This window comes from Brevundimonas sp. GW822-FHT03E11, from assembly GCF_058801445.1.
Genome location: NZ_JBXANG010000013.1, coordinates 1 through 53,005 on the forward strand (window position 1 = coordinate 1; position 53,005 = coordinate 53,005).

A 53,005-nucleotide genomic window follows, 5' to 3' on the forward strand; every position below is an offset into this window, starting at 1 on the left:
CTCCTGCTCGCTCATCGAGCGTTGCGAAAGCGCCTCCGCCGCCAGACGCGCCTTCTCAATGGCGGCGTCGCGGAAGGCGACGATGGCCTGAGCCATCTTGCCGAACTCATCCTTGCGGTCGGCGCCCTGGACCTGGATGGCGGTGTCGCCCGCCATCAGCTTCTGCATATAGCCGATCATGGTGAAGGTCGGCCGCACGATCGAACGGGTGGCGACCAGACCTGCAGCCAGGGCCATCAGCAGGGCGCAGACCATGCCCACGATCACGGCCATGAGGGCGGCCTGGGCCGCCTCGGCCTGAGCCTTGCGGGTCGCCTCGCGGGCGGCCTCGTTCTCAGCCCTCAGGACGTCGATCGCTTCTTCAACTGGAGCGATGAACTGGTCGGCGACGCCGGTTTGACCGACCATCCGGCTGGCCTCGGCGATCCGCCCCTCGGCGACCATCGCCTTACCGACCTGGACGATGTTGGCGTACCAGCCGTCAGCGGCCTTGATGGCCTCGTCGACGGGCGCGGCGCGATCGGCGGGCAGTTTTGCCCGCACCTCCTCCAGCGCTTCCTTGAACTTGGCGCGGTGCAGATCCAGCCGTTCGGCGTAATAGGGGTCCTGCGACAGCAGATAGCCGCGATAGGAGTTTTCCTGCTTTGACAGGCGGAACTCGGCGACGGCGAGCACTTGATTGATCTCACCTTCTAGGTTGCGAGCGTGGTCGGCGCGCTGCAAGGCCAGAAGGTTCGTCACCACCACCACGCCCATGACGGCGATGGCGGCCAGGACCACGCCGAAAGCCACGGCGAGCTTCCGTCCGACGGACATGTTCTCAATAAAACGCAACCCAAACTCCTACGGTCTTCGTCGATCTGAGCGCGCCGCCACGGCCGAAACGGCCCTTTGCGGCGCGTCAGCCGCCCCTCTGCGATGAACCCGCATCTGTCCGACCAAGGATGGAAGGATGATTAATACGATTTCTGAACTGCGGCTTAGGTAGGAATGCGTAGCGAAGGTTGGCGCGGGCTGAGGGGCGGCGCCATCCGGCGCAGCGAACGCGGCGGATCTCCTGAATCGCATCGGACGAAGTGCGCTCGATAGTCGCGAGGCGTGTGAAAAGACGACGATATCGCTTCCCAGCCACGCCATTGTCGTTGTAGTAAATTGGTCAGAAAAGCGGCGACGGTGAAGTCCAGATGATTTCGCAACGGCGAGATCCAACATGACAGGGGCGCGAGCGGACGCCTTTACTGAGTTGTTGAAGCGGGTCATCGGAAAATCCGCGAACGCATCTCCGAAGAACGCCGTTCTGCTCGCTTGCGTCTGCGTCCCGCTGGCGGTTACGACGAGCGTGGCTCTTCGCGACGTCGATCACGTGCACTACCTGCCGCTGTTCGGAGCCGTCATGGCGACCGCCCTGGTCGGCAGCCGCACCGCGACCCTCTTCGTCATCGGCGTCTCCATCGCCGCCGATCTGGCGATGAAGGGGCGAAGCGACCTCTTCGATGCGGCGGTCGGCGCCGGCCTCTTCATCGCCGTATCCCTGCTGTTGGCCGAAGTCGGTCATCGGCTGACCAGCCGGACCGCCCTGTTGCACAGCATACTGACCTCGGTGCCCGTGGTGACGCTGGACGACGAGGGGCGTATTCGCCGCATCACCGGCCCGGCGGCCGATCTGCTGGGCGTGGCGCCCGAGGATGCTCACGAACGCCCTTTCAGCCTGTTCGCGCCGGACTTCGGCGAGGACATCCTGGCGAGTTTCGTCAAGGACGCCCCCCTGGCCGCCCCGCCCTCCGGCTATTGGCTGGTGAGACGTCCCAACGGCGAGATCGTGCCGGTGATCATCCACGGCGGGCTGCTGGCGCACAGCATGGCCTCCGAGCGGGTGGTCCTGTCCCTGGCGGACCAGCGTCCGAGCCTGGCCGTCAACGATCGCATGCGCGACCTGATGGACCAGCTCAGCAAGAGTTGGCGGCTCAATTCCATGGGTGAGATGGCGGCTATCCTGGCGCATGAGCTGAACCAGCCCCTGACGGCCGCCACCGTCTATCTCCATGCGTGCCAAACCGACATCGCGCGCGCTGGACCGATCGGCGACAGCGCGGGCCGCGCCCTCGACCTGGCCAAGACCCAGCTTCTGCGCGCGGGGGACATCATCCGGCGCATGCGCGAACTGATCGCGACCGGGGCGTCCCAGCTGACGGAAGAGCGGGTCTCCTCCATGGTGGACGACCTGCGCCCCCTCTTCGATTTGATCCGGCAGGAAACCGGTATCGCCGTCCGCATCGACGTCGATACGACCGGGGATCGGGTCTTGGCCGACCGAATCCAGTTTCAGCAGGCCATCACCAATCTGGTGCGCAACGCCGTCGACGCCGTCGGCGACCATCCCGGTGCGGTCGTATCGCTCACGGGCCGCAGCCTGGCCGATGAGGGCTATGAGATCCGGATCGAGGACAACGGCCCCGGCATCGCCGAGGATCAGATGGACCGGATCTTCCAACCGATGATGACCACCAAGGCCGGCGGCATGGGCCTGGGCCTGTCCGTCACCCGCTCCATCATAGAGAGCCACGACGCCGCCCTGGCCGTAGGCCGCAGCGCCCTGGGCGGCGCCGCCTTCTCCTTTCGCCTCACGCCTGTCACGGAGCTCGAAGCCGCATGACCGACCATTCCGTCTTCGTCATCGACGACGATCAAGCCATGCGCGATTCCTTGCTCATGCTCCTGCGGGGCGAGGGCATCCGCGCGCGGGGTTTCGCCAGCGCGATGCAGTTTCTGGAACAGCTGCCGGACGACAAGTCCGCCTGCGTCATCACCGACCTGCGGATGCCCCAGATTGAAGGCTCCGAACTGATCCAGCGGCTCAAGGCGCTGAAGGGCGAGGCCTGGCCTGTGATCGTCATCACCGGCCACGCCGACGTGCCCCTGGCCGTCCAGCTGATGAAGGCCGGGGTCGTGGACTTCATCGAAAAACCCTTCGATCCCAACCGCATCCTGGAGGCGGTGCGCGGCTGTCTGTCGGCCTTGGCGCGCCAGGGCGTCGAGAGCGAGGCGCGCGAACAGACCGCCGCCCGGCTGGCCAGCCTGACGCCGCGCGAGCGCCAGGTGTTCGACGCCCTGATCGACGGCAAGTCGAACAAGGAGATCGCCCTGGCCCTGGACATCAGCCCCCGCACGGTCGAGATCTTCCGCGCCAAGGTGATGCAGGAGATGCAGGCCCAGAGCCTGTCCATGCTGGTGCGGCTGGGGCTCAGCGTGGCCGACGCCTGACGCCCGCCGCCTCTGGGCTCAAAAGACTCACTTGAGCCCGGGCGCGATCGTCGCCACCTTGTCCTGTCATGAGCGACCGGTCCGCAGGCCTGCCCCCATCGCGCGTCACTGCGGTCCTGGGGCCCACCAATACCGGCAAGACCCATCTGGCGGTCGAGCGGATGCTGGGTCACGCCTCAGGCATGATCGGCCTGCCCCTGCGGCTCCTGGCGCGCGAAATCTATGAGCGGATCGTCAAACAGCGCGGGGCCGCCGCCGTCGCCCTGATCACGGGCGAGGAGAAGATCGTCCCGGTCCGCCCCCTCTATTTCGTCTGCACGGTCGAGGCCATGCCGTTGGAGCGGTCGGTCGAGTTTCTGGCCATCGACGAAATCCAGCTGGTCGCGGACCCTGAACGCGGCCACGTCTTCACCCAGCGGCTGCTGCACGCCCGCGGCCGGTTCGAGACAATGTTCCTGGGCGCCGGGACCATGGAGCCCCTGATCCGTCGCCTGATCCCGGATGTGGAGATCGTGACCCGGGATCGGCTGTCCACCCTGTCCTACGCCGGCTCCAAGAAGCTGACCCGCCTGCCCCGACGCAGCGCGATCGTCGCCTTCTCGACCGAGCGGGTCTATGCGATCGCCGAACTGATCCGGCGTCAGAGGGGCGGCGCCGCCGTGGTCATGGGCTCGCTCAGCCCGCGCACCCGCAACGCCCAGGTGGCCCTCTACCAGTCGGGCGAGGTCGACTTCCTGGTCGCCACCGACGCCATAGGCATGGGGCTGAACATGGACGTCGACCATGTCGCCTTTGCGGGCCTGAGAAAGTTCGACGGCCGCCGCACCCGCTGGCTCCATGCGCACGAGATCGGCCAGATCGCCGGGCGGGCCGGCCGCCACCTGCGCGACGGAACCTTCGGCGTCACGGCCGAGGCCGAGGATCTGGACGTGGATCTGGTCGAACAGGTGGTCGAGCATCGGTTCGATCCGATCGAGGCGGCCGAATGGCGCAACGCCCGGCTGGACTTCGACACCCTGCCCGACCTTCTGCGGTCCCTGACGGTGACGCCGGGCCGCGCGGGGCTCAGCCTGACGGCCGAGGCCCTGGACGAGACCCTGCTGCGCCGCCTGATCAAGGATGAGGAGGTCGCCCGTATCGGCCGCTCGCGCGGGGCGGTGATGCGGCTGTGGGAAGCCTGCCAGCTGCCGGACTTTCAGAAGACCACGCTGGATGAACACGCCCGCCTGGCCAAGGACGTGTTCCAGGCCCTGACCGGCAAGCGGGGGCGGTTGACCGACGACTGGATGGCGCCGCGCTTCGCCTTCGTGGACCGCGACGACGGCCAGATCGACCAGCTGTCCGCCCGGCTCTCGGCGGTGCGGACCCTGTCCTATATCGCCAACCGCCCCGACTGGGTCCATGACGCCCAGGGCTGGCGCGACAGGACCCGCGCCCTGGAGGACCGTTTGTCGGACGTGCTGCACGAACGGCTGACGGCCCGCTTCGTCGATCGACGCACCACGGCCCTGATGCGGGCGCTGAACGTCCGGGAGGATGCGTTTGCGGGCGTCGCCGAGGACGGCGAGGTCACGGTGGAGAGCCAGGTGGTGGGTCAGCTCGAGGGCGTCCGCTTCCAGATGGAAAAGGGCGCCTCGGCCCTTGAGGACCGCACCCTGCGCCAGGCGGCGGTGCGGGCCGTGACGCCGGAGATCAATCGCCGTCTGGGGCAGTTGGCGTCCGAGACGGACGAGGGTTTCGCCGTCACGCCCGACGGTGCGGTGCTGTGGCGCGGGATGTTGACCGCCCAGATTCAGGCGACGCCGACCGGGGCCGATCCCTTTTCGCCGTCGGTGCGCCTGTTGGGCGACCTGGGGGCGACGCCGGCCCGAGAGCGCGCCCGTCGACGGATCGAGGCCTGGCTGGCGTCCGAGGCGGGTCGGGCGCTGCGCGATCTGCGGCGGCTGAAACAGGCGGTCGAATCCGGCGCGCTGAAGGGCCTGCCGCGCGGCCTCGCCTTCCGCCTGATCGAGGCCGGCGGGCTGATCGACCGGCGCGACGTGGATCGGGATCTGGCGGCGCTGAGCCAGGTGGAGCGCCGCACCCTGAAAAGCTTCGCCATCCGCGTCGGCGTCCATTCGGTCTGGCTGCCGGGCCTGCAAAAGCCCCGCGCCCGCCATTTCGCCCAGGCCTTCGTCACGGCCCCGCTGATCCCCGCCAGCCCCGAACTGATCCCCGCCCCGGTCGAGCCCCCTTCCCCGCGTCTGTTGTCGGCCTCGGGTCTGCGCCACGCCGGTCGGTGGCTGGCGCCGGTGGAGGCTCTGGAGAAGATGGCGGAGCTGCGCGCCGCCAATCACGGCCGACTGTCGGACGAGGCCCTGACCGATCTGGGGTGGAGCGCCGATCAGGCGAAACAGCTCATCGCCGCCCTGAAAACCGAACGCGCGCGCCTGCCCGACAAGCCGGGCGCCGCGCCTAAGATCGTCAAGGATTCGCCCTTCGCCGCCCTGGCCGCCCTGACCGAGGCGCGGACGGCCAGACCCAAGCGGCGGCGTCCGCGCCGAAAGGCCGCCTCTTGAGGCCCTGTCCTTTCGTCATCCTCCGGCGAAGCGAAGCGGAGACCGGGGGACCCAGCGGCGCGCGCGAGCGCGAACCTGTCGCGGACAAGGCGCTGTGGACATTATGCGGCGGACACATCGCCTTCGGCGCCGCTGGGTCCCCCGGTCTGCGCCGCAAGCGGCTTGCCGGAGGATGACGAAAGGGATGACGACCGACGCCTGTCGCATCGACGTCTGGCTGTGGCGGGCGCGCTTCGTGAAGACGCGAGGCCTGGCCGCCGCCCTTGTCGAGCGGGGCGCCGTGCGGCTGACCCATCAGGGGCGCGAGACACGGCTGGACAAGCCCAGCCGCTGCGTCCACCCCGGCGACCTCCTGACCTTCGTCCAGAACGGCGAGGTCACGACCCTGAGGATCGAGGCCCTGGGCGAGCGGCGCGGGCCCGCCGAAGAGGCCCGCGCCCTTTACAACCGCCTTACGACTTGATCACGAACTCGCCTTCGATGTGCAGCTTCACCTCGTCGGAGACGGCCGGCAGGGCGTAGTTGATGCCGAAGTCCGAGCGTTTGATGGTCGCCTCTCCGTCGAAGCCGGCCTTATAGGCGCCCATGACGGTTCCGGCCGCATTGAACTCGACCTCGATCGTCACCGGCTTGGTCACGCCGCGCAGGGTCAGGTCGCCGACCACCGTCGCCTCGTTCGGATCGGACGGATCGACCGTCACCGAGCGCGAGACGAAGGTCGCCGTCGGATGGTTGGCGGTGTCGAAGAAGTCGGCCGTTTGAAGATGGGCCTTCAGCCGGTCGTCATTGGGCGCCACGTCGGTCAGCGGGACGGTGGCGGTCAGGGTCGAGGCGGAGGGGTTGGCCGGGTCCAGCTTCAACTCGGCCTTCACGTTCACGAACTGACCCGTATAGGTCGACAGGCCGAAGTGGCTGACCGACCAGGTGATCTTGCCGTGGCTCGACTCCAGCGCATAGTCGCCGGCGCGGACCTCGGCCGGGTTCTGGGTCAGGGCGGCCTGGGCCACCACCGCCCCACCGGCGGCGAGGCTGAGGGCCAGGGCGCCGGCCACGGCGTATTTGGCGAAGGCGTATTTCATCAGGGGAGCGCGCATGGACATGTTCCGGTAGGGGTTGATATGTAATCTACACAGTTGCGGTTAAGCCCGACCTTTGTCAAGCGGTCGGGCTAGGGCCGCGAACGCCTCTCAGATTAAGCCCTGCTGTTGACAGTTGGTTGCGCGGTCGCCATGTCGCAGACCTCCCGCTCGCAATCGTGATCTCTTCGCCGCCCAATGACCTACATCGTCACCGACGCCTGTGTGAAATGTAAGTTCATGGACTGCGTCGAGGTCTGTCCCGTGGACTGCTTCTACGAGGGCGAGAACTTCCTGGTCATCGCCCCGGACGAATGCATCGACTGCGGCGTCTGCGAGCCGGAATGCCCCGTCGACGCCATCGTGCCCGACACCGAGGACGAGCCGGACGGCAAATGGCTTCAGGTCAACGCCGAATACGCCAAGGTCTGGCCCAACATCACCGTCAAGGGCACGCCCCCCGCCGACCGCGAACAGTATGAGCGCGAGACCGGCAAGTTCGAGAAATACTTCAGCCCCAAGCCGGGCAAGGGCTCCTGAGCCGGGGCGGCCGACGCAGGGCCGCGCGTTCAAACCTTCGCGACATTCCGCGTCGGCTGTGTGGACGTTTTGAAATTCCGCAAATTTGTGATAGGTTCTGTTTCATTGGATCGGGCGGTCCGCGAAACCTTCGCGCCGCCCGTGTTTGCGACAGAATCCCGCCCATAGACGGGATCGGCCAGAGGTTTGGTGATCCGTTTCCGCATCTGACGTCCGCATTTCATCGACCGACGGAAGCTTCCGGCGGCGAGACTGCATTGCGTTTGATGCGCCTTCGCTTCGCCCGGCCCTGACCGGGAAAGGACGAATATGACGAGCAAGACTGGTCTGGAGTTCAAGGTTGGCGACGCGGTCGTCTATCCGGCGCACGGCGTCGGCAAGGTGGCGGCCATCGAGACTCAGGAAGTCGCGGGCATGTCGCTGGAAGTCTATGTCGTGACCTTCGACCACGAGAAGATGACCCTGCGCGTCCCGACCAAGAAGGCGGCCACCGCCGGTCTGCGTTCGCTGGCCGCCGACGACGTCGTGACCAAGGCCCTGACCACCCTGAAGGGCCGCGCCCGCATCAAGCGCACCATGTGGTCGCGCCGCGCCCAGGAATATGAGGCCAAGATCAACTCGGGCGACCTGATCTCCATCGCCGAGGTCGTCCGCGACCTGCACCGCGCCGACACCCAGCCGGAACAGTCCTATTCCGAGCGCCAGCTCTATGAATCGGCCCTGGACCGGATGGCCCGCGAAGTCGCCGCCGCCAACAAGATCGACAAGGACGCCGCCGTCGAGCTGCTGGCCAAGTCGCTCAGCGCCAAAAAGCCGGTCCCGACCGCCGAAGCCGCCTAGAGCCTGATCGGTTGAAGTGGAATCGCTTCGCGATTCCGCTGAAGCCGTGAATCAGGCTCCAGATTAAAGCGAGAGCATGATTCACGCTTCTGTCGGAACCGCGAAGCGGTTCCGTCCGAAACGATCATGCTCTAAGCGTCCGCATCGGAACAATGAAAAGGCCCCGGAGCGATCCGGGGCCTTTTTGTTTTGACCGACGTCAAGGCGGGGCGCGGCCTCATCCGCTCAGATGGCCGGCGACAAGGAGCCGACCATGACCGACGCCACCCCGCTTGGGTTTCACCACATCCGCCTGGAGCTGGCGCGCGAACCCCAGCACCCCGACGGCGACCATGACATGGGCTATGACATACTGGCGCCCCTGACGGCCGAGCGCCGGCTGGACGCCGCCGTCTGGCGCGAGGCGCCCGAGAAATGCCGGGTGCGCCGCTTCTCGCACGGGGCCACCCTGGCCTTCGGACGGCTGCGCCATGCGGCGCCGGACCGCTGGTTCCTGGACTTCGAACCCGGCGAGGCGGACGACGCCCACGGCTTCCGTCTGGCCGACGAAGTGATCCAGACCGGCGAATATCTCAGCCTGTCGACCGGCGACCAGACCCACACCTATGTGGTGGCGCGGGCCGAGCCGGTCTGAGCGTCAGAAATATTCGGCGTTGGCCGGGCACTGGGCGCTGATGCGCCGAGCGGTGATGCTGGCCGGAATATAGGGGGTGCCGCGCAGCAGCTGGGCCCCGCCGCGGAAGCTGAAGCTGGTGTCCTCATAGGTTCCGTTCAGCCGGACCTGAATCCGCCGCCCCTTCTTGTCCTGGCACGTCCCCTCGAACCGGGCGCGGCCGTTGCCGACCACGCGAGTCGGATAGGTGCAGCGCCAGCGGTTGGTCGACAGGCCGCCGAAGAAGCGGTTGATCTCGCTGGGACGGACGCATTTCTGATGGGTCTCGTTCTGGCCCAGGGCGCTGGTGGTGTATTCCCAATAACCCGGCAGCACTTCCGACTGGGCTGGAGTCTGGGCCGGAGTCTGGGCGGGCGCCATGGCCGGGGCGGCCAGCATCAGGGCGCCGGCGGCGACGGGCGCCAGGGCGGCCAGCAGTTTAAGAGACGGACGGGACATGGCGGCCTTCTGTTCAGCGGAAGTCTTCATGATATGGCGTATAGAGCGCGTCATTTGAATGACGGCTGAACGAGGCTGTTCCCCGCCGTCCAGCCGCAGGGCTGGATTTCGGCCGCCGCCGGCGCGCCGGGCCTCAGCGTTCAAGACTCGGCTTGACGCCCGACCGCCTCTTCCCTTATACGGCCCCCTCTCGCGCGGGCTGGTTCCCGCGCGCAACTGTTTCATGCGTCCGCTCCCACGCTTCGGGCCGGACGCCGCACCTTAAGGATCTGACGATGTCGCGTCGTTGCGAACTCACCGGTATCGGCCCGATGGTCGGCCACAGCGTGAGCCACTCGAACATCAAGACCAAGCGCCGCTTCCTGCCGTCGCTGAAGACGGTCAAGGTCACCTCGGACGCCCTGGGTCAGACCTTCTCGCTGCGTATCTCCAACGCCGCCCTGCGCACCCTGGACTACAAGGGCGGCCTGGACGCCTTCATCGTCAAGGCCCGCGACGAGCAGCTGTCGATCGCCGCCCAGCGCATCAAGCGCCAGGTCCGCGCCAAGCTGGCCGAACAGGCCGCCGCCTAAGTCGGGCGACGCATCATGATCTGGAAAGGGCCGGCGGCGACGCCGGCCTTTTTCTTTGCGCGCCTTCCAAGCCCGGATTAAGCCTGACGGGCAACTGGAGGGGAATCCGCATGACTGTCGCCCGCACCCTGGCCGCCTCGGCCGCCGCCCTTGGTCTTTCGGTTTCGGGCCTGTCAGCTTTGACCGTCGCGCCGTCCATCGCCCAGGCGCAGGAGACGCAGGCGGCGACGCCGGTGCGCGAATCGACCCCCTACACCCTGGCGACCGACCAGCCCCTGACCGTCGAACAGCAGGCGATGCGGTTCGACACGGCCGATCTGTCGATCAAGGTCATCCCCCAGGACAAGGCCATCGACGCCGTCGCCGTTCTGGGCTTCACCGCCAAGGCGCCGCTGGAGCGGCTGGTGGTCGATCTGGATACGCTGCTGCCCATCTCTTCGGTCCAGATCGACGGGGTCGAACTGGCCGCCGACCGCTGGTCCAACCCGGAGGGGCGGCTGACGGTCGAACTGCCCCAGACCCTGGCGGCGGGCGGGTCGGTCGTCCTGCGGGTCGCCTATGCCGGACAGCCGCGCGTCGCCCCGCGCGCGCCCTGGGACGGCGGCTTCGTCTGGTCCACCGCCCCCTCGGGCGAGCCCTGGATCGCCACGGCCGTCCAGGGCGAGGGCTGCGACATCTTCTGGCCCTGTATCGACAGCCCGCACGGCGAGCCCGGCCGGGTCGATCTGCACATCACCGTCCCGTCCGACCTGTCGGCTCCGTCCAACGGCCGCTTCCTGGGCAAGGTCGATCACGGCGACGGCTGGACCACCTGGAACTGGTCGGCCAAGAGCCCCAACACCTACGCCATCGCCCTGAACGTCGGCCCCTATGAGGAGGTCAGCGGCCAGTATCAGAGCCGGTTCGGCAATACGATCCCGCTGCACTACTGGCATCTGAAGTCGGACGCGCCCGAGAAGGTCCAGGCCCTGTTCGCCGAATTCCCCCAGATGCTGGACTTCTTCGAAGCCAACGTCGGCCCCTTCCCCTTCGGCGACGAGAAGATGGGCGTGGTCGAGACCCCGCACCTGGGCATGGAGCACCAGACCATCAACGCCTACGGCAACGGCTACAAGATCGACGGCCGGGGCTATGACTGGCTGTTGCAGCACGAATTCGCCCACGAATGGTTCGGCAACCAGCTGACCAACGCCAACGCCGACGACATGTGGCTGCATGAGGGACTGGGCAGCTATATGCAGCCGCTGTACGCCCGCTGGCTGCTGGGCGACCGCTACATGCAGCGCGAACTGGCCAATCAGCGCGAGGGGCTGGTCAATAAATACCCCGTGGTGTCCGGCACGCCCAAGACTGAGGACGAGGTCTATAAGGGCGACGTGGGTCCCGGCGGCGACATCTATTCCAAGGGTTCGCTGATCGCCCATTCGCTGCGGATGCTGATCGGCGACGACGCCTTCCATCGGTCCCTGACGCGGCTGGTCTATGGGACCGACGATCCTCGCCCCGGCGCCTTTACGCCCCTGTACCGTTCGACCCAGGACTATCTGCAGATCGTCAATGCGGTGACGGGCGAAGACTATGGCTGGTTCTTCCGCGGCTATCTGTACAACGCCGCCCTGCCGGTCCTGACCCAGACCCGGCGTGACGGCCGGCTGAGCCTGCAATGGACCACCGGCGACGGCGGCGTCTTCCCCATGCCGGTCGAGGTCGAGATCGACGGCCGCGTTCGGACCGTGGCCATGACGGGCGGCCGGGGCGAGATCGCGGTCCCGGCCGGCGCCCATGTCCTGATCGACCCGCAGAACAAGGTGCTGCGCCAGATGGACGTCATCGACCGGCTTCAGGCCTATAAGGCCGAGCAGAGGGCGGCGGCCAAGCCCTAGAGGCTGATGGCCTCCTAAGCCGCCTCCACCGTCACTGACTGGCGCACCATCCGGCAGCGCTCCTGGGTGGTCAGAAAGGCGATGTCGGCGGCGTCGCGGCCGCAGGCGATCCGCACCAGCCCCTCGACCGGGGCCAGGCCCGTCGGATCGACCAGCCACCAGCCCCCGTCCAGCCAGACCTCGAAGATGGCGTGAAAGTCGGGCGGGGTCAGCTGATGGGCGAAGGCGCTGACGGCGCGGGCCGGAATGCCCGAGGCCCGGCAAAAGGTCATGCCCAGGTGGGTGAAGTCGCGGCACACCCCCGCCCGGTCGATGAAGGTGCGGGCCGCCGTCGTCTCGGTGTCCGAGACCCCGTGCTCATAGTCGATGTTCTCGGCGATCCAGTTCAGAATGGCCAGAACCCGGGCCCCGCCCGCCGTCTCGCCGAACTGGCGCGTTACGAAGCGCCCGAACTGGTCGGAGGGGCAATAGCGGCTGGGCTGGAGATAGGGCAGAACCTCGGCCGGCAGATCGCCCCAGTCATGCTGCGACACGCTGGGCGGCAGCCCCTTAAGCACCCCATTGTCCACGACCGCCTCATAGACCAGGGCGACCTCGCCTTGGACGTGGCAACGCAGGGTCCGGGCGCCGAAATCGACATCCTCGTCTTCCTGGAACTGGACCGGCGGATCGAAGGTCAGTCGCTCCTCCAGAATCTCCTGGCCGGGCCAGTGGGCGACCTGAATCTTGTAGATGGCGTCCGTGGGCGGATCAAAGCTGTAAACGAGCTCGGCGCGAACGCGCAATTTCATGGGGTCTGACCGGTGGAAGGGAATGGGGCTAACGCCATGCGACTGGGGCCGTTCCATGTCCAGCCCCTCCAGACTGTACGCCGCCGTACACGGAAGGCTTAAATAGACAAGCGTCGCCAATGTGTTACGGTGCGACCCATATGGATCTCTCCCTATCTGACCTGCCGTCTGCCTCGCAGGTCGGACTTGCGGCCTTCCGCTGGGGGCGAACCCGCCGCAACGGGAAGACGAAATCATGACGGACTACGACGTCCGCGCCCAGATCGCCCTGAACGACTGCGACCGGGAGCCGATCCACATCCCCCAGGCGATCCAGGGCCACGGCCTGCTGCTGGTGCTGAACCTGGACGCCCTGACCCTGGAACAGGGGGCCGGGGCGATCGAGGATCTGACCGGCCAGACCCGCTGGATCGGCCTGCCGATCGCCGACCTGCTGGGCGAGGTGGTGGGGCGGCGTCTGCGCGACATGGCGGCCATCCGCGAGGCGGGCTTCGCCGGCCGTTGGCGGGCGACCAACCGGCTGGAATACGACGTCGTCGTCTATTATGCGCCCGCTGCAAAGGCGGCCGGCACGGAGGCCGCCTCCGCCCTTCGAATGGTGGTCGAGGTCGAGCAGAGCTCGCAACAGGCCCGGCTGGGCGTCGAACTGATCACCCGGCTCGATACGGCCGGCGCGGCTCTCGAACGCAGCGCCACGGTTCAGGGCGTTTGCGAACGCGCCGCCGACGCCTTCCGAAGTCTGACCGGCTTCGAGCGGGTCATGATCTATCGCTTCCTGGATGACGAGGCGGGCCAGGTGGTGGCGGAATCGCGCGCGGGCGATGCGACCTCCTTCCTGAACCACCACTTCCCGGCGACCGACATTCCCCGCCAGGCGCGGGCCCTTTATCTGCGCAATCCGGTGCGGGTCATTCCCGACACCCGCTATACGCCCCAGCCGCTGCGACCGCTGCATCCGGGCGAGCCCCCCTTGGACATGAGCGACAGCGGCCTGCGGTCCGTGTCGCCGATCCACATCCAGTATCTGCACAATATGGGGGTGCGGGCCTCGGCCTCGGTCTCCATCATCGTCGATGATGTTCTGTGGGGCCTGGTGGCCTGCCACAGCAGCACGCCGCTGCTGCTGTCCTATGAACTGCGCGTGGCCTGCACCACCCTGGCCCGCACCCTGGCGCGCCAGCTGAAGACCAAGGCGGACGCCGAACTGTATCGCGAGCGGGTTCGGCTGCGTCGGCTGGAGGACGAGCTGATCATCGGCCTGTCGCGCGACCGCGACCTGGCCTCGGGCCTGGCCGACCAGGCCGGCGCCCTGAAGGATCTGGTCGGCGCGGACGGCGTGGCGATCGTCCAGGGCGACCGGATCGAGGCGTTCGGCCATGTCCCGCCGCCGGAGGCCCAGCGTCAGATCGCGGACTGGCTGGAGGCCCAGCCGGGGCTTCGTCCGGTCGCCACCAACGCCCTGTCCACCCTCCTGCCCCAGGCCGAGGCCTGGCGGACCCACGCCAGCGGCCTTCTGGCCGTGCGACTGCCGGGCCCGCAGCCGCTCAGCCTGCTGTGGTTCCGCGCCGAGATCCTGGAGACGGTGCGCTGGGCCGGCGATCCGTCGACCGCCGTCAAATCGACGGACGGGGGCGGCGCCCTGACGCCGCGCGCCTCCTTCGCCGAATGGCGCGAGACCGTGTCGGGCCGCGCCCGTCGCTGGGGCGCCGCCGCCGTCGAATCCGCCGCCCGCCTGCGCGACGCCCTGTCGGACTTCACCTCCGTCACCCAGCTTCGCAGCCTGAACCAGTCGCTTCAGGCCCGCCTGTCCGAGCGCGACCTGCGGCTGGAGCAGCAGGAGTTCCTGATGCGCGAGGTCAATCACCGGGTCCAGAACAGCCTGACCCTGGTGTCCAGCTTTCTGGGGCTTCAGGCGCGCGACCTGGGCGACAGCCCGGCCGGGGTCGCCTTGCAGGAGGCGCGCCGCCGCGTGCGGGCCGTCTCGAGCGTCCACACCCGCCTCTATCGCGGGGATCATGACGCCGCCATCGACCTGTCGCGCTACATCGGCGAACTGGTCGAGGATCTGGGCTCCAGCATGGGGCCGGAATGGGTCTCGGCGATCGAGACCGATCTGGCGCCGGTCTGCGTCGGGGCCGACCGGGCGGTGACCATCGGCCTGATCCTGACCGAACTGATCATCAATGCTCAGAAATACGCCTATGACGGGGCGCCGGGTCCGCTGCGCATCGGCCTGACCGAGGCGGACGACAGCCTGCGTCTGGTGGTGTCCGACGACGGCAAGGGCGGCCACAAGGCCGGCAAGGGCTTCGGTTCGATGATGATCGGCAGTCTGGTGGCCCAGCTTGGCGGTCAGATCGACTATCGCGATCAGAAGCCGGGACTGGAGGTCGCCCTGCGCACGCGCATCGAGGCGCCGGCCTGAAGCCAGGCCCTGCGGCGGACGCCGCGTCAAACAAGCTTCGCGGCGAAGGCCGCAGTCAACAGGAAAAACGGGCGCGGAGATCATCTCCGCGCCCGTTTCCATTCTTCGACTTAAAGCAGCTTCAGGTCGATGGCCGAGGTCTTGCCGCGCTGATTTTCCAGCTCGTATTCGACCTTGGCGTTTTCATCGAGGCCCTGAAGGCCGGCCTTCTGAACGGCGGTGACGTGAACGAACACGTCAGAGCCGCCGCTGTCGGGCTGGATGAAACCATAGCCCTTGGTGGGGTTGAACCACTTGACCGTACCGGTCGCCATGTCTGCGTCTCCGTAAACGCGCTTTTCCAGGCGGATCTCCCTCGGGAGGACCCGACAATCCATCTGGACAGCTCGTTCAGGCGAAGGAGCGAGACGCGGGTGTGGACCCCACGCAAAATCCGGACTGCGCCTCTGTTGTCACCCGGCTTTTCCAGACGGTCAACAGCAAAGCGGCGGGCCTTTTCGCCTATCGCGCTTAACGGCAGACGCCCCGGTCGGCGGCGTCGAGGTGCAGATGGTTCTCGTGGGCGGCGTTATAGTCGGGCGTCAGGACCGTGGCGAACAGGCCGCAGGCGCCGTCACTTAGGGCGTGCAGGAAGCGCGACCCCGCCGCTCCCGCCCGCCCCTCGCCGCGCCAGTCGTCCAGCACGGTCACGGTGCGCCCGTCCGCCAGGGTCACGCCCGCGACGTCCAGGGCGTTGGCGCGGGCGTGTTCGCTGGGCCGTTCGCTGACGTCCTGAGAGCCGTAGATGCGGCGGCAGGAATAGGTCCCATAGTTTTCGACCCGGGCCGGGGCCGAGCCCAGGATGTCGCGGGCGGCGGGCTGCAGCACCTGACGGTCCCAGATTACGTAGCGCACGGCCAGGGGGCACTGCATCACCACATCGGCCGGGGCCAGGGGCGTCACCGCGCCCCCGGTGATCCGAACGGCGCCGCGCACGACGCAGAAGCCGCCGTCGTCGCGATCGGCGGCCCGTTCGACCTCGACCCCCGCCTCGCGCAGCACCTGCATACAGGCCTCGGTCGCGCCCTGAACCTCTTCAGGCGCAGCGGTGGGGGAAAGGTCGAAGTCCGCCACCTTGGCCGCCGTCGCCCGCCCGACCGGCTGGTTCAAGTCCAGCGGTTTCCAGGGCAGATCCTGCGGCGGCGCATAGGCGTTCAGCAGGGCGAAGGCGGCGCAGGCCAACAGCCCGACCTCCCACATCAGATTCCAGAAATCGGCGAAGTCGCGCTTCATGAGGCCCCAGCATGGACCGCCAACGGCCCCGCTGGCAAACGCGAGCGGGGCGCGCGCGTTCAACGCCGAGGGAGTCTCAGGCGGCGGCCGGCGTCAGGTTCAGCGGTTTCACAAGCGGCAGGATAATGCGCCGCACCTTGGTCTCTTTGACGCGCGTCAGGGGCTTGTGCGTCACATGGCCGCTGGCGGGCCAGAACACGATCCGGCATCCCGCCGGGCCGCTCTGTTCACCCACGCCGACGGGCACGCCCAGTTCTTCCAGAAAGCCGCAGGCGAAGGCGAGATTGTCCTGACCGATGGAGTTGACGAAATTGCCGGGGCTGGCCCCGCCGAACACCTGGGCCTCCAGCCGGTTCAGCTTCGCCCCGGCCTGCAACAGCCCCTCGATCAAAAGCGGCATCAGATGGTCGCCGTAGCGGGCCGGATCGCCGCTGGCGCCGCGGTTGCGGCGGGCCAGCACGAAATGGTTCATCCCGCCCACGCCGGCGACCGGATCATGGATGCAGGCGGCCACGCACGAGCCTAGGACCGTGGTCAGGGCCAGATCCGACTCGTCCGACACCCCGTATTCGCCCTGTCCCAGGGAGAACCGACGCCCCTTCCCGAGGGGGTCCCTGTTCACCACTGAGAAATTGCCGATCAACATCTGCGAACCCGTTTGACTGATCCGCCGACAATGAGCGCCCTGGGTGTATAAACAGTATAGAATAGGTCGGTATTGCTCCTTATTTTCAAGTTAAATCGCTGGAATTTAATAGAAAATTGGCCGCTTACCGCCTAGCCGACAGTTGTCGCCCTAAGTATACAGCCGTAATCAGCGACACCCTCATTAAAGCTCCGCTTGTCCCGACGCGCCGGACCCTTCACCATGGCGCCATGGGAAAGAAGACCGACGCCTATGACGCCGAGCTGGAACGGCTCCAGCTCGCCATTGTGAAGACCCAGGCCTGGACGATCGAACATGGGCTGCGCGTGGTGATCGTGCTGGAAGGGCGCGACACGGCGGGCAAGGACGGCGCCATCAAACGGCTGACCGAACATATGTCGCCGCGCCAGACCCGTGTGGTCGCCCTGCCCAAGCCCAGCGATCGCGAAACCACCCAGTGGTATTTCCAGCGCTATGTCCCGCATCTGCCGGCGGCGGGCGAGACCGTCATCTTCAACCGCTCCTGGTACAATCGCGCCGGGGTCGAGCCGGTCATGGGCTATTGCACCCCCGAACAATACGCCCAGTTCCTGACCGACGCCCCCCGGTTCGAACGGATGCTGACCGAGGACGGGATCATTCTGATCAAGATCTGGCTGGACATTTCGCGCAAGGAGCAGGCTCAGCGGCTGAAGGAGCGCCGGGTCGATCCGCTGAAACAGTTCAAACTGTCGTCCCTGGACGCCGAGGCCGAGGCCCGGTTCGACGCCTATTCCGCCGCCCGCGACCGGATGCTGGACGAGACCGACCGCGCCTACGCCCCCTGGACCGTCATCGCCACCGACGACAAGAAGACCGCCCGGCTGAACTTGATCCGGCACATATTGAAGGTGCTGGACCATTGCGGCGAGGAGATCGCCGCACCGGACGACGAAGTGGTCTTGACCGCCGCCGAAGCCAAGGGCCGACTGGCGCGATAAAAGAGGTCAGGCTTCGCCCGCGATCTGGCGCAGGGCCTGTTCGAACACCTCCGCCGGCTGGCCGCCGCTGATCATATATTTGTTCTCGACCACCACGGCCGGGACCGAGTTGATCCCCCGCGACCGCCACAGATCCTCCTCGGCGCGCACCGCCTGGGCGTAGCGGCCCGAGGCCAGGACCTCGCCCGCCTCGGCCCGGTCGAGCCCTGCGGCCTCGGCGGCGGCCGTCAGAACCCCGGCGTCGGTCAGGTTGCGGTTTTCGGTGAAATGGGCGGTGAACAGGGCCTGTTTCAGCGCCTTCTGCTTTTCAGGCGCGGTCTCGTGGGCCCAGTACAGCAGGCGGTGGGCGTCGAAGGTGTTCCAGATCCGGCTCTCATCGGTCATCCGCATGTCGAAGCCGACCTCTCCCGCCCGCTCGCGGATCATGGCGCGGTTGGCGGCCGACTGTTCCGGGCTCGCCCCGTATTTGCGGCCGATGTGTTCGACGATGTTCTCGCCCTCCGGCGCCATCTGCGGATTCAGCTCGAACGGGTGAAAGGTGATGTCGGCCTGAACGCCTTCGTCCTTCAGCCGGTCCAGCGCCGCCTCCAGGCCGCCCAGCCCCACCACGCACCAGGGGCAGACCACGTCGGAAACGAAGTCGATCTTCAGGGTCTTGGAAGCGGTTTGGGACATGGGCGCCTTCTGAAACAGCCTTGGTTTCGGATCATATGGGAGGGCCGCAGCGCGGGCGCCAGTGAGCCGGAGGTGAGCGGCGCGGCTCGGCCGCCGCAGACCACGCGCACTGCTTGCTCACCCGCACCAGCGCGCTTCACTCACCCCAGCTTCAGGTCGCGCGGCGGACGGATCCGCCGCCAGCGGGCCTCGACGAAGGCGAAGGCGCCGAAGGCCATCAGCCCCGCCGCCGTCAGACCCAGGACCCACGACCCGCCGGGCTGGCTTTCCAGCGTCTCCAGGGCGGCGGCCGTATTGGTGACCTCGCCCGATCGGGTGTGCAGACCAGCCAGGACGACGAAGACCCCCAGCGGCAGATAGGCGAAGCCCCGCGCCCCATAGCCGATCCGCGCCAGGATCGAGACCGGGCGACGCAGGCTGTCGGGGCAGGCCAGGGCGGCGTCGAAGTCGTCGCGGAAGGCCCGGACGATGTTGCCGATCCCAACGCCCAGCACCACCAGCCCCGCCGCCGTCAGCAGCAGGTCGCCGAACGGCAGGCCCAGAACCATGGCCGCCTTCTCCTGGTTCTCGGCGATGCTTTCGGCCTGATCCGCCGCCTGACTGGTCGCGCCGCCCGCCTCGTCCAGATATTCGAACACCCCCGCCGCCAGAAGGCCGTAGAACAGGCCGCTGGCCGCCTGGCCCGCCCGCGTCGCCCAGCCCTTCAGATCGCGCCCCGCATGGTCCGCGTCGAAGACGGCCTGCAGGACGCGCCAGCCGACGAAGGCCCACAATCCCAGGCCGAGGGCCACCAGCCAGACCCGACCGAAGGGCTGTTCCGCCAGCCAGCCCGCCGCCCCGCCCGTGCCGACCGCGTCGCCGATCCGGTCCAGGGCCGCCAGCAGGGTCAGGGCGCCGGCCGACAGATAGACGAAGCCCCGCGCCCCATAGCCGACCCGCGCCGCCTGCTCGACCAGGACATGAAGCGGCGGCGTCCGGCGCGCGACCGGAATCCGATCACGCACGGTTCGGCCCAGGGCGGCGGCGGCGTGACGAAGGCGGGCGACAGCCATGCGGGCTCCTGAAGAGGCGGAGCCGTTCAACGTGCCCGGCCGCCTATGGCTCCCGCCCCGCCCGCCGCCTCAGGCTCCGTGGGCGGCGGGAAGCTCCAGCACCGCCTTCAGCCCGCCCATGTCGCTGTCGCTGAGCGTCAGCCGCCCGCCGTAGGCGCGGGTCAGATCCTCCACGATCGACAGACCCAGGCCCGATCCTGGCGCGCTTTCGTCCAGCCGGGCGCCGCGCTTCATCACCGCCTCGCGCTGATCGGCCGGAAGGCCCGCCCCGTCGTCCTCGACGACGACGATCATCTGGCCCAGGCCGTTGCCCCCGGCCGAGACCCGCACCCGCCGCCGCGAGAACTTGGCCGCATTCTCGATCAGATTGCCCAGGACTTCCTGCAGGTCCTGGCGTTCGCCCAGGAAGGCCAGATCGTCGGGTGCGCGCCAGTCGATCTCGACCGCCTTGTCGCGGAACACCTGTTCGATCATCACCGCCAGCTCGTCCAACACCTCAGGCACGGGCGTGGTCTCGCCCAGGCCGTGGGCGGCGCGGGCGGCGGCGCGGGCGCGACGCAGGTGGTGATCGACCTGGCCCTGCATGATCTGGGTCTGGCGACGCACCAGTTCCGGCAGGGCCCCTTGCGCCGTCCCGGCCTCGGCCAGCATGACGGAGATGGGCGTCTTCAGCGCATGGGCCAGATTGCCGACATGGGTGCGCTGGCGGTCCACGACCTCCTGATTGTGGTCCAGCAGATTGTTGACCTGTTCGGCCAGGGGCTGGATCTCCAGCGGATAGGCGCGTTCGATCCGGGCCGCCTGGCCCTTGCGGACCGCCGCGATCTCATTCCTCAGATCATAGAGGGGCCGCAGACCCACCTGGACCTGGATGAAGACCGCCGAGACCAGGCCGAAGCCCAGCAGCAACAGGGCGACCCAGGTCACGGTGGCGAACTGGCGCGCATCCGCCTCGACATTGGAGCGGTCGATTCCGACGAAGAAGACCACCGGCGCGGCCCGCCCCGGCAGGGACTTCATACTGGCGGCGATCCGAAGCGGCTCGCCCGCCGGACCGACGGCGTTATAGGTGATGGTCTGGCCATAGGCGTCGTCCAGCCGCGCCGGCAGGTCCGGCGGCGCGACCAGGTCTTCGCCATACAGGGAGTCCGACCGGGTCAGGATGCGCAGGCCCCCCGCCAGGGTCGGCTCGGCCGTCATCCAGTATTTGCCGGAAAAGACCCGCAAGGTCGGGGCGTCCATGATCTGGGGCGTCATCACCGTTCCGCTGGCGGTGACGGTCCGCACCACCAGTTCGTCGGTCGTCTCGGCCAGGACGTTGCCCAGGCGGCGCAGAGCCGATTCCTTGAACTGATTGGTCAGGACCAGGCCCGTGGCGACCAGGGCCAGCAGGATCCAGCCCGAGGCCAGCCAGATCAGCCGCCGCGTCAGCGACCGCCCCGGCCGGCCGAACCATCGGCCCCAGCCGGCGCGCCTCGTCCCCCCGTCTCGGTTCATCGACTCAGGGTCACGCCGCCTCGGACTCGCCGGCCAGGGGCGCCAGCCGATAGCCCAGGCCCCGCACCGTCTCGATCCGGTCCGAGCCGATCTTCTTGCGCAGTCGGCCGATGAAGACCTCGATCGTGTTTGAATCCCGGTCGAAGTCCTGGTCGTACAGATGTTCGACCAGTTCGGTGCGGCTGATCACCCGGCCCTGATGCATCATCATATAGTGCAGCAGCCGGTACTCCAGCGAGGTCAGGCGCAGGGGTTCGCCGTTGACGTTGGCGCGGGCCGCGCGCGGGTCCAGCCGCAGGCCGCCGCACGACAGGGTGGCCGAGGCGATGCCGGCCGAGCGGCGCAGCAGGGCCCGCAGCCGCGCCAGCAGCTCTTCGGTATGGAAGGGTTTGGTCAGATAGTCGTCGGCCCCGGCGTCGAAGCCCGACACCTTGTCCGACCAGGCGCCGCGCGCCGTCAGGATCAGGACCGGCGTGGCCTTGCCTTCGCGCCGCCAGCGCTCCAGCACCGACACCCCGTCGATCTTGGGCAGGCCCAGGTCCAGAACGATGACGTCATAGGGTTCGGTGTCGCCCAGGAACCAGGCCTCCTCGCCGTCGGCGGCGTGATCCACCGCATAGCCGGCGTCGGCCAGGGCGCCCTTCAGCTGCCGCGACAGATCGGCGTCGTCTTCGACCAGCAGGACACGCATCTTCAGTCTTCTCCCATCACGCGGCCCGAGCGGGCGTCCACGCGGATATCCGCCACCCGGCCGCCGGGATATTCCCAGCGCACCACCACTGTGTCGCCGCGCGGGCTGACGCCCAGCATCCGGCCCTCGCGACCTGCGCCCACCCGGCGCACCACGGCCCCCAGGTCGGCGCGAGGCGCGTCCATGGCCCGGCTGTCGCGCGGGGGCGGACCCCGACGGTCCTGGGCGGCCTCGCGATCCTGATCCCGCGACGCCTCGCGCGACTGGGCCGAGACCTGGGTCGCGGGAACCAGGGTCGCAGGGACCAGGGCCAGGACGGCGGCGATGAGGAGGGCGCGGGTGCGGGTCATGGGGCGGTTCTAGGCGGACGGCTCTGAACAGCCGCTGAACAAGGGTGTCGGAAAGGGGCCAGACTGATGAAAATCCCCGTCAACCGCCCTTACACCAAAGACGGCCCGCGCCAAAGACGGCGGAGTGCGCCCCGTTCGCTCGTTTGACGGGGGCGAACAACGGGGGCGAACAGATGAACGGCGCCTGAAACGCGCCGTTCAGATCGGGCTCAGGCGGGGCGTGGTCTCTTGGCTTCATCGGCGCTCCCCCTCGGAGCGTCCCCAACGCAAGGATTGATCCGATGCTGAACAAGAAAGCCCTCATCCCCGCCCTGGTCCTGGCCGCCGCGGCCTCGGCCGCCCTGCCCGCCGCCGCCCAATCTTATGGCCAATCCTACGGCCCTCATGGTCGTCCGCATCACGCCCAGCCCGCCGGCTACGGCTACGGCCCCTCGGTCAACGTCCGCATCGACCAACTCGACCGCCGCATCGACCAGGGCCTGCGCACCGGCCAGCTGAGCCGTCGCGAAGCCGGCCGTCTGCGCGCCGAACTCAACAGCGTCCAGCGTCTGGAAGTCGGCTACCGCCGGGGCGGCCTCAGCGGTTGGGAGCGCGCCGATCTGGACCGCCGCCTGGATCGTCTGGCGGCCCAGGTCCGCTATGAGCGCCGCGACTGGGACAATCGTCGCGGCTGATCGCCCTCTCCCGGCCTGAAAACCAAGACGCCCGGTCCCTGCGGACCGGGCGTCTTTCCTTGTGGGCCTACAGTTTGATGAAGGGCTGGATCAGCTTGCCCAGCCAGCCGTCCAGCTGGATCTGGCCGTCCAGGGCCACGACGCACAGGCAGGGATCGGGCGAGACCACGCGCGGCTGGTGCAGCACCTCGCCGTCCGCCTCTTCGAAATCGCCCGGCTCGAACAGCGCCGTCTCGGTGGCGTAGGCGCCGTGGATGACGCAGGTCAGCTCGATCCCGCCATGGGTGTGTTTGGGCGTCTCTCGCCCCGGCCCGATCTCCAGCAGGATGACGCGGCAATCGCCGTCGCGCGGCGCATGGACGTCGCGCGCGCGCATGCCCGGTCCCAGCCAGCGCCACGGCCCCAGGGCGTAGCGGCGCAACGGCTCGGGCAGGCCGGCCATGTCGTTCAGCGGGGTGGAGGCCAGAACCTCTCCGGCGTCTGTCTCGGCCCGCGCCATCACCCGCGCCAGGGCGTCCTCGGCCAGGGCCTGAGGCTCCAGATCGTCCAGCAGACGGCCGCCTACGGCCTGAAGCGTCCTGACCCAGGCGTCGTTCTGGGGCCGCATCGCCAGATGGGCGGCGACCACCACCGCCTCGGGCGGGCTCAGGGTCCCGGCCGCATAGGCCAACAGCCGCTCTTCGGAGGGATTGTGCACGCCGGTCACGCCGCCCCTCCCTGTTCGTCGTCCAGCAGGGTTCTCAGCTTGATCATGGCCTTGCGAATACGCGACTTCACCGTGCCCAGGGGCAGTTCCAGCCGCCGGGCGATTTCGGAATGGGCGTTGTCCTGAAAGAAGGCCAGCCGCAGCACCTCGATCTGATCGGGCGACAGCCGCGCCATGGCGGCCTTCAGCCGGGCGGCGTTCTCGGCGGCCAGAACGACCGTGTCGGGCTGTTCCGGCTCGTCCTGCGCCAGGTCGATCTCGGGCAGGGGCAGACGCCGCGCGTCCTGACGCAGCACGTCCAGCCGCCGGTTGCGGGCGATGGTGAAGATCCAGGTCGCGGCATGGGCCTTGGTGCGGTCGAACAGCTCGGCCTTGCGCCAGACGGTCAGCATGGCGTCCTGGGCGAAGTCCTCGGCCGCGCCGGCCGTCGCCCCCGCCTTCATCAGATAGGCCTTCAGCCGCGGGGCGAAATGGTCGAACAGGCGCGCAAAGGCGTCCCGATCGCGTCGCATCGCCACCGCCTCGATCAGGCGGTCGAAATCGTCGCCCGCCGGGATCACGGGCGTCCGAATCGGCCGAAGGATGGAAATCTGCTCATGCATCGACCCTAATACGGTTCAGGTCGAAGTCTGGATCATTTCGTGATCCGCCGCAGAGCGGGCGGCGTATCGTCGCAAACATCCGCCCTTCTGGAAACCCAATGCCCCCTTCAGCCGCCGTACAGACTGGTCCCCGCCTGCGGATCGCCGTCGTGGGCTCCGGCGTCTCGGCCCTGTCCTGCGCCTGGCTGCTGTCGGGCCGTCACGACGTGACCCTTTATGAGCGCGAGGATCGGCTGGGCGGCCATTCGAACACGGTCGACGTCCGTTCGGCGGAGGGCGAGACGGCGGTGGACACCGGCTTCATCGTCTTCAACGACGCCACCTATCCGAACCTGATCGCCCTGTTCGCCCATCTGGGGCTGAAGACCCAGGCCACCGACATGTCCTTCGCCGTCTCCCTGGATCAGGGCCGGTTCGAATATGCGGCGCCCGGCCTGTTCGCCCAGCGCCGCAACATGCTGCGCCCGCGCTTCTGGTCCATGCTGAGCGAGATTCTGCGCTTCTACCGCTCGGCGCCGGAAGGGCTGGCGGCCCTGGCTGACAGCGACGTGACCCTGGGCGACTATCTGAAGCGCGAGGGTTTCAGCGAAGCCTTCCGCGACGATCACCTTCTGCCCATGGCCGCCGCCATCTGGTCGTCTCCGGCCCATACGCTGCTGGACTATCCGGCCGAGTCCTTCCTGAGGTTCTGCGGCAATCACGGCCTGCTGAAACTGGTCGGCCGGCCGCTTTGGCGCACCGTAGTCGGGGGCAGCCGGGTCTATGTCCAGGAACTGGCGCGCCAAATCGCGGCCAATCAGGGTTCGGGCGGTCAGGCCGGGGCCGGGGCCGGCGGCGAGGCGTCGCGCCTGGGCCGGGCCGTGACCCAGGTGAGGCGGGTCGAGGGCGGGGTGCTGGTTCAGGACGCGACCGGCGCCACCGAACGGTTCGACCATGTGGTCATCGGCGCCCACGCCGATCAGGCCCTGGCCATGCTGGCCCAGCCGACGGCGCGCGAACGCGAGCTGCTGGGCGCCTTCCGCTACAGCCGCAACCTGACGATATTGCACACCGATCCGACCCTGATGCCGCGTCGGCGCCGGGCCTGGGCCTCTTGGAACTATATCGGGGCCGACGACGGCCTCTGCGTCACCTATTGGATGAACCGGCTTCAGGGCCTGCCGGGCCGGGATCTGTTCGTCACCCTGAACCCGCCCCGGCCTCCGGCGGCTGGCGCCCTGCTGCGCAGCGAACTGTACGAACACCCGATCTTCGATCCGGCCGCCGTCCGGGCGCAGAAGGATCTGTGGAGCCTGCAAGGTCACGGCGGCGTCTGGTTCTGCGGGGCCCATTTCGGCGCCGGCTTCCATGAGGACGGGCTTCAGTCGGGCCTCGCCGTCGCCGAACAGCTGGGCGGGGTGCGCCGCCCCTGGACGGTCGAGAACGAGAGCGGCCGCATCCATCTGACGCCCGGCGCCGCCCCCCTGGCGCACGTCGCGTGACGGGGGCCTCGGCCCTCTATGTCGGCGGGGTCTTTCACACCCGTCTGAGGCCCCGGCGGCACCGGCTGAAATACCGCGTCTTCTGGCTGATGCTGGACCTGGACGAGATCGACGCCCTGGACCGGCGGCTCAAGACCTTTTCGCGCGGCCGGTTCAACCTGATGGGCTTTTACGACCGCGACCACGGCGACGGCTCGGGCGCCCCGCTTCGCGGCCAGATCGTCGCGCGCCTGGCCGAGGCGGGGATCGAGGTCGGTTCCGGCGCGATCCGCCTCCTGACCATGCCCCGCGTGCTGGGTTTCGTCTTCAACCCGATCAGCCTCTACTACTGCCACCGGGCCGACGGGCGGCTGGCGGCCATGGTCTATGAAGTCACCAGCACCTTCGGCGAGCGCCGGTCCTATGTCCTGCCGGTCCCTGCGGCCGAGGTCGACGACGACCGGTTCCGCCAGCAGACCGACAAACGCCTCTATGTCTCGCCCTTCATGGGGATGGAGATGGACTATGTCTTCCGGGGCCGCCCGCCCGGCGAGACCCTGAGCCTGGCGATCGACGGCCGCGACGCCCAGGGCCTGTTGATCGCCACCGCCATGACCGGCCGCCGTCGCCCCCTGACCGACCGCGCCCTGGTCGCCGCCGCCCTGTCCATGCCGCTGCTGACGCTGAAGGTCGTCGCCGCCATCCATTGGGAGGCGCTGAAACTGTGGCTGAAACGCACCCCCCTGACCCGCAAGCCGGCGCCCGAGCCGGGGGTTCTGGTGCTTTAGAGCCTGATCCGTTGAGGAGGAACCGCTTCGCGGTTCCGCTGAAACGGTGAATCAGGCTCCAGATTTAAAGCGAGAGCATGATTCACGCTTCTGTCGGAACCGCGAAGCGGTTCCGTCCGAAACGATCATGCTCTAGCGCGGTCGGTCGATGATCAGACGCGCTTTGACGCCACCGTTCCCGGCTCATAGGGGGCGGGCTGGGCGTTGGGCTTGACGTCGCCGACGACGGTCCTGGCCTTGTCCGACAGGTCCAGTTTCGAACTGGGCGTCTCGCCGAACAGTTGAAGCACCAGGGCGGTCCAGGACGGCGCGGAGGTATCGGCCATCATCCACAGCTTCTCCACCTCGGCGTACTTGGGATCGGCCTTGACCGCCGGGTCCGTCTTGGCCTTCGCCATGAAGTCCTGAACCTTGGACAGGGCCTCCATATTCTTCTTCCAGCTGTCGAGGTCGGCGTACTGCCGAGAGCCGTCATGATTGACAGGGCTCAAGACCCAATCAAATAGAAGCTGCTGGTCTTCGGGAGAGTAGGATTCTATATATTTTACCTCATCAACTCCATGCAGATCCAAGGCGATCATTTCATTTCTCGCCCCGTCTATTTTCTTCTTGAACTCGCTATTCATCATGGTCGCAAAGATCGGATTCGTGTCCGCGCCGGAAGACCCCATGAACTCTCCGTCCAAGAACATTCGGTGCGTTTCCTTATAGGCCGCGCTCTTCGCCTTATCGCTTGTGGCGCCGCTCTCGTCCGCGACGATCGCCGCCAGAGTGCGCAGCTTTTCCAAGTTCTGCGCCAAATTCGGAGCGGCCTTTATCGCCGGCCGGGCGGGGGCGGCGGGGGTCGAGGCAGGATTGAGGGCGTCGGTCATTGGAGCGGCTCTTGATGTCGGAGGAAGGGATCAGACGCGCTTTGACGCCACCGTTCCCGGCTCATAGGGGGCGGGCTGGGCGTTGGGCTTGACGTCGCCGACGACGGTCCTGGCCTTGTCCGACAGGTCCAGTTTCGAACTGGGCGTCTCGCCGAACAGTTGAAGCACCAGGGCGGTCCAGGACGGCGCGGAGGTATCGGCCATCATCCACAGCTTCTCCGCCTCGGCGAACTTGGGGTCCGCCTTGACCGCCGGGTCCGTCTTGGCCTTCGCCATGAAGTCCCGGACCTTAGAAACGGCGGCCACATTTTTCTTCCAGCTGTCAATATCGCTGTACTTTCTCGCCCCTCCGCCGTCCGCCGCATTGATGTTAAGATCAAATATCAGTCTCTGGTCTTCTTCTGAGTAGGTGCTGATGACGGAAACCATCGCCTCACCAAGACGACCATCCTGGTTGAGGGCCGTCACCTCCTCACCGTACCTATTGTCCAACTCGCTTACCCGCTTTCCAAACGGACTCTCGTATATTGTGTTCAGCGTCGACAAGAGCGATTGATTATTGTTGGCGGCATCTGAAAACGCTCCCGTGATGATCATATTTCGCATCGCGGCATAGGCGTTTTTCTTGCCCTCCACGTTCGTCTTGCCGTCGCCGTCGGCGATGATCGCCGCCAAACCGCGCAGCTTCTCCAGGTTCTCCGCCAGCTTCGGCGTCATCGGAGGCGCCGCCGTTGAGGAGGCGCCGGCGGCGGGGGTCGAGGCGGTATTGAGGGCGTCTGTCATTAGGGCGGTCCTTGATGTCGGAGGAAGGGATCAGACGCGCTTTGACGCCACTGCGCCGGGCTCATAGGGGGCGGGCTGGGCGTTGGGCTTGACGTCGCCGACGACGGTCCTGGCCTTGTCCGACAGGTCCAGTTTCGAACTGGGCGTCTCGCCGAACAGTTGCAGCACCAGGGCGGTCCAAGACGGCGCGGAGGTGTCGGCCATCATCCACAGCTTCTCCACCTCGGCGTACTTGGGATCGGCCTTGACCGCCGGGTCCGTCTTGGCCTTCGCCATGAAGTCCTGAACCTTGGACAGGGCCTCCATATTCTTCTTCCAGCTGTCGAGGTCGGCGTACTGCCGAGAGCCGTCTCCGTATGTGGGACTTAAAATGAAATCGAATATGATCTGCTGGTCTTCTGATGAGTATGAATTAACGAATTTTACCTCGTCCGCAGGACTGAGGTCTAAGTTCATCATTTCCGTTCTTATAGAATCTATTTTCTTTCTGAACTCGCTGTTGCTGATCTGAAGATATATCGGCGTCGTCTCCGTACCTGACCCCTTGAACTTTCCGTCGAGAAACATCCGGCGCTCCTCCAGAGCCGCCGCATGCTTGGCCTGTGTGGTGACGTTCCCGCTCTCATCCGTAATGATCGCGGCGAGGGTCCGCAGCCGCTCCATGTTCTGCGCGAGATTTGGCGCGGCGTCGGATTTGGGCGCGGCGGCCGAGGCCGCAGCCGAAGGCGGTTTGGGATTGAGGGCGTCGGTCATGGCGGGCTTCCCTGAAGGAGAAAGCGATCGCAGATTGCGATCTCTTCCCTTTTAAGACGTAAACCGATCAGAGACCGGAGACCTTGGCGTCGGCGTAGTATCGGCCGGTCGACGCATTGGTCGATGTGGGCTCGAAGGTGCAGACCGCCGTGGTGTTCTCGCCATAGGGGGTGGCGGTGAAGCGGAACGACCAGACGCCCTTGGACGACAGGGTCATCGTGGTGGTGAAGGTGTTGCATCGAGGGCCCGCTTTCCCTGGCCCTGGGCCGAGGCGGCCCCGCGACGGCCGGCCGGCGATCAGGGCGGCGCCTGAAACAAGCAAACGACGCATGTGACGACATCCCCATTGCAGACGGATCAGCTCCGTCGGCCAAGTAAAGACACAACCTGGGGGATTCTAAAAGCTCAGATGTCGATGCAAAAACCCTTAGCACGCACAACCTACGGGCGCTTCAACTTAAAAAATTCTGAGTTGCGGTGCTAAATACTTTTCGGCCTGGGGGGCGCCGCCTGCACAGGGCGTGCCGGGCGCCTCACGACCGGCGGACGGCGCGTCGTGCAGAGGCGTCGGGGTCCAGGGGCGCGATCGGAGGACAGGCGGGAAATTGGAGCGGGCGATGGGAATCGAACCCACGACATTCAGCTTGGGAAGCTGACGTTCTACCTCTGAACTACGCCCGCGCGCCTGTTTCCATAGACGGGGCGGTGGCGGGGCTCAAGGGCTTGGGGCAGTATGGGCGCGCAGGGGAGCGCCAGAGCATGAACCAGGGTGACGGACAGGGGCCGCAGGGCCTGGCCTTCGGCTGTCTGGCGGCGGCCCTGACGGCCGCAGCGGCGGCGGCGGCGCTGTGGGTGGTCTTCGTCTGGGACGTCAACCAGGCCTGAGCGCCGCCGCCTGTCGCCCTATTCGACCGTTTCGACCGCCACGCCGCGCGATTGCAGGATGGACTGGACGCTGTCGTCGCCGGTCAGGTGGGCGGCGCCCACGGCGATGAAGGCGGTGCCGGAGCCTTGCAGCAGGGTCTGGATCTGATTGGCCCAGTCGGTGTTCCGGTCGACCAGCAGCACCTTGTACAGTTCCGGCGCATCGGTCTTCATTTCTTCGACCACGATGCGGTCCAGAGCCTGGACGTCGCCCTTGGCCCAGGCCTCGACCATGGAGTCGAGCATCTCCACCGCCTCGTCGAAGTCCTTCAGGGTTTCGCGCAGGAACTCCAGTTGGACGTCGTCCGGCAGTGTGGCCAGCATGCCGACCTGTTTCTCCAGGGTCTCGAAGCCGTGCAGGCGCTTGCCGGCGGCCTGGGCGCGGGCCTTCAGGGCCAGTTCGACGCCCGACTGAGGATCATAGCCCGCCTTGACCAGAGGCGCGACCGAGAGGGACAGGGCGGCCAGCCAGGGTTTCAGCGGGTCCATCTGAGCGGCCGAGGCGCCGATGGTCTGGGCGGCGGCGTCCAGCTGGGCCAGCTCTTCCGGCGTCAGACGGCTGGACAGGGGCGTCTGGGGCGACAGGCCGTACTGCTGGATCAGGGGCATCATGGCCGCCTGGTCTTCGGGATTGGTGATCTCGAACCAGACGTCCGAGGCGCTGTCGAAGGCGGCGTTGACGCGCGGGCTGGCCCAGCCGGTGGTCGGGCGCAGCACATGGACCGAGCCGAACAGATACAGGGTCGAGTCCGCGTCCTTGATCACCCACAGGGCCGGACCTTCGCCCTGGATAGGCGCAGCGGCCGCAGCGGCCGCAGGCGCCGGGGCGGCCTGGGCCAGAACCTGGGTCGGGGCGCCGGCGATGGCGAAGACCAGCGCCAGGCCGGCGGAGACGCCGACGGCGCCTTGGACGAGATTGGAGACGGAGGATTTCAGGCGTTTGGCGAGAGTCACGGGCGTTTCCTTCGGTTGAGAGTTTTCAGTGGAGGCCGCGCCGCATCGAGGCGACGGTCGAGGCCAAAAGGTAGATCGTCATCAGCACGCCCATCATGCCCCAGGCGGAGACCCCGCCGGTCAGGCCCAGGCGCTCGGCCGCCGCATAGAGGAACAGCGCCATCTGCGAGGCCCAGAAGGCCAGGGCGCTGGTCTCCACCATCACCCGCCGCAGCATTTCGTCGGCGCGGCGCCACAGCATCAGATTGGCGACCGACTGGATGATGCTGAGCAGGACCAGTCCGATGAAGACCACGTCGGGCGAGGCCAGGTTCGGCCCCCAGATCGGCGCGATCATCAGCACGCCTGCGATCAGCATGACCAGGGCCTGGAGCGGACCGCAGGCCGGGGGCGGCGTGCTGGGTCGCAGGACCGCCATCGCGGCCATGATCACCCCGGTCGTCAGCAGCAGGGCGGCGATGACCAAGGCCAGGGCGTCGTCCCAACGCAGGTCTTCGACCTCCATTCGACCGCCGACCAGATAGCCGACCCCGGCCCCGGCCAGGCCCAGGAACAACAGGCCGCCGATACGCACCGGCCAGGACAGTTTCGGATCTTCAACGCTCGACATCACTCAGTCCTCCGAGAAGATGGATTCGATGGGTTGTTCGAAGATGCGGGCGATCTTGAAGGCCAGCGGCAAGGACGGGTCATAGCGACCGGTCTCCAGCGCATTGACCGTCTGACGCGACACGCCCAGCAGTTCGGCCAGATGGGCCTGGGACCAGTCGCGCTCGGCCCGCAGCACCTTGAGGCGGTTGTTCATGGTTCAGCTCCTCAACGGCGCGCCAGCCACCACCAGCCCCAGACGACGCCGTAGCCGATCAGCATCAGGGCCATCAGCCCCACGGCGCCGCTTGCCGCATAGGCGGCGGGATCGGTGCGCCCGTCGAACCAGGCGGGCACGGTCAGCCGCGCCGCCGGCGGTGTGGAGGCCAGGATGATGAACACCCCGCCCACCGCCAGACCGCCCGATCCGCCGTAGAACCAGGAGGCCTTGTGGGCCTCGCGCGCCGCCTCGTCGATACGGGCCATCCAGGCGACGCCCAGCCACAGGGACAGGGCCATCATCAGCACAGCCATGACGGCGGAGATGATCAGGAGGGCGGCGTCCTCGGCGATCAGCCCCTTGTCCGAGGCCAGAACCGCAATGACGCCGCCGACGACGACCAGCACCACAATGGCGAGAACGCCGGCGAGCGAGAGGGCGATGATTTTCCAGAGGCCCTTGGCCATGACAATGCTCCTTGTCGTTATGACAAGTATGCTTGTCTCACCGTGCGTCGATTATGTCAAGCGACCTTGTCAAAGAGACAAGGTCAGTTGTCTGACGGCCCCGTCAGCTCCGGCCGAGTGATCAGGCGCGGCTGGGTTTCGACCTGGGCCAGGGCGGGGATTTCCTTGCCCTCGTGGTCGACCTGCAGATCCTCGAACCGGCGGGCGGAGACCATGACCTGGCTCTCCAGCGAACCGACGAACTGGTTGTATTTACCCACCGCCTGATCCAGCGCCCGACCGACCGCCGAGGCGTGGCCGCCCATGACCGACAGCCGCTTGTAGAGTTCGCGGCCCAGGGCCGCGACCTTGTCGGCGTTGGCCGCCTGTTCCTCGGCCCGCCAGCCGTAGGCGACGGCCTTGCACAGGGCGAACAGGGTGGAGGGGGTGGCGATCACCACCCGCGATTCCATCGCGTCCGACAGCAGGTTCGGCGCATGGTCGAGCGCGGTGGACAGAAAGCTGTCGCCCGGCACGAACAGGACGACGAAGTCGGGGCTGGGCTTGAACTGGTCCTGATAGGCCTTGGACGACAGCTGGCGCACATGGGTCTTCAGGCTGGCGGCGATCCGCAGGCCGACCGACCGGGCGCGCGCCTCCTCGTCCCCCTCCTCCTCGTCAAAGGCCAGGGGCACCTTGGCGTCGATGACGAACAGGCCGCCGCCGGGCAGGCGCACCAGAAAGTCGGGCCGGTTCTGGCGCCCCTCGTCGTCGGCGCTGGAGGTCTGTTCGGTGAAGTCGAACCGCCCGGCCATGCCGGCGGCCTCCAGCACATTGCGGCAGGTCTGCTCGCCCCAGCGGCCGCGCCGCCCGGTGTTGCCGCGCAGGGCCTCGGTCAGTTTGCGCGCCTCGTCCCGCGTGGCCGACGAGGCGGCCATCAGCTGGGTCAGCTGTTCCTTCAGGCCGCCGGTCTCCTCGGCCCGGGCCTTTTCCAGCGCCGCCACATGTTCCTGAAACTTCGTCAGGGTGTCGGCCACCGGCTTCAGCTGGGCCGCCATCCGCTCGCGCGCCAGCTGGTCCTGGGCGCGGAAGGTCTCGGTGGCGCGGCTGACCATCTGGTCGGCCACCGCCTGGGCCGATTGGGCCGCCTGGGCCTTCAGCAGCTCGCCCATCGTGACGCGGCTCTCTTCGACCAGGTCGATCCGAGCCTGAGCCGCCGCCAACTCGCTGCGCGCCCTCTGCCACCCCATAAAGGCCCACAGAAAACCGCCCCCGAAGGCAAGAGCGACGACGGCGAGGATCAGCACGAACATGTTCATGCTCCGTTCCTAGCCGGAGTCGGCGGCTCGGGGAAGACGCGAGCCTAGGCCGGCCGCCGCGCCCGCAGCGCTTGAACAATGGTGCCGTCGTCCAGCCAGTCCAGTTCGCCGCCCACCGGCACGCCGCGCGCCAGGGAGGTGACCTGGACGTCCGGGCCGGCGATCCGCTCGGCGACATAGTGGGCCGTGGTCTGGCCGTCGACCGTGGCGGGCAGGGCCAGGACGACCTCGCGCACGGCGCCGCCCTTCACACGGCCGACCAGTTCGGCGATGCGCAGATGTTCGGGGCCGACGCCGTCCAGAGCGGACAACAGCCCCCCCAGCACATGATATTTGCCGCGGAAGGCGCCGGACCGCTCCATGGCCCACAGGGCGCCGGCCTCCTCGACCACGCAGATCAGGCCGTTGTCGCGGGCCCCGTCCGAACAGACGGCGCAGGGGTCGCGCGTATCGGGCGCGCCGCAGACCGAGCAGGAGACCACCTTGTCGGCCGTCTCGGCCAGAGACGCCGCCAGCGGCACGAGCAGCTGCTCGCGCCGCTTCAGCAGGGCCAGGGCCGCGCGCCGGGCCGAGCGCGGTCCCAGGCCCGGAAGCTTGGCGAGAAGGGAGATGAGCCGCTCGATCTCCGGCCCGGCGGAGGCGGCCATCAGAACAGTTTCGGCATTCCGGGAATATTCATCCCGGCCATGGGGCCGGCGGCCTCACGCATCAGGGCGGCGTTCACCTCGTCCAGCTTGCGCTTGGCGTCGGCATGGGCGGCCACGATCAGATCGGCCAGGATCTCGCCCTCGCCGGGGGTCAAGAGGCTGTCGTCGATCTTGATCGCCGTGATCTCGCCCGCGCCCTTCAGGGCCACGCTCACCAGCCCGCCGCCGGAGGAGCCCTCGGCGGTGGTTTCGGCCATCTTGGCCTGGGCGTCCTGCAGCTTTTGCTGCATCGCCTGGGCCTGCTGCATCAGTTGGGTCAGGTCTTTCATCCTGCCTAGATAGGACGAAGCCGCGTCTTGCGACAGGGGGGCGGCGCACGGTTGGAAACGATGGATTGCCGGATTTGCACTTGCGACAGTTGCGGAATGGGCTAAATTAGCACCAGACTTTGTTGCTTTTGCAGATCAGGACGCCCTCCCATGGCCTATGACGCTCCCACCCCCCGCGACCTCCCTCTGTCGGAAGCCGCCCTGGCGCAACTCTTCACCGAGGCGCGCACCCGCAACGCCTGGAGCGACCGGCCGGTCGCGCCCGAGCTGCTGAAGAAACTTTACGACCTGACCAAGTTCGGCCCTACGGCCGTCAACGCCGGCCCGGCCCGCTTCGTCTTCGTCACCTCGCCCGAGGCCAAGGCCCGGCTGATCCCGCTGATGAGCGAGGGCAATCGCGCCAAGACCCAGCAGGCGCCGGTCAATCTGATCCTGGCTCAGGACCTCGACTTCCACGACCATCTGCCGACCCTGTTCCCCCATGCGCCGGGCGCGCGCGACTGGTTCGCCGACGAGGCCGGACGGCGCGAGACCGCCTTCCGCAACGCCTCGCTCCAGGGCGGCTATCTGACCATCGCCGCCCGCGCCCTGGGTCTGGACGTCGGCCCCATGTCGGGCTTCGACGCCGCGGGGGTGAAGGCCGAATTCTTCCCCGACAGCCATGTCGAACCCAACTACATTCTGAACCTGGGTTACGGCACGGACGAGAACCTGTTCCCCCGCTCGCCGCGCCTGAGCTTCGACCAGGCGGCGCAGATTCTCTGAACCCTGTCCGACGTCAAAAAAAGGGGCGGCCTTCGCAGGCCGCCCCTTCTTCTTTTGTCTGCGCCTGACCCTCAGTGGACCGTCGGCACACTCGTCACGGCGGGCTTTTCGACCGGGATTTCGATCTCGGTCCCATCGGAAACCGGCGTCACCGGCACCGAGACCGAAGGCCCGGCGTTGGGGAAGTTGTTCTCGTCGCGGTTCGGCGCGACCCCCTTCTCCAGCAGGTCCTTGATCTCCTCGCCCGACAGGGTCTCGTACTCCAGCAGGGCCTGGGACAGTTTCTCGTGATGCTCGGCCTTTTCGGTCAGTATCTTGCGCGCCTCGTCCCAGCCCGAGGCGACCAGACGGCGGACCTCCTCGTCGATGGTGCGGGCCGTCTCCTCGGACACGTTTTGGCTGCGCGCGACCGAATGGCCCAGGAAGACCTCCTCCTGGTTCTCGCCATAGGCCACGGTGCCGAGCTTTTCGGAAAAGCCCCAGCGCGTGACCATCGCCCTTGCAAGCTTGGTCGCCTGTTCGATGTCGGACGAGGCGCCGGAGGTGATGTTCTCCTTGCCGAAGATCAGCTCTTCCGCCACCCGACCGCCGGCCATGATGGCGATCCGGTCGATCATCTGCTGGTACTTCATCGAATAACGGTCGCCTTCCGGCAGCTGCATGACCATGCCCAGGGCCCGGCCGCGCGGCACGATGGTGGCCTTGTGCACGGGGTCGGCCATCTTGACGTTCATGGCGACGATGGCGTGACCGGCCTCGTGATAGGCGGTCAGGCGCTTTTCTTCCTCGTTCATCGCCATGGAGCGACGTTCCGAGCCCATCAGCACCTTGTCCTTGGCGTCTTCGAAATCGCGGTGCGTGACCATGCGACGGTCCTTGCGCGCCGCCATCAGGGCCGCCTCATTGACCAGATTGGCCAGGTCGGCGCCCGAGAAGCCGGGCGTGCCGCGCGCGATGGTCTTGACGTTGACGTCGGCGGCCAGGGGCACGTCCTTCATATGCACGCGCAGAATACGCTCGCGCCCCGAGACGTCGGGGTTGGGGACCACCACCTGGCGGTCGAAACGGCCGGGACGCAGCAGGGCGGGGTCCAGGACGTCCGGGCGGTTGGTGGCGGCGATCAGGATGATGTTCTCGGAGGCTTCAAAGCCGTCCATCTCGACCAGCAGCTGGTTCAGCGTCTGTTCGCGCTCGTCATTGCCGCCGCCCAGGCCGGCGCCGCGATGGCGACCGACGGCGTCGATCTCGTCGATGAAGATGATGCAGGGGGCGTTCTTCTTGGCCTGTTCGAACATGTCGCGAACCCGCGACGCGCCGACGCCGACGAACATCTCGACGAAGTCGGAGCCCGAGATGGAGAAGAAGGGCACGCCCGCCTCACCCGCGACCGCACGGGCCAGAAGCGTCTTGCCGGTGCCGGGAGGGCCGACCAGCAGGGCGCCCTTGGGAATCTTGCCGCCCAGGCGCTGGAACTTGCCGGGATCTTTCAGGAATTCGACCACCTCGGTCAGTTCTTCCTTGGCCTCGTCCACGCCGGCGACGTCGTCGAAGGTCTTGCGGCCCTTGTGCTCGGTCAGCAGCTTGGCCTTGGATTTGCCGAAGCCCATGGCCCCGCGCGCCCCGCCCTGCATCTGGCGCATGAAGAAGATCCAGACCCCGACCAGCAGGGCGATGGGCAGGATGCCCATCAACAGGCTCATCCAGATCGACTGGCGCGTGGTCTTGGCGTCGACGTTGACGCCGTTGGCCAGCATGGAGTTGACCAGTTGCTCGTTCGGATAGGGGGTGGTGGCGGAGAAGCGGCCGTCGTTCTTATAGACGCCGGTCACCTGGTCGCCGCGCACGGTGGCTTCCTTGATGTCGCCGGCCTCGACCCGCTGCACCAGCTGGGAATAGGTGATGGTCTCGGGCCGGCCGGCGCCGGGGCCGCCCTGGGCCGCCATGCCGGTCATGGCGCCGCCCTGCGACACCGCCGCATAGACCGCCAGCAGGGCCAGGATGATGACGCCCGTGATCGCCAGATTACGCAGGTTCATTGAGGTCCTCGGTCGTCCGCCGGCGCCCTCTGGCCCGACGGCTGGATTGTCAGTCTCGGAAAATAGGCGCTTCCGCCGCGTTACGCCATGGCGGCGCGATCAGATCGTCCTCATGCGTCGTTTCGCCCAGCGCCAGTCTGAGCCGTTCGGGCGCCAGATCGCGCCACCGCACGGCCGGGCTTGCAAGAACCGGCCCTGTCCCGTCGCGCCGGAACAGCACGGGCTGCGCCCCCCGCGCCGCAGGCGGCAGCCGCCCCAGGGCCGCCCGATCCGACGCGGGCAGCTGCGCCAGACGCCCCCGCGCCGCGCCCACGCGCCAGCCCGGCGCCAGGGTCTCAAAGGCGAACCGGCCGTCCCAGACCGTCTCCCGCCCTGGGACCAGGTCCAGGTCGGCCCGCGCCGCCCGCGCCAGTTCTCCGGCTTCGCGCATCATCAGGACCGTCCGCCCCTCGGCCTCGACCCGCGTGCCGCACAGGACGGCGGCGAAATCCTCGCCGTCGCCCAGTCGCCTGATCAGCCGCTCCAACCTTTCGCCGCGCGGCGGGGTCGATCCGCCCCCGATACAGACCAGGGCCGTCGCCAGGGCGCGGGGGTCGATGTCGCGCCTCGTCTGGGCCAAACCCTCCGCCGAAAAATGCACGCCCACAGCCGCCTCAGCCCTGATCGCGGGCGCGGGCTCGGGCGGAGGAACCGCATCCTGCAAGGACCGCTCGGCCAGCCTCCGCCGCGCCCGGCTGCGGCCGAAACGCGGGTCGGCGTTGGCGGGGTCTTCGATCCAGTCGGCGCCCTGAGCCCTCAGCCAGGCCCGCAGGGTCTCGCGTCGTTCGCCCAGCAGGGGCCGCAGCAGCATCAGCCCCCGCCCCTCGGGCCAGGCCGGCGAGGGCGCCCATTCGCGCACCCGCCCCAGGGTCGAGCCCTCGGCCCGCATCAGATCGGCCTCGGCTGCGTCGTCGGCGGTGTGGGCCATCAGCACGACCCGCGCCCCGGCGGCCCGCGCGGCCTCGGCGATCAGCCGGTGCCGGGCCGCCCGCGCCGCCGCCGTCAGGCCCGCAACAGGCTTGTCCCCGGTCCAGACCAGACCCCGCCAGGCGCAGCCCGCAGCCTGGGCCGCCTCGCCCGCGAACCGGGTCCAGGCGGGGCTGTCGGGATTCAGTCCGTGATCCACCGTCAGGGCCAGAACCGGCCGGCCCCGCGTCTGGGCCCAGGCCGCCGTCATCCGCATCAGGGCGATGGAATCCCCGCCCCCGGACAGGGCCAGGGCGACGGGTCGGTCGTCATCGACCGTCAACCGATCATCCAGCCGCGCAAACAGCCGGGACTGGAGCCCCCCAGTCCGGCCGCCCGGCGCGACCGTCAGCTGCACCCGCCGGCGGTCTTCATCTGGGCGGCGCGGGCCTTTTGCGGATCCGAGGCCGAGGGGGCGTAGCGGCGCGTGAACTCCGCCAGGGCCGCACAACCCTGCGTCTTGCGGTCGGTGGCGAACAGGGCGTCGGCCAGTTTCAGCGTCGTATCGGCCGCCCAGCCGATGCGCGGCCAGTCCTTCAGGGCCGCCGCGTAGAAGGCCACGGCCCCCGCCTTGTCATTGGCCGAGACGCGGATGTCGCCCAGGCGGGAGTTGGCCTCGCGCGCCTGGGGGGTGTCGGGCCAGGTCACGACCACCGTCTCCAGCGCCCGCGCGCCGCGCGCCCGGTCCTCGCCCATCAGCCGCACGGCCGCCGCCAGGTCCTGCCCGGCGTCGCCGGTCGGCGAATTGGCCTCGATCGGGGCGTTCAGCTCGGCCGCCCGCTCCAGCTTCTCGATCCGGCCCTCGGCGTCCACGATCCGGGTTCTCAGCGCCGCATTGTCGCGCTGGGCCTCGTCCAGCTGGAAGGTCAGCCGTTCGTTGTCGCCGTTGATCCGGCGCACCGTGGCCTCCAGGTCCTCCAGCCTCTGGCTCAACAGGCCGAACTGGCCCTGGAGGGTGACCACCTCGGGGTCGGGCTCGACCAGCACCGGCTGACCGGCGGCGTTCCTCTGGGTCAGGGCGCGTTCCAGCCGACGCACATTGCGGTCCAGCTGGTCCAGCCGGCGCTTGTCCCATTCAATGGGCTGCATGATGTTGGGCGCGGCCTGCTGGGCGACGGCGACGCCGCCCCCGGCCAGAACCAGGCCGACGGCCGTCAGGGCCAGGAGACGGGGGAAGGACAGCTTGATCATGGCTTCTAGCTTTCACCGATTTGGGGCCGCCGCAAGGCGGACCTAATGACCCAGACCCAGATAGACGATGGCCGTGACGAACAGGCCGATGACGATGTTGCAGAAGAACAGCAGGGCCGCCGTCCGCCACAGGGCCGAAAAGATCGACAGACCATAGGCGCCCTTCAACTGGGCGAACATATGCGCCGGTATGACCGCCAGCCCGATCAGGCCGACGAAGCCGCCCAGGACGCCGTTGATCGTCCCGGCCAGGACCATGACCATCAGCAGCAGGGCCATGAAGGTCAGGGAATACAGGATGAAGACGCCGTGGTCGTACAGGGTGAAGCCCCGTTTCCACAGGAACAGCAGGGCCACGAACGGCAGGGAGAAGGGCACCAGCAGGAAGGCGAACTTATAGAGGGTCTGCTGCAGCTTATAGAGGGCCAGGTCCGGGTTCTGGAGCTTCTTCAGCAGCACGGCGCCCAGGCCGTGGCCCTTGACCTTGCCGTCGGCGGCCAAGTCCTTGACCTGGGCCTGCCAGGTGCCGGGGGCCAGGCCGTCGGACCGGCCGTCGCGCAGCTCGGTCTCCAGCCGGTTCAGCGACTGGCGGCGGTTCTCCACCACCCCCTCGGCGGTCTTCAGGGTCTGGGCGGCGATCGGACTGTCGTTCACTTCGGGGTCGGCGCGCAGTTCGGCGACGGTCTTTTCCGCCTCGACCAGACCCAGCCGCTGTTCGGCGACCTCGGCCTGGAGACGGGCGGTGCGTTCCGCCTCACCCTCATGCGCCCCCGGCTGGGGCATGAAGCTGAGGGCGAAGAACATGATGAAGAGGGTGCACAGAAAGATCGCCAGGGGCGAGACATAGCGGGTGCGTTTGCCCTGAACCCATTCGCGCGTGAGACGGCCGGGGTTCAAGGCCAACAGCGGCAGGGTGCGCCAGACCCGGGCGTCGAAATGCATGACGCCGTGCAGCAGCTCCTCGCCCAGATGCAGCAAGGTGCGGTGGACATGGGTCGGCTGGCCGCAGTGGGCGCAGAAGTTTCCGCTGGTCTCGGCCCCGCAGTCCGAACAGACGCCGTAGCCGGCCTCGCCCGCCTGGCCCGCCGGTTTCTCGATCGCCCCCGCGATCAGCCCGCCGGTGATGGCCCCGCCGGCTCCTTCGATATCCACGCCCTTGATCCCCCGTCGTCTTGCGAAGGCCACCTTGCGGAGGGCGGGCGGAAAAGAAAAGAGGCGCCGGCCTTCGCCGACGCCTCTCCGGTCTCGATTTCGGCTCTCGCCCCTTAGCGCGCGGCGCCCGAGACGATGGCGGTGTGGGCGTTGCGGTTGCGGGCCCAGGCCTCTTCGTTCGAGCCTTCGGCGATCGGGCGCTCCTTGCCGAAGCTGATGGTGTCGATCCGGCCGGCGGGCACGCCGCGATTGATCAGATAGGTGCGGACGGCCTCGGCGCGGCGGGCGCCCAGGGCCAGGTTGTATTCGCGGGTGCCGCGTTCGTCGGCGTTGCCCTCGATCCGCACCGTGACCGACGGATAGCGTTGCAGCCACTGGGCCTGGGCGTCCAGGCGCGGCATGGCCTCGGGCCGGACCTCATAGGAATCCAGGTCGAAATAGATGCGGTCGCCGACATTGACGACGAAGTCCTGTTCCGTGCCGGGGGCGGCGGCGCCCATATTGCCGCCGGACACCGGGCCGGTCGGGGCGGTCGGATAGGCCGGGCCGGTCGGGGCGGTGGTCGCGGGTTCGGTCGGCACGACGCCCTCGACCGGCTTGCGGGCGCAGGCGGCCATGGCGGCGACGGCGCAGCCGACCATGGCCACGGTCATGATGCGGGATTTTTTCATCGGGTCGTCTCCTGAAGGATTATGAGGACGGCGGCCTCAAGCTTGGCCTTAAGTTCTGCCCTTGGCGGATTTTGGGCGCCAGGGGCGATAACGCAGTGTTGAGCCGAATGGCTCCGTCTGACGGCGAACAGCGTCACGCGACGGCGCCCGACCTCAGGCTGGGCAGCTGTCGGGGCCCTGGCCGAAGCCCAGGTTCGACGGCGGCGCGTCCAGCAGCGGCGACCAGGCCGGGTCGGTGCCGCGGCCGTTGTAGCCCGCCTGGGCCACCACCCGGCCCGACAGGTCCACCGTCCACAACCGGGTGTCCCCGCCCCGCGTCTGGCGGGCGAACATCACATAGCGGCCGTTGGGCGCCCAGTTGGGGCCTTCTTCGAAATAGCTGGACGACAGGATGCGCTCGCCCGAGCCGTCAGAGTTCATCACCCCGGTGGAGAACCGGCCGCCCGACTGTTTGGTGAAGGCGATCAGGTCGCCGGTCGGGCTCCAGGACGGCGCCGTATAGACGCCGCCGCCGCGCGAGATCGGCCGCTGGCCCGAGCCGTCGGCCCGCATGACATAGAGGCGCGCCGTCCCCGACCGGTCCGAGTTGAACACGATCTGGCTGCCGTCCGGGCTGAAGGAGGGCGAGGTGTCGATGCCGGGGTCCGACGTCAGGCGCGACAGCTGGCGGCTGCGCAGGTCCATCACATAGATGTCGGTATTGCCGCCCCGGATGATCGAAAAGGCGATCTTGTTGCCGTCGTTGGAGAAGCGCGGGGCCAGCACCTGGCCGTCGAACTGACCCAGGCTTTCCCGCCGTCCGGTCGTCAGATTGTACAGATAGATCCGGCTGTAGTCCTTGCCCAGCGCCACATAGGTGATCTCGTCCGGCTGGGAGGCCGAAAAGCGCGGCGACATGATCACCTCGTCGCCCTGGGTCAGATAGACGGGGTTGAACCCGTCCTGGTCGGCGATGGTCAGGCGGTTGATCCGGTTCAGCTGCGTCCCCTCTTCGGAGACGAAGATGACGCGGGAATCGAAGAAGCCGGCCTCGCCCGTCATCCGCTGATAGATGACGTCGGAAATCTTGTGCGCGATCCGGCGCCACTGTTCGGCCGTGGCGGTGAACTGATAGCTGACCAGCTGGCACTGACGGTACGGATCATAGAGGCGAAAGCCCACGTCCACCCGATTGTCGGCCCGCGGCGTCACCGCCCCATACAGCACCGCCTGGGCGCCGATCTGGGTCCACTGGGGGAAGTTGGGCGCATTGGCCAGGGTCAGGCCGGTCTCGATGAAACCGGCCGGATTCAACGGCTCGAAGAAGCCCGACCGTTTCAGATTGCCGCTGATCACGCTGGAAATGTCGGCGCCGTGGTCGCCGCTGAAGGGCACGATGGCGATCTGGAGCGGGCGCAGCACCCCCTGGTCGATCTCGACGTCGACGGGCTGGCTCTGCTGGGGCGCGGCTGCGACGTTCTGGGCCTGGGCGGAAGAGACGGTCGTCGCCACGGCGGCGACCGAGGCCAGAAGAAGGTTCAGACGCATCAAATGCTCCCGTAAATCTCGAAAGATCGCCGACCTTATCGCCGGTTCGTATGACAATCGCCAGCTTCTCACGGCGAATGGGGCGACTTTGAGGAGGCGCGCCTCACATTGATGCGTGATGCGTGATGCATTATCTTCGGCGGCATGCGCACCACCCTCGCCATAGACGACGACGTGCTGAATGCGGCTCGCGCCCTTGCCGCCCACCAGGACCGCACGGTGGGTGAGGTGATGTCTGAACTCGCTCGTCAGGCGCTGCAAAAGCGTGAGAGCACGGTGCGCTTCCGCAACGGGGTTCCTCTTCTGCCAGATCGGCCTGGGCCCATGGTCACGCTGGAAGACGTCAACGCCCTGCGTGACGAGCTGCCTTGACCTATCTGTTGGACGTGAACGTGCTGATCGCCCTCGTCGATCCTCGCCACGTCTTTCACCATCCTGCCAATACCTGGTTCCAACGCGAAGCCGCTCCGTCCTGGGCCACCTGTCCGATAACCGAGAACGGTTTGGTCCGCATCGTCGGCAGCAGCCGCTATCGCAATCCGGTCGGCCCGCCTTCCGATGTCGTTCGGATTCTCGCTCTGCTGCGAGACATGGCTGGTCACGTCTTTTGGCCGGATGCCGTCAGCCTGGCCGACGAACGCCTGTTCGAGCCCTCGGCCCTGACCAAGCCGGAACAGATCACCGACGCCTATCTCCTGGCTCTGGCGGTCTCGAACGGGGGCCGGCTTGCGACCTTCGATCGCCGACTGTCCCCAGACGCCGTCAAAGGCGGACGATCGGCCCTTCACCTGATCACGGACACCTGAGCCTCACCGGTTCCGGCAGGCCCGTTCGGTGTTGAAGGTCGGGCGATAGGCGCCGCCGGGAAAGCCCTGGGGCACGTCGAAGGGGGCGGTCTGGCGCAGGGCCCGCAGCGCCCCGTCCGCCGCCGCCCGATAGACCGAGGACGACTGCGGATTGACCAGGGTCGGGCCGCGCGTGATCCGCCCGTCGGCCGACAGGGTCAGTTCGACCTGAATGCGCAGCTGGTCCGCCCCGGGGATGTCGCAGGGCAGAATCCAGTTCGGATAGACCTGGTTGAAGATGGCCGTGACCTGCGGCCCCGTGGCCTGGGAGGCGGTTCCCGACCCTTGCTGGCCGGTCGCCGGGCGGCCGCGATTGTTGGTCGGGCGGGTCGGTCCGGCCAGGGCGTCCAGGTCCAGGCTCGGCTCCTCGCGCTTCGGCGCCGGTCGGGTCGGGGTCGGCGGGGTCGGTCGCGGCGGCGTCGGCCGGGCCTTTTCCGGCGTCGGGGGCGCAGGCCGCGGGGGGGTCGGCCGGGGCGTCGGGGTCGGCGTGGGCTTGGGCGCGGGTCTCAATGCGGGCGCAGGCGTTGGCGGCGGCGGGGTCGGCTCAGGGACCGGCGGGGTCGGCTCTTCCGGCGCGCTGACCGGGGCGGTGGCGGCGTCGTCAGGCGAGGGCTCGGGCTGCGGATTGTCGGCGGCCGCCGCCGCAATCACCGTCTCGGACACGATCGACACCGGCACCGAATTCACCAGCGGCGGCGCCTCCTCGGCCTTCTGCGAAAACGACACGAAGGCGAGCGCGACCACCCCCGCGTGCAGGGCGATGGAGCCGAGGATCGCGGGGCTCGGACGGCGCAATCAGGCCTCCGGGGCCGTGTCGGTGATCAGGTTCAGCTTGGTGAAGCCCGAGGCGCTCAGCCGCGCCATCACCCGCGCCACCGCCTGATAGGGCGCCCGGCCGTCGGCCCGCACGAAGACCGGCCGCTCGGACGCCTTGTCCGACCCGCCCGCCTCGGTCAGCAGCCGCACCGCCAGATCGTCGAACGCCGTCTCGTTCTCGCCGATGAAGATGGCGCCCTTCTGGTCGATGCTGACCGACAGGGGTTCGTTGTCCGTATCGACCGCGCTGGCCTCGGTCTTGGGCAGCTCGACCGGCACGCCCACGGTCAGAAGCGGCGCCGAGATCATGAAGATGATCAGCAGCACCAGCATCACGTCCACCAGGGGCGTGACGTTGATCTCGGTCAGGGGGCCTTTTCGCCCCCGCCGTCCGCGACGCGACCCGCCGCCGCTCGAACCGCCGCCCCCACCGCCATTAAGGGCCATGGCTCAGACGCCCCGCTTCAGGTTCAGGCCAGAGGCGGGCTCGACCGGCGGCGGCGGCGGGGCGGACGGAGCCCCCAGCCGCCGCGCCACCGCCGCCTGCAGATCGTCGGCGAAGGCTTCCAGCCGGCCGGTGAACTTGCCCGCGTCGATCGAGAACTTGTTGTAGGCGATATAGGCGGGAATGGCCGCGCCCAGGCCGATGGCCGTGGCGAACAGGGCCTCGGCGATGGCCGGCGCCACCGTGGTCAGATTGGTGTTGCCCGCCGCCGCAATATCGCCGAAGGCGTTCATAATGCCCCAGACCGTGCCGAACAGGCCGATGAAGGGCGAGGCCGTCGCCACGACCGACAGCACGCCCAGGCCGTTTTCGATCCTCTGGCCCTCGCGCTGGATCAGGCTGTTCATGGCCCGGTCGATCCGGGTCATCAGCAGGTCGCCCTGGTGTTCGTTCAGCGCCCCCTTCTGACGCGCCTCGCGCCAGTCGGACAGGGCGATCACCAGCATGCGCGGCAGGGCGTGTTCCGGCTGCGGTCCCGCCTGGGCCGCGACGTCCTCCAGCGACCGGCCCGACTGCACCGCCTTGTCGAAGTCGTCGGCCTGGCGGTTCAGGGCGGTGAAGCGGAAGGCCTTGTCGATGATGATGGTCCAGGACCACAGCGAGGCCAGCGCCAGCCCCACCATCACCGACTTCACCACCCAGTGGGCGGTCATGAACAGCTCGACGGGATTCATCATCGAGGCGTCGACGGGCGTAGTCATTCAGGCGCTCCGGGCGAGATCAGGATCGGTCACGTCCCCTCTTCGAGCGAGCGGGCGTGACCATTGTGTGGCGTCCCGCCCGTTTAGCCGCCCCGCGCGCCGCCGTCACCAGAAAGGCGCGCCCCGTCAGAGGAACAGGGACACGGCGTTTCCGAAATTGTGCAGCAGGACAGGCGCCAGCAGGCTTGCGGTCCGCAGACGCAGCCAGACGGCGATGAAGGCGGGCAGGGCGGTCATCGCCATCGTCAGCGGATCGAAGGAAAAGCTCCCCTTCGAAAAGCCGAAGGCGTGCGCCAGGCCGAACAACAGGCACGACAGAACCGCCCCCCAGCTCCAATCCACGCCCAGGACGCGCTTGGTCCCGGTGAAGGCCTGGCAAAGCGCCAGCAACAGCACGCCGCGATAGAAGGGCTCCTCCTCCAGGCCCGGCATCGTCAGCTGGAAGGCGATCTCTTCGCCCGTGGCCCTCTCCCCCGAAAAGGCCAGGGCCAGGACCAGGAAGAAGGCGCAATAGAGCAGGCCGACCGGCAGGGCCGCTTTCAGACTGCCCGGCGCCTGGACCAGGGTCAGGCCGCTGCGGCGCCGGCCGAAGCCGGGGCAGGCCGCGATCGCCAGGGTGGCGGCTAGGGCCAATATCTTGCCCTGCCAGTTCCACGACCCGCCGATCACATCGGGCAAGAGGCCGTAGAGATTGGTGAGCAGGGCGTCGTTCACCGCCACCAGCCCGGCCGCGATCAGCAGCCACCGAAACGAAAAGCCGCGCCGGTCCATCAAGCCGATCGCGGTCCCCAGCCCCAGCAGAAGCGCCAGAACCCCCGCCAAACCGATCAATCCGTTCACTTTAGTCCCCTTGTGTCAGACCCGCCCGCACTAGGGCCCCAGGGACGGCGCCGTCTCCTCAGAACCCGGCTTTCGGCTCCTCAGAACCTGCCTTTGTCGAGAAGGCGGCGCGGGCGGTCGCCCTGTAGCGGCTCGGAGCGCAGCCCTCGACCGCGCGGAAGGCCCGGTTGAAACTGGCCAGGGAGGCGAAGCCGCTGTCCAGGGCGACGGCGATCAGCTTGTCTTCGGCGTGCGACGGCGCGCTCAGCCGCCGCCGCGCCTCGGCCACCCGATAATGGTTCAGGAAGCTGCGGAAATGGTCATGGCCCAGTTCGTGGTTGATCAGGGTCCGCACGGCCCGCTCCGACGCCCCCATGCGGGCCACAAAGGCGGCGAAGGTCAGTTCGGGATCCAGAAAGACCCGTTCGCCCTCCATCAGATCGGTCAGACGGCGATGAAGGGCCGCATCCCTCACCCCCGGGTCGGGCGCTTCGGCCGGCGTCCGCTCGGCGTTCGTCACGAAGGTCAGGGCCTCGGGCCGCACGGTCAGCAGCCGCCCGGCCAGCCAAAGGCCGAAGATCAGGATCATCAGATTTTGGCTCAGGGCGAAGGCCAGCGGCCGCCAGTCGAAGCCGAACAGCAGGTCGGCCGACAGATCGACGAACAACATCCCGCCCAGCCCGACTGCGGTCAGGACGCGGGCGTCGTGCCTCTGCTGGATCAGGTCGTCCTCCCGTTCGGCCAGAAGCCGCCAGACCAGATGGCCGACGATGGCGAACCCCAGCGGCAACAGCAGCCGCGACCATTCCCACTGTCCCAGGGCCGCACCGAACAGGCCCCGATCCAGGGCGGCGATCAGCCCCCAGATCAAGCCGACCACAAGGACCGGCCCCCGCACCCGGAACCGCCGGTCGAAACATGACAGACAGAACCACCACAGGAAGATGACCGTAAAGCCGCTCAGCACCCGAGCTGCGGCGCCGACCGGTCCGTCGGGTTTGAGCGTCAGGGGCGTATTGCCCAGAACGAAGCCCGTCAGACACAGGGCCAGGGGCGCCAACAGCAGGGCGGGCAGCCCGATCCGCCGCCATTGCCGCAGCAGCAGGGCGGCGGACAAAAGCAGGGTCGCCGCCGCCCCGGCCCGGACGGCGACGTCCAACTGGTCGATGATCATGGCCTTGCCTTGGGCCGATCGCTCGCCTCAGCGCCTCACTCGGCGCTCGGCCGCCGGTTCGGATCGACAGCGACCGACACGGGGGCGCCGACGCTGATGATGACGCCCTCGTGGCCTTCCTTGGCGATGGAATAGGTGGCGGCGTCCTTCAGCAGTTGCTCTTCGCACTGGCGGTCGCCCGGACGGCCCAGGGCCTCGCAGCCGCGCTTGGCCGCATCGGTCCAGCCCAGGACCCGGCGCGTCGCCGCCTCGGCCCGTTTGATCGCCGCCTCGTCTTCTGCGGCGGCCTGGGCGATCAGGGCCTGACGCGCCCCCTGCTGATATTGCAGCTCGGCCTGGCCCGCCATCTTGCGCTCCCAGACCTTGTAATAGGGACAGCCGACCAGACCGCCGCCGACCAGCAGCGCCGCCAGCAGCAGCACGGTGAGCGTAGCCCCCGTCGTAATCTTGTAGGTTTCCCCGGCCATCCTGCACCCGATCTCTATCCGCTCATCCCGGCGAAAGCCGGGACCCAGATCTTTGGGCGCAAATCGCCCGAAATCAAAGCCCGGCCGTCATTCCACGCGCTGTCGATGCGAAAGCCCTGGGTCCCGGCTTTCGCCGGGATGAGCGGAGGAATGATTCAGCTTCCTTTCGCCAGCCACGGCGTCACCTTTTCGACCAGCCCCTTCGTTGGGCGACGCGGCCGGCCGTCCAGATGGATGCAGACCGCCGTCACCTCGGCCCGGCACAGCACCTCGCCCCCGCGCTCCACCGTCTGTCGAATGATCAGCCGCGGCCCCCGGATCGCCTCATACTGGGTCCGCACCACCAGGGCGTCGTCGATCCGCGCCGGCTTCAGATAGCGGATGTTCAGCTCGGCCACGACGAAGGCCAGGGGTTGATCCTCCTCCAGCAGGTCGGCGTGCCCCACCCCGACGGCGCGCAGAAAGTCGGACCGGCCCCGCTCGAAATAGCGGACGTAGTTGGCGTGATAGACCAGGCCGGTGAAGTCGGTGTCTTCATAATAGACCCGCACCGGCAGCAGGTGGTCGCGCCCGTCGAAACGGCCGGCCGTCGGAAGGTCGCTGGGAAGATCGGTCATGTCCCCAGCCTAACGCTGGGCGGCGGCGTCAGGAAGCCGGGGCAATAGCGTTCGCGCATCTCGCGGAACTCGGTCGGCAGGGGATCGTCGCTGAACAGGATGCGGTTGGGCACGGAGATGAAGCCCACCGCCGCCCCGCCCCTGGACCGGCCCACATAGCCGCAGACGGCCCGCTTCTCGCCCGCCTCGGCGTAGCGCAGCTCGGCGCCGGGGCCCAGCTGTTCGCCGATCTGGCGCACGACCCGATGCGACGGCGTCTCGGGCGGCGCGATCCGCGACCGGTGGCTCATCATCCACAGCCCCGCCCCGGCCGCCGTCAGCGCCGCCGCAACGAACAGGGCGGCGACCGCGCGGGGAGCGGATGGAAAGACCCAGGCCCGTCTCATGCCTCAGCCCGCCGTCGCGGCCTCGATGAAGTTCAGCGGCGTGTCCGCCGGCGGCAGGCAGCTGCGATCCACCGGCGCCGACGGATCGCGCAGGAAGTCGCGCGCCATCTTGCGGGTGCAGGGGCTGGCGTTGATGACGCCGTGGGTCGCATTGGTCACGATCACCACCTGGCTGTTCACATAGCCCTTGGCCGCCGCCTCGGTCAGGGGCGGCGGGCAGCCGGGATCGATCTCGGCGGCGACGAACAGGGTCGGGACGTCGGTCTTGACCGGCAGGTTCTCGATCGGGAGCGCGGGCCGTTCGCCCACCGCCGCACAGACGTCGAACAGCCGCGACAGCGACGGGACCAGCACCTCGGCGACGGGATCGCCCGCGGCGCCCGCCGCCAGCCGCGCCTTGGATTCGAACGGCAGTTCTTCCTTGCACAGATGGGCCATGTGCTGACCCTCGAAATAATAGGTCCGGTCCTCGGCGATCTCGGCGACCGGGCTCAGGTCTCCGGCGATGATCTTCTCCAGATCGGCCGGCAGGCTGCGCACGCCCCGCGCGCTGTAGGTGGTGTCCATCAGAAAGGCCGACAGGTCGTCGACGGTGAAGGTCTTACCGTCCTTGCCCGTCACGGGGCCGGCCAGCCATTTGCGCGCCTCGGCCTCGAACCGCGCCTGAAGGTCCGGATGGCGCGCCGCGCAGTCCGCCTGGGCCTGGCATTTGCCCAGGATGATCTTGACCGCCGTCGATACCTGTTCCGGGGTTCCAACCGCCCAGTTGCCCTCGGGCGGCCAGGGGCTGTCCATCACGGCGGCGCGGACGATCTGGGGCTGGTGGGTGATGACCGCCGCCTCGATGCGCGGGCCGTAGGAGCCGCCCCACAGGTCGATCTTCGACAGGCCCAGGGCCTGGACCATGTCCTTCACATCGGCGGCGGTGGCGGCGGCGTTGTACTGGTTCAGGTCGATCCCTTGGGCCTGATAGCCCTTCAGACAGGCGATCAGCCCGTCGCGATCCGCATCCGACGGCGGCCCCGCATCGGTCAGCTGCACCCCTGGACAGTCCATCGACGGGGCGCCGGCGCCGCCGCCACGCTGATCGAACAGGATCACGTCCTGATCCACCGCAAAGGCTTCCGGATTGCGACGCAGGGCCGTCAGCATCCGCCCGGCCCCGCCGACCATGGCCCCGCCCGGCCCGCCGTGGAACATCACCACCGTCGGCAGGGCCTGACCCGAGGCGTCCTTGTATGGGGCGCTGGCCTTGATGATGACCAGGGCCAGGTCGATGCGCCGGTCCCTGACCGTGCCGTCGCGCGCCTCGTCCACCGTCAGGGTCCCGCACCTCACCTGGCGCACCTCGGTCGGCCATTCGGCCGGACAGGCCTTTTCGGTGAAGACGGGGGCGGCTGCTTTCGCAGGCGGCGCCAGACTGGTCAGGCCGGCCGCAAACGCCACTAAGGCCAGGGTGCGCAGGATCATGGGTCGAGGGCTCCGGTTCGTCCCAGCAAACCCCCGCCCGCCTCGCTTGGCAACGCCTATCGACGATCAGGCCGCGTGTTTCTTGCGCGCCGCCTCGGTCAGGGTCTGGGCCATCCGCTCCTTCCAGTCTTCGCCCTCTTCGGCGAAGGCGCGAATGGTGTCGGCAGGCAGTTTCAGACCGACTTCGCGCTCGGCGACGATCTGGGCGTAAAGCTCAGGCAAGGCTTCCCGCAAAGGCCGCGCCCTGGCGAAATCCTCATCCGTCCACTCCGGATTCTGGGGATCGTCGATCTCGCCATCCTCATAGTCGTTCGGATCGAGGCTGAATTCGGGATCAGCCATAGCGTCGGACCTCCTTGACGTTCGCGCGCCGCAGACTGATGGCCCTTATTACGCCGTCGCGGACGGTGAAGGCCAGCATATGCAGCCGTCCGTCCAACATACCATAGGCGCGCCAGCGTGGCTCGCCGTAATCCTGACGGTCATCCACCAGCACATAAGCGGTGCGGAGATCGATTTCGCTGGCGCGCGCCAAAGACAGCCCGTGTTTCTCGCGGTTGATCCCATCCTTGCCCGGATCGAAGGCGATCGTCATTCAAACAGGTCGCCCGGCACGGGTCCGACGGCGGGTTGCGCCGGCGGGGTCAGCCCCAGATGCGCATAGGCCTTGGCGCAGGCCATGCGGCCGCGCGGGGTGCGCATGATGAAGCCCTGTTGCAGCAGATAGGGTTCGATCACGTCCTCGACCGCGTCGCGCGCCTCGGCGATGGCCGCCGCCAGAGTGTCCATCCCCACCGGGCCGCCGCCGTAGTTTTCGATCAGGGCCTTCAGGAACCGCCGGTCCAGACTGTCCAGCCCGGCCTCGTCCACCTCCAGCCGCGCCAGGGCCCGCGCCGCCACCAGCTTCGAGATGGTCTCCGCCCCTTCGGCCGAGGCGAAGTCGCGCACCCGGCGCAGCAGCCGCCCTGCGATCCGGGGCGTGCCCCGCGCGCGAGAGGCGATCTCGCGCGCCCCGCCCTCGTCGATCCCGGCGCCCATCTTGCGCGCCGTGCCGCGCACCACCGCCGTCAGTTCGTCAGGCGTATAGAACTCGAGCCGCAGCGGAATCCCGAACCGGTCCCGCAGCGGCGTGGCCAGGAGGCCCGCCCGGGTCGTGGCCCCCACCAGGGTGAAGGGCGCCAGGTCGATCCGCACCGACCGCGCCGACGGCCCTTCGCCGATGATCAGGTCCAGCACATGGTCCTCCATGGCCGGATACAGGATCTCCTCGACCTGAGGGCTTAAGCGGTGGATTTCGTCGATGAACAGGACGTCGCGCGGCTCCAGATTGGTCAGGATCGCCGCCAGGTCGCCCGCCTTGGCCAGGATCGGTCCGGACGTGGCCCGGAAGCCCACCCCCAGCTCGCGCGCCACGATCTGCGCCAAAGTCGTCTTGCCCAGACCGGGCGGGCCGAACAGCAGCACATGATCCAGGGCCTCGGCCCGGCCGCGCGCGGCGTCGATGAAGACCTTCAGATTGCCCTTGGCCTGAGACTGACCGACGAACTCCGCCAGGGTCTGCGGCCGCAGGGCGCGATCATAGGCTTCGCCCGTTTCGGCCTCGGGGGAGATGATGCGGGTCATGGTCGACCTGGGTGGCGAGCGGCGGCGAAGTGGCGAGTGGCGAGTGGCGAGTGGCGAGAAAGCCGCCCCGCTTTCGGCCCATCATCGGCAAAAGCGGCGTACAGTCCGGTGAGGCCACACGACAGCGCTCGCCACCCGCCACTCGCCACTCGCCACTCCCTTCCAATCACCGCCCCAGCTCCTGCAGGGCCGCGCGGATCACCGCCGACAGTTCGGCCTCTTCGCCCAAACGGATCAACGCCTGATCCACGGCGCGGCGCGCATTGACCTCGGCGACGCCCAGCCCGAGCAGGGCGGACACGGCCTCGCCGGTGATGGACGGAACCGGCGGTGCGATCTCGACGTGCATGCCGGGTGCGGCCGGCGCAAAGCTGACGTCGCCCACTATACTGCTTAGGGGCTTGCCCTTCAGCTCGGTGACGATCCGCAGCGCCAGTTTCGGCCCCACGCCGTTGGCCCGCGCCACCGCCGCCTTGTCTTCGCGCGCCACAGCCGACGCCAGTTCGCCGGGCGGCAACACGTCCAGCACCGCCAGGGCCGCCTTGGGCCCCACGCCCTGAATGGCCAGCAGGGTCGTGAAGGCCCGCCGCTCGTCGCGGGTCAGGAATCCGTACAGGCGCGGGCCCGCGTCCTCGCTCCACTGCGAATGGACATGCAGGGTCGTCTCGTCCCCCGGCGCCGGCAGCCGGCCCAGGGTCCGCGCCCCGCACGACACTACATAGCCCACCCCGCCGCAGTCGATCAGGCAGTCCGCCTCCCCGACCTCGGCCAGCACCCCTCTCAGACGTCCGATCACGACCAATCCTCCCCCGTTGGGGGAGGGGGACCGGGAAGCGGTGGAGGGGGCTTGCCCCAGACACCCTGTTCGCGGCAGGGGGGGGGGGGGGGGGGGGGGGGGGGGGGGGGGGGGGGGGGGGGGGGGGGGGGGGGGGGGGGGGGGGGGGGGGGGG

62 protein-coding genes and 1 tRNA gene are annotated in these 53,005 nt (G+C 68.0%); 18 read left to right on the forward strand and 45 right to left on the reverse strand.

Annotated elements, in window-relative coordinates:
• Positions 1-834: CHASE3 domain-containing protein (locus AC1RKE_RS15235; RefSeq protein WP_492897397.1), on the reverse strand; the 834-nt coding region annotated here is incomplete at its 3' end.
• Positions 835-1,339: 505 nt separating this feature from the next.
• Here AC1RKE_RS15235 and AC1RKE_RS15240 point away from each other — a divergent pair.
• From AC1RKE_RS15240 to AC1RKE_RS15255, 4 genes are all read left to right on the forward strand, one after another.
• Complete coding sequence (locus tag AC1RKE_RS15240; protein WP_227976046.1) at positions 1,340-2,653, forward strand: sensor histidine kinase; 1,314 nt, start codon at positions 1,340-1,342, stop codon at positions 2,651-2,653.
• Positions 2,650-3,261, forward strand: a complete 612-nt coding sequence (fixJ, locus tag AC1RKE_RS15245) for a response regulator FixJ (protein ID WP_348684453.1) — start codon at positions 2,650-2,652, stop codon at positions 3,259-3,261. Before AC1RKE_RS15240 ends, fixJ begins: the two co-directional genes overlap by 4 nt.
• 68 nt (positions 3,262-3,329) lie before the next feature.
• A complete protein-coding gene (locus AC1RKE_RS15250) occupies positions 3,330-5,819 on the forward strand; it encodes a helicase-related protein (protein WP_348684454.1) in 2,490 nt (829 codons plus the stop codon).
• A 184-nt stretch (positions 5,820-6,003) separates the two neighbouring features.
• Positions 6,004-6,282: an RNA-binding S4 domain-containing protein gene (locus AC1RKE_RS15255; protein ID WP_348684455.1), complete on the forward strand. Its 279-nt coding sequence runs from the start codon at positions 6,004-6,006 to the stop codon at positions 6,280-6,282.
• On the opposite strand, the gene AC1RKE_RS15260 is transcribed toward AC1RKE_RS15255, so the two are convergent.
• Complete coding sequence (locus AC1RKE_RS15260; RefSeq protein WP_224761248.1) at positions 6,272-6,913, reverse strand: YceI family protein; 642 nt, start codon at positions 6,911-6,913, stop codon at positions 6,272-6,274. The genes AC1RKE_RS15255 and AC1RKE_RS15260 overlap by 11 nt on opposite strands.
• A gap of 180 nt (positions 6,914-7,093) precedes the next feature.
• Between AC1RKE_RS15260 and fdxA the strand changes: the two genes are divergently transcribed.
• The 3 genes from fdxA (at position 7,094) to AC1RKE_RS15275 (ending at position 8,909) form a co-directional block, all read left to right on the forward strand.
• The gene (gene fdxA, locus AC1RKE_RS15265; protein WP_054764750.1) at positions 7,094-7,435 is read left to right on the forward strand and encodes a ferredoxin FdxA; all 342 of its coding nucleotides are present in this window, start codon (positions 7,094-7,096) and stop codon (positions 7,433-7,435) included.
• 309 nt (positions 7,436-7,744) lie between these two features.
• Positions 7,745-8,275 carry a CarD family transcriptional regulator gene (locus AC1RKE_RS15270; RefSeq protein ID WP_054764749.1) on the forward strand — a complete coding sequence of 177 codons (531 nt, stop codon included), beginning with the start codon at positions 7,745-7,747 and terminating at the stop codon, positions 8,273-8,275.
• A gap of 253 nt (positions 8,276-8,528) precedes the next feature.
• Positions 8,529-8,909: a hypothetical protein gene (locus tag AC1RKE_RS15275; protein ID WP_233455881.1), complete on the forward strand. Its 381-nt coding sequence runs from the start codon at positions 8,529-8,531 to the stop codon at positions 8,907-8,909.
• Between the two features lie 3 nt (positions 8,910-8,912).
• Here the strand turns inward: AC1RKE_RS15275 and AC1RKE_RS15280 are convergent, their stop codons facing one another.
• Entirely contained in the window at positions 8,913-9,386 is a 474-nt protein-coding gene (locus tag AC1RKE_RS15280) for a DUF3617 domain-containing protein (protein ID WP_224761246.1), read from the reverse strand.
• A 275-nt stretch (positions 9,387-9,661) separates the two neighbouring features.
• On the opposite strand from AC1RKE_RS15280, the gene rpmB reads away from it, so the two are divergent.
• Positions 9,662-9,958, forward strand: a complete 297-nt coding sequence (gene rpmB / locus AC1RKE_RS15285) for a 50S ribosomal protein L28 (protein ID WP_054764747.1) — start codon at positions 9,662-9,664, stop codon at positions 9,956-9,958.
• 110 nt (positions 9,959-10,068) lie between these two features.
• The gene (locus AC1RKE_RS15290) at positions 10,069-11,841 is read left to right on the forward strand and encodes a M1 family metallopeptidase (RefSeq protein ID WP_228185136.1); all 1,773 of its coding nucleotides are present in this window, start codon (positions 10,069-10,071) and stop codon (positions 11,839-11,841) included.
• Positions 11,842-11,855: 14 nt separating this feature from the next.
• On the opposite strand, the gene AC1RKE_RS15295 is transcribed toward AC1RKE_RS15290, so the two are convergent.
• A complete protein-coding gene (locus AC1RKE_RS15295) occupies positions 11,856-12,632 on the reverse strand; it encodes a transglutaminase-like domain-containing protein (RefSeq protein WP_191555148.1) in 777 nt (258 codons plus the stop codon).
• Positions 12,633-12,867: 235 nt separating this feature from the next.
• Here AC1RKE_RS15295 and AC1RKE_RS15300 point away from each other — a divergent pair, with 235 nt between their 5' ends.
• Positions 12,868-15,057: a histidine kinase dimerization/phosphoacceptor domain -containing protein gene (locus AC1RKE_RS15300; protein ID WP_395942176.1), complete on the forward strand. Its 2,190-nt coding sequence runs from the start codon at positions 12,868-12,870 to the stop codon at positions 15,055-15,057.
• Between the two features lie 110 nt (positions 15,058-15,167).
• Here the strand turns inward: AC1RKE_RS15300 and AC1RKE_RS15305 are convergent, their stop codons facing one another.
• The 3 genes from AC1RKE_RS15305 to AC1RKE_RS15315 form a co-directional block, all read right to left on the reverse strand.
• Positions 15,168-15,371, reverse strand: a complete 204-nt coding sequence (locus AC1RKE_RS15305; protein ID WP_008264090.1) for a cold-shock protein — start codon at positions 15,369-15,371, stop codon at positions 15,168-15,170.
• A 196-nt stretch (positions 15,372-15,567) separates the two neighbouring features.
• Positions 15,568-16,329 carry an extensin-like domain-containing protein gene (locus AC1RKE_RS15310; RefSeq protein WP_348684573.1) on the reverse strand — a complete coding sequence of 254 codons (762 nt, stop codon included), beginning with the start codon at positions 16,327-16,329 and terminating at the stop codon, positions 15,568-15,570.
• A 76-nt stretch (positions 16,330-16,405) separates the two neighbouring features.
• Positions 16,406-16,975, reverse strand: a complete 570-nt coding sequence (locus AC1RKE_RS15315) for a chemotaxis protein CheD (protein WP_152949515.1) — start codon at positions 16,973-16,975, stop codon at positions 16,406-16,408.
• A 230-nt stretch (positions 16,976-17,205) separates the two neighbouring features.
• On the opposite strand from AC1RKE_RS15315, the gene ppk2 reads away from it, so the two are divergent.
• Positions 17,206-17,955: a polyphosphate kinase 2 gene (ppk2, locus tag AC1RKE_RS15320; RefSeq protein WP_287105704.1), complete on the forward strand. Its 750-nt coding sequence runs from the start codon at positions 17,206-17,208 to the stop codon at positions 17,953-17,955.
• 6 nt (positions 17,956-17,961) lie between these two features.
• On the opposite strand, the gene AC1RKE_RS15325 is transcribed toward ppk2, so the two are convergent.
• From AC1RKE_RS15325 to AC1RKE_RS15345, 5 genes are all read right to left on the reverse strand, one after another.
• The gene (locus AC1RKE_RS15325; protein ID WP_182714558.1) at positions 17,962-18,630 is read right to left on the reverse strand and encodes a DsbA family oxidoreductase; all 669 of its coding nucleotides are present in this window, start codon (positions 18,628-18,630) and stop codon (positions 17,962-17,964) included.
• 140 nt (positions 18,631-18,770) lie between these two features.
• On the reverse strand, positions 18,771-19,682 hold the full coding sequence (locus AC1RKE_RS15330; protein WP_348684572.1) for a DUF1206 domain-containing protein: 912 nt from the start codon (positions 19,680-19,682) through the stop codon (positions 18,771-18,773).
• 69 nt (positions 19,683-19,751) lie between these two features.
• Complete coding sequence (locus tag AC1RKE_RS15335) at positions 19,752-21,179, reverse strand: sensor histidine kinase (protein ID WP_191555143.1); 1,428 nt, start codon at positions 21,177-21,179, stop codon at positions 19,752-19,754.
• Positions 21,180-21,189: 10 nt separating this feature from the next.
• Positions 21,190-21,870 carry a response regulator transcription factor gene (locus AC1RKE_RS15340; protein ID WP_054764739.1) on the reverse strand — a complete coding sequence of 227 codons (681 nt, stop codon included), beginning with the start codon at positions 21,868-21,870 and terminating at the stop codon, positions 21,190-21,192.
• A gap of 2 nt (positions 21,871-21,872) precedes the next feature.
• Positions 21,873-22,220 (reverse strand): hypothetical protein, encoded by a 348-nt coding sequence (locus tag AC1RKE_RS15345; protein ID WP_054764738.1) that lies wholly within the window; start codon positions 22,218-22,220, stop codon positions 21,873-21,875.
• A gap of 281 nt (positions 22,221-22,501) precedes the next feature.
• Between AC1RKE_RS15345 and AC1RKE_RS15350 the strand changes: the two genes are divergently transcribed.
• Positions 22,502-22,894 carry a hypothetical protein gene (locus AC1RKE_RS15350; RefSeq protein ID WP_348683585.1) on the forward strand — a complete coding sequence of 131 codons (393 nt, stop codon included), beginning with the start codon at positions 22,502-22,504 and terminating at the stop codon, positions 22,892-22,894.
• 67 nt (positions 22,895-22,961) lie between these two features.
• On the opposite strand, the gene chrR is transcribed toward AC1RKE_RS15350, so the two are convergent.
• Complete coding sequence (gene chrR / locus AC1RKE_RS15355; RefSeq protein ID WP_348683583.1) at positions 22,962-23,600, reverse strand: cadmium/peroxide/UV radiation responsive anti-sigma factor ChrR; 639 nt, start codon at positions 23,598-23,600, stop codon at positions 22,962-22,964.
• Positions 23,597-24,160 (reverse strand): sigma-70 family RNA polymerase sigma factor, encoded by a 564-nt coding sequence (locus AC1RKE_RS15360; RefSeq protein WP_348683582.1) that lies wholly within the window; start codon positions 24,158-24,160, stop codon positions 23,597-23,599. Before AC1RKE_RS15360 ends, chrR begins: the two co-directional genes overlap by 4 nt.
• 140 nt (positions 24,161-24,300) lie before the next feature.
• Between AC1RKE_RS15360 and AC1RKE_RS15365 the strand changes: the two genes are divergently transcribed.
• Both AC1RKE_RS15365 and AC1RKE_RS15370 read left to right on the forward strand, forming a co-directional pair.
• A complete protein-coding gene (locus tag AC1RKE_RS15365; RefSeq protein WP_348683581.1) occupies positions 24,301-25,683 on the forward strand; it encodes an NAD(P)/FAD-dependent oxidoreductase in 1,383 nt (460 codons plus the stop codon).
• The gene (locus AC1RKE_RS15370) at positions 25,680-26,450 is read left to right on the forward strand and encodes a DUF1365 domain-containing protein (protein WP_348683579.1); all 771 of its coding nucleotides are present in this window, start codon (positions 25,680-25,682) and stop codon (positions 26,448-26,450) included. Before AC1RKE_RS15365 ends, AC1RKE_RS15370 begins: the two co-directional genes overlap by 4 nt.
• Before the next feature lie 152 nt (positions 26,451-26,602).
• On the opposite strand, the gene AC1RKE_RS15375 is transcribed toward AC1RKE_RS15370, so the two are convergent.
• The 5 genes from AC1RKE_RS15375 to AC1RKE_RS15395 form a co-directional block, all read right to left on the reverse strand.
• Positions 26,603-26,941: a hypothetical protein gene (locus AC1RKE_RS15375; RefSeq protein WP_492897407.1), complete on the reverse strand. Its 339-nt coding sequence runs from the start codon at positions 26,939-26,941 to the stop codon at positions 26,603-26,605.
• Between the two features lie 411 nt (positions 26,942-27,352).
• On the reverse strand, positions 27,353-28,105 hold the full coding sequence (locus AC1RKE_RS15380) for a hypothetical protein (RefSeq protein WP_395942174.1): 753 nt from the start codon (positions 28,103-28,105) through the stop codon (positions 27,353-27,355).
• Positions 28,106-28,135: 30 nt separating this feature from the next.
• On the reverse strand, positions 28,136-28,858 hold the full coding sequence (locus AC1RKE_RS15385; RefSeq protein ID WP_054764731.1) for a hypothetical protein: 723 nt from the start codon (positions 28,856-28,858) through the stop codon (positions 28,136-28,138).
• 67 nt (positions 28,859-28,925) lie between these two features.
• A complete protein-coding gene (locus tag AC1RKE_RS15390; protein WP_152949508.1) occupies positions 28,926-29,189 on the reverse strand; it encodes a hypothetical protein in 264 nt (87 codons plus the stop codon).
• Positions 29,190-29,464: 275 nt separating this feature from the next.
• A tRNA-Gly gene (locus AC1RKE_RS15395) sits at positions 29,465-29,539 on the reverse strand.
• Between the two features lie 78 nt (positions 29,540-29,617).
• Here AC1RKE_RS15395 and AC1RKE_RS15400 point away from each other — a divergent pair.
• Positions 29,618-29,743 carry a hypothetical protein gene (locus AC1RKE_RS15400; protein ID WP_255478930.1) on the forward strand — a complete coding sequence of 42 codons (126 nt, stop codon included), beginning with the start codon at positions 29,618-29,620 and terminating at the stop codon, positions 29,741-29,743.
• Positions 29,744-29,761: 18 nt separating this feature from the next.
• Here the strand turns inward: AC1RKE_RS15400 and AC1RKE_RS15405 are convergent, their stop codons facing one another.
• From AC1RKE_RS15405 to AC1RKE_RS15435, 7 genes are all read right to left on the reverse strand, one after another.
• On the reverse strand, positions 29,762-30,736 hold the full coding sequence (locus tag AC1RKE_RS15405; RefSeq protein ID WP_348683023.1) for a TraB/GumN family protein: 975 nt from the start codon (positions 30,734-30,736) through the stop codon (positions 29,762-29,764).
• 25 nt (positions 30,737-30,761) lie between these two features.
• On the reverse strand, positions 30,762-31,346 hold the full coding sequence (locus AC1RKE_RS15410) for a hypothetical protein (protein ID WP_287105177.1): 585 nt from the start codon (positions 31,344-31,346) through the stop codon (positions 30,762-30,764).
• Positions 31,347-31,349: 3 nt separating this feature from the next.
• On the reverse strand, positions 31,350-31,541 hold the full coding sequence (locus AC1RKE_RS15415; RefSeq protein ID WP_152949505.1) for a helix-turn-helix transcriptional regulator: 192 nt from the start codon (positions 31,539-31,541) through the stop codon (positions 31,350-31,352).
• A gap of 11 nt (positions 31,542-31,552) precedes the next feature.
• Entirely contained in the window at positions 31,553-32,011 is a 459-nt protein-coding gene (locus tag AC1RKE_RS15420) for a hypothetical protein (RefSeq protein WP_348683026.1), read from the reverse strand.
• Positions 32,012-32,094: 83 nt separating this feature from the next.
• Complete coding sequence (locus tag AC1RKE_RS15425; protein WP_348683027.1) at positions 32,095-33,309, reverse strand: DNA recombination protein RmuC; 1,215 nt, start codon at positions 33,307-33,309, stop codon at positions 32,095-32,097.
• Between the two features lie 44 nt (positions 33,310-33,353).
• The gene (gene recR / locus AC1RKE_RS15430) at positions 33,354-33,956 is read right to left on the reverse strand and encodes a recombination mediator RecR (RefSeq protein WP_054764725.1); all 603 of its coding nucleotides are present in this window, start codon (positions 33,954-33,956) and stop codon (positions 33,354-33,356) included.
• Positions 33,956-34,285, reverse strand: coding sequence for a YbaB/EbfC family nucleoid-associated protein (locus AC1RKE_RS15435; protein ID WP_054764724.1), 330 nt, complete (start codon positions 34,283-34,285; stop codon positions 33,956-33,958). The genes recR and AC1RKE_RS15435 overlap by 1 nt, the downstream gene beginning before the upstream one ends.
• Before the next feature lie 150 nt (positions 34,286-34,435).
• Between AC1RKE_RS15435 and AC1RKE_RS15440 the strand changes: the two genes are divergently transcribed.
• Entirely contained in the window at positions 34,436-35,050 is a 615-nt protein-coding gene (locus AC1RKE_RS15440; protein WP_348683028.1) for a malonic semialdehyde reductase, read from the forward strand.
• Between the two features lie 71 nt (positions 35,051-35,121).
• On the opposite strand, the gene ftsH is transcribed toward AC1RKE_RS15440, so the two are convergent.
• The 6 genes from ftsH to tolB form a co-directional block, all read right to left on the reverse strand.
• Positions 35,122-37,086: an ATP-dependent zinc metalloprotease FtsH gene (gene ftsH / locus AC1RKE_RS15445; protein WP_054764722.1), complete on the reverse strand. Its 1,965-nt coding sequence runs from the start codon at positions 37,084-37,086 to the stop codon at positions 35,122-35,124.
• Between the two features lie 49 nt (positions 37,087-37,135).
• Positions 37,136-38,449, reverse strand: coding sequence for a tRNA lysidine(34) synthetase TilS (gene tilS / locus AC1RKE_RS15450; RefSeq protein ID WP_348683030.1), 1,314 nt, complete (start codon positions 38,447-38,449; stop codon positions 37,136-37,138).
• Positions 38,440-39,282, reverse strand: coding sequence for a tol-pal system YbgF family protein (locus tag AC1RKE_RS15455; RefSeq protein WP_054764721.1), 843 nt, complete (start codon positions 39,280-39,282; stop codon positions 38,440-38,442). Before AC1RKE_RS15455 ends, tilS begins: the two co-directional genes overlap by 10 nt.
• A gap of 42 nt (positions 39,283-39,324) precedes the next feature.
• On the reverse strand, positions 39,325-40,434 hold the full coding sequence (locus AC1RKE_RS15460; RefSeq protein ID WP_054764720.1) for a DUF3667 domain-containing protein: 1,110 nt from the start codon (positions 40,432-40,434) through the stop codon (positions 39,325-39,327).
• A 113-nt stretch (positions 40,435-40,547) separates the two neighbouring features.
• Positions 40,548-41,105: a peptidoglycan-associated lipoprotein Pal gene (pal, locus tag AC1RKE_RS15465; protein ID WP_152949499.1), complete on the reverse strand. Its 558-nt coding sequence runs from the start codon at positions 41,103-41,105 to the stop codon at positions 40,548-40,550.
• A 153-nt stretch (positions 41,106-41,258) separates the two neighbouring features.
• Positions 41,259-42,632, reverse strand: coding sequence for a Tol-Pal system beta propeller repeat protein TolB (gene tolB, locus AC1RKE_RS15470; RefSeq protein ID WP_348683031.1), 1,374 nt, complete (start codon positions 42,630-42,632; stop codon positions 41,259-41,261).
• Between the two features lie 144 nt (positions 42,633-42,776).
• On the opposite strand from tolB, the gene AC1RKE_RS15475 reads away from it, so the two are divergent.
• Together AC1RKE_RS15475 and AC1RKE_RS15480 are read left to right on the forward strand one after the other, a co-directional pair.
• Complete coding sequence (locus tag AC1RKE_RS15475) at positions 42,777-43,004, forward strand: hypothetical protein (protein WP_054764717.1); 228 nt, start codon at positions 42,777-42,779, stop codon at positions 43,002-43,004.
• Entirely contained in the window at positions 43,001-43,438 is a 438-nt protein-coding gene (locus AC1RKE_RS15480; protein ID WP_054764716.1) for a TA system VapC family ribonuclease toxin, read from the forward strand. The genes AC1RKE_RS15475 and AC1RKE_RS15480 overlap by 4 nt, the downstream gene beginning before the upstream one ends.
• A 3-nt stretch (positions 43,439-43,441) precedes the next feature.
• Here the strand turns inward: AC1RKE_RS15480 and AC1RKE_RS15485 are convergent, their stop codons facing one another.
• The 13 genes from AC1RKE_RS15485 to ruvA all read right to left on the reverse strand — a co-directional run bounded on the left by AC1RKE_RS15485 (position 43,442) and on the right by ruvA (position 52,851).
• Positions 43,442-44,272, reverse strand: a complete 831-nt coding sequence (locus tag AC1RKE_RS15485; protein WP_054764715.1) for a hypothetical protein — start codon at positions 44,270-44,272, stop codon at positions 43,442-43,444.
• Positions 44,273-44,740: an ExbD/TolR family protein gene (locus tag AC1RKE_RS15490; RefSeq protein ID WP_348683033.1), complete on the reverse strand. Its 468-nt coding sequence runs from the start codon at positions 44,738-44,740 to the stop codon at positions 44,273-44,275.
• A 3-nt stretch (positions 44,741-44,743) separates the two neighbouring features.
• Positions 44,744-45,499: a protein TolQ gene (gene tolQ / locus AC1RKE_RS15495; RefSeq protein WP_348683034.1), complete on the reverse strand. Its 756-nt coding sequence runs from the start codon at positions 45,497-45,499 to the stop codon at positions 44,744-44,746.
• Positions 45,500-45,625: 126 nt separating this feature from the next.
• Positions 45,626-46,339, reverse strand: a complete 714-nt coding sequence (locus AC1RKE_RS15500; RefSeq protein WP_348683035.1) for a CPBP family intramembrane glutamic endopeptidase, BDIM_20840 family — start codon at positions 46,337-46,339, stop codon at positions 45,626-45,628.
• 58 nt (positions 46,340-46,397) lie between these two features.
• The gene (locus tag AC1RKE_RS15505; RefSeq protein WP_348683036.1) at positions 46,398-47,492 is read right to left on the reverse strand and encodes a helix-turn-helix domain-containing protein; all 1,095 of its coding nucleotides are present in this window, start codon (positions 47,490-47,492) and stop codon (positions 46,398-46,400) included.
• 35 nt (positions 47,493-47,527) lie between these two features.
• The gene (locus AC1RKE_RS15510) at positions 47,528-47,959 is read right to left on the reverse strand and encodes a hypothetical protein (protein WP_152949492.1); all 432 of its coding nucleotides are present in this window, start codon (positions 47,957-47,959) and stop codon (positions 47,528-47,530) included.
• A gap of 155 nt (positions 47,960-48,114) precedes the next feature.
• Positions 48,115-48,576, reverse strand: coding sequence for a tol-pal system-associated acyl-CoA thioesterase (gene ybgC / locus AC1RKE_RS15515; protein WP_287395664.1), 462 nt, complete (start codon positions 48,574-48,576; stop codon positions 48,115-48,117).
• Positions 48,573-48,962, reverse strand: coding sequence for a hypothetical protein (locus tag AC1RKE_RS15520; protein ID WP_287395662.1), 390 nt, complete (start codon positions 48,960-48,962; stop codon positions 48,573-48,575). Before AC1RKE_RS15520 ends, ybgC begins: the two co-directional genes overlap by 4 nt.
• Positions 48,963-48,965: 3 nt before the next feature.
• Positions 48,966-50,432 (reverse strand): alpha/beta hydrolase, encoded by a 1,467-nt coding sequence (locus AC1RKE_RS15525; RefSeq protein WP_348683038.1) that lies wholly within the window; start codon positions 50,430-50,432, stop codon positions 48,966-48,968.
• A gap of 66 nt (positions 50,433-50,498) precedes the next feature.
• A complete protein-coding gene (locus tag AC1RKE_RS15530; RefSeq protein ID WP_054764706.1) occupies positions 50,499-50,774 on the reverse strand; it encodes a BrnA antitoxin family protein in 276 nt (91 codons plus the stop codon).
• The gene (locus AC1RKE_RS15535) at positions 50,767-51,027 is read right to left on the reverse strand and encodes a BrnT family toxin (protein ID WP_054764705.1); all 261 of its coding nucleotides are present in this window, start codon (positions 51,025-51,027) and stop codon (positions 50,767-50,769) included. The genes AC1RKE_RS15530 and AC1RKE_RS15535 overlap by 8 nt, the downstream gene beginning before the upstream one ends.
• On the reverse strand, positions 51,024-52,055 hold the full coding sequence (gene ruvB, locus AC1RKE_RS15540) for a Holliday junction branch migration DNA helicase RuvB (RefSeq protein WP_348683040.1): 1,032 nt from the start codon (positions 52,053-52,055) through the stop codon (positions 51,024-51,026). The genes AC1RKE_RS15535 and ruvB overlap by 4 nt, the downstream gene beginning before the upstream one ends.
• 166 nt (positions 52,056-52,221) lie before the next feature.
• The gene (gene ruvA / locus AC1RKE_RS15545; RefSeq protein WP_054766827.1) at positions 52,222-52,851 is read right to left on the reverse strand and encodes a Holliday junction branch migration protein RuvA; all 630 of its coding nucleotides are present in this window, start codon (positions 52,849-52,851) and stop codon (positions 52,222-52,224) included.
• Positions 52,852-53,005 lie beyond the last annotated feature (154 nt).

Excerpts from the sequence above, each read along its gene's own strand:
- AC1RKE_RS15385 (WP_054764731.1), bottom strand. The coding sequence starts at position 28,858 with ATGACCGACGCCCTCAATCCCAAACCGCCTTCGGCTGCGGCCTCGGCC.
- AC1RKE_RS15410 (WP_287105177.1), bottom strand. The coding sequence starts at position 31,346 with ATGTCGAGCGTTGAAGATCCGAAACTGTCCTGGCCGGTGCGTATCGGC.
- AC1RKE_RS15255 (WP_348684455.1), top strand. The coding sequence starts at position 6,004 with ATGACGACCGACGCCTGTCGCATCGACGTCTGGCTGTGGCGGGCGCGC.
- AC1RKE_RS15345 (WP_054764738.1), bottom strand. The coding sequence starts at position 22,220 with ATGACCCGCACCCGCGCCCTCCTCATCGCCGCCGTCCTGGCCCTGGTC.
- AC1RKE_RS15315 (WP_152949515.1), bottom strand. The coding sequence starts at position 16,975 with ATGTTGATCGGCAATTTCTCAGTGGTGAACAGGGACCCCCTCGGGAAG.
- ybgC (WP_287395664.1), bottom strand. The coding sequence starts at position 48,576 with ATGACCGATCTTCCCAGCGACCTTCCGACGGCCGGCCGTTTCGACGGG.
- AC1RKE_RS15400 (WP_255478930.1), top strand. The coding sequence starts at position 29,618 with ATGAACCAGGGTGACGGACAGGGGCCGCAGGGCCTGGCCTTCGGCTGT.
- AC1RKE_RS15325 (WP_182714558.1), bottom strand. The coding sequence starts at position 18,630 with ATGTCCCAAACCGCTTCCAAGACCCTGAAGATCGACTTCGTTTCCGAC.
- AC1RKE_RS15275 (WP_233455881.1), top strand. The coding sequence starts at position 8,529 with ATGACCGACGCCACCCCGCTTGGGTTTCACCACATCCGCCTGGAGCTG.
- AC1RKE_RS15250 (WP_348684454.1), top strand. The coding sequence starts at position 3,330 with ATGAGCGACCGGTCCGCAGGCCTGCCCCCATCGCGCGTCACTGCGGTC.
- ftsH (WP_054764722.1), bottom strand. The coding sequence starts at position 37,086 with ATGAACCTGCGTAATCTGGCGATCACGGGCGTCATCATCCTGGCCCTG.
- AC1RKE_RS15505 (WP_348683036.1), bottom strand. The coding sequence starts at position 47,492 with ATGATCATCGACCAGTTGGACGTCGCCGTCCGGGCCGGGGCGGCGGCG.
- AC1RKE_RS15530 (WP_054764706.1), bottom strand. The coding sequence starts at position 50,774 with ATGGCTGATCCCGAATTCAGCCTCGATCCGAACGACTATGAGGATGGC.
- AC1RKE_RS15510 (WP_152949492.1), bottom strand. The coding sequence starts at position 47,959 with ATGGCCGGGGAAACCTACAAGATTACGACGGGGGCTACGCTCACCGTG.
- AC1RKE_RS15295 (WP_191555148.1), bottom strand. The coding sequence starts at position 12,632 with ATGAAATTGCGCGTTCGCGCCGAGCTCGTTTACAGCTTTGATCCGCCC.
- pal (WP_152949499.1), bottom strand. The coding sequence starts at position 41,105 with ATGAAAAAATCCCGCATCATGACCGTGGCCATGGTCGGCTGCGCCGTC.
- recR (WP_054764725.1), bottom strand. The coding sequence starts at position 33,956 with ATGGCCGCCTCCGCCGGGCCGGAGATCGAGCGGCTCATCTCCCTTCTC.
- AC1RKE_RS15310 (WP_348684573.1), bottom strand. The coding sequence starts at position 16,329 with ATGAAGCGCGACTTCGCCGATTTCTGGAATCTGATGTGGGAGGTCGGG.
- AC1RKE_RS15425 (WP_348683027.1), bottom strand. The coding sequence starts at position 33,309 with ATGAACATGTTCGTGCTGATCCTCGCCGTCGTCGCTCTTGCCTTCGGG.
- tolB (WP_348683031.1), bottom strand. The coding sequence starts at position 42,632 with ATGCGTCTGAACCTTCTTCTGGCCTCGGTCGCCGCCGTGGCGACGACC.
- AC1RKE_RS15440 (WP_348683028.1), top strand. The coding sequence starts at position 34,436 with ATGGCCTATGACGCTCCCACCCCCCGCGACCTCCCTCTGTCGGAAGCC.
- AC1RKE_RS15335 (WP_191555143.1), bottom strand. The coding sequence starts at position 21,179 with ATGAACCGAGACGGGGGGACGAGGCGCGCCGGCTGGGGCCGATGGTTC.
- AC1RKE_RS15330 (WP_348684572.1), bottom strand. The coding sequence starts at position 19,682 with ATGGCTGTCGCCCGCCTTCGTCACGCCGCCGCCGCCCTGGGCCGAACC.
- AC1RKE_RS15350 (WP_348683585.1), top strand. The coding sequence starts at position 22,502 with ATGCTGAACAAGAAAGCCCTCATCCCCGCCCTGGTCCTGGCCGCCGCG.
- ppk2 (WP_287105704.1), top strand. The coding sequence starts at position 17,206 with ATGGGAAAGAAGACCGACGCCTATGACGCCGAGCTGGAACGGCTCCAG.
- AC1RKE_RS15455 (WP_054764721.1), bottom strand. The coding sequence starts at position 39,282 with ATGATCAAGCTGTCCTTCCCCCGTCTCCTGGCCCTGACGGCCGTCGGC.
- AC1RKE_RS15260 (WP_224761248.1), bottom strand. The coding sequence starts at position 6,913 with ATGCGCGCTCCCCTGATGAAATACGCCTTCGCCAAATACGCCGTGGCC.
- AC1RKE_RS15290 (WP_228185136.1), top strand. The coding sequence starts at position 10,069 with ATGACTGTCGCCCGCACCCTGGCCGCCTCGGCCGCCGCCCTTGGTCTT.
- AC1RKE_RS15280 (WP_224761246.1), bottom strand. The coding sequence starts at position 9,386 with ATGTCCCGTCCGTCTCTTAAACTGCTGGCCGCCCTGGCGCCCGTCGCC.
- AC1RKE_RS15415 (WP_152949505.1), bottom strand. The coding sequence starts at position 31,541 with ATGAACAACCGCCTCAAGGTGCTGCGGGCCGAGCGCGACTGGTCCCAG.
- AC1RKE_RS15365 (WP_348683581.1), top strand. The coding sequence starts at position 24,301 with ATGCCCCCTTCAGCCGCCGTACAGACTGGTCCCCGCCTGCGGATCGCC.
- AC1RKE_RS15435 (WP_054764724.1), bottom strand. The coding sequence starts at position 34,285 with ATGAAAGACCTGACCCAACTGATGCAGCAGGCCCAGGCGATGCAGCAA.
- AC1RKE_RS15535 (WP_054764705.1), bottom strand. The coding sequence starts at position 51,027 with ATGACGATCGCCTTCGATCCGGGCAAGGATGGGATCAACCGCGAGAAA.
- tolQ (WP_348683034.1), bottom strand. The coding sequence starts at position 45,499 with ATGACTACGCCCGTCGACGCCTCGATGATGAATCCCGTCGAGCTGTTC.
- AC1RKE_RS15525 (WP_348683038.1), bottom strand. The coding sequence starts at position 50,432 with ATGATCCTGCGCACCCTGGCCTTAGTGGCGTTTGCGGCCGGCCTGACC.
- AC1RKE_RS15300 (WP_395942176.1), top strand. The coding sequence starts at position 12,868 with ATGACGGACTACGACGTCCGCGCCCAGATCGCCCTGAACGACTGCGAC.
- ruvB (WP_348683040.1), bottom strand. The coding sequence starts at position 52,055 with ATGACCCGCATCATCTCCCCCGAGGCCGAAACGGGCGAAGCCTATGAT.
- AC1RKE_RS15340 (WP_054764739.1), bottom strand. The coding sequence starts at position 21,870 with ATGCGTGTCCTGCTGGTCGAAGACGACGCCGATCTGTCGCGGCAGCTG.
- AC1RKE_RS15475 (WP_054764717.1), top strand. The coding sequence starts at position 42,777 with ATGCGCACCACCCTCGCCATAGACGACGACGTGCTGAATGCGGCTCGC.
- AC1RKE_RS15305 (WP_008264090.1), bottom strand. The coding sequence starts at position 15,371 with ATGGCGACCGGTACGGTCAAGTGGTTCAACCCCACCAAGGGCTATGGT.
- AC1RKE_RS15380 (WP_395942174.1), bottom strand. The coding sequence starts at position 28,105 with ATGACAGACGCCCTCAATACCGCCTCGACCCCCGCCGCCGGCGCCTCC.
- AC1RKE_RS15390 (WP_152949508.1), bottom strand. The coding sequence starts at position 29,189 with ATGCGTCGTTTGCTTGTTTCAGGCGCCGCCCTGATCGCCGGCCGGCCG.
- fixJ (WP_348684453.1), top strand. The coding sequence starts at position 2,650 with ATGACCGACCATTCCGTCTTCGTCATCGACGACGATCAAGCCATGCGC.
- AC1RKE_RS15420 (WP_348683026.1), bottom strand. The coding sequence starts at position 32,011 with ATGGCCAAGGGCCTCTGGAAAATCATCGCCCTCTCGCTCGCCGGCGTT.
- AC1RKE_RS15490 (WP_348683033.1), bottom strand. The coding sequence starts at position 44,740 with ATGGCCCTTAATGGCGGTGGGGGCGGCGGTTCGAGCGGCGGCGGGTCG.
- fdxA (WP_054764750.1), top strand. The coding sequence starts at position 7,094 with ATGACCTACATCGTCACCGACGCCTGTGTGAAATGTAAGTTCATGGAC.
- AC1RKE_RS15520 (WP_287395662.1), bottom strand. The coding sequence starts at position 48,962 with ATGAGACGGGCCTGGGTCTTTCCATCCGCTCCCCGCGCGGTCGCCGCC.
- AC1RKE_RS15270 (WP_054764749.1), top strand. The coding sequence starts at position 7,745 with ATGACGAGCAAGACTGGTCTGGAGTTCAAGGTTGGCGACGCGGTCGTC.
- rpmB (WP_054764747.1), top strand. The coding sequence starts at position 9,662 with ATGTCGCGTCGTTGCGAACTCACCGGTATCGGCCCGATGGTCGGCCAC.